Source organism: Tateyamaria sp. Alg231-49, assembly GCF_900143535.1.
Classification (GTDB): domain Bacteria; phylum Pseudomonadota; class Alphaproteobacteria; order Rhodobacterales; family Rhodobacteraceae; genus Tateyamaria.
On sequence record NZ_FRFA01000005.1, the window covers coordinates 57,165 to 111,930 of the forward strand.

The 54,766-nt window shown below is 57.7% G+C and carries 64 protein-coding genes (2 of these 64 only partly in view); 43 read left to right on the forward strand and 21 right to left on the reverse strand.

The features are described from left to right. A protein-coding gene (locus DHN60_RS09205) for a DUF6524 family protein (protein ID WP_108837273.1) crosses the window boundary here: on the forward strand, window positions 1–86 show its 3' end. The gene continues 313 nt to the left of window position 1, outside the view; only the last 86 of its 399 coding nucleotides appear in the window; the start codon falls outside the window, past its left edge; the stop codon is at window positions 84–86. Window positions 87–187: 101 nt separating this feature from the next. Then, a complete protein-coding gene (locus DHN60_RS09210) occupies window positions 188–409 on the forward strand; it encodes a hypothetical protein (RefSeq protein ID WP_159089160.1) in 222 nt (73 codons plus the stop codon). Between the two features lie 33 nt (window positions 410–442). Here the strand turns inward: DHN60_RS09210 and DHN60_RS09215 are convergent, their stop codons facing one another. Genes DHN60_RS09215 through nthA form a run of 3 tightly spaced genes read right to left on the reverse strand, consistent with a single transcriptional unit; the run spans window position 443 to window position 2,039 of the window. Continuing rightward, window positions 443–754, reverse strand: a complete 312-nt coding sequence (locus DHN60_RS09215; RefSeq protein ID WP_108837010.1) for a nitrile hydratase accessory protein — start codon at window positions 752–754, stop codon at window positions 443–445. Beyond that, window positions 751–1,425 carry a nitrile hydratase subunit beta gene (gene nthB / locus DHN60_RS09220; protein ID WP_108837011.1) on the reverse strand — a complete coding sequence of 225 codons (675 nt, stop codon included), beginning with the start codon at window positions 1,423–1,425 and terminating at the stop codon, window positions 751–753. Before nthB ends, DHN60_RS09215 begins: the two co-directional genes overlap by 4 nt. After that, window positions 1,422–2,039, reverse strand: a complete 618-nt coding sequence (gene nthA, locus DHN60_RS09225) for a nitrile hydratase subunit alpha (RefSeq protein ID WP_108837012.1) — start codon at window positions 2,037–2,039, stop codon at window positions 1,422–1,424. Before nthA ends, nthB begins: the two co-directional genes overlap by 4 nt. 153 nt (window positions 2,040–2,192) lie before the next feature. On the opposite strand from nthA, the gene secG reads away from it, so the two are divergent. The 18 genes from secG (at window position 2,193) to DHN60_RS09315 (ending at window position 18,786) form a co-directional block, all read left to right on the forward strand. Then, the gene (gene secG, locus DHN60_RS09230; RefSeq protein WP_108837013.1) at window positions 2,193–2,555 is read left to right on the forward strand and encodes a preprotein translocase subunit SecG; all 363 of its coding nucleotides are present in this window, start codon (window positions 2,193–2,195) and stop codon (window positions 2,553–2,555) included. A 158-nt stretch (window positions 2,556–2,713) separates the two neighbouring features. Continuing rightward, window positions 2,714–4,357: a CTP synthase gene (locus tag DHN60_RS09235; RefSeq protein ID WP_108837014.1), complete on the forward strand. Its 1,644-nt coding sequence runs from the start codon at window positions 2,714–2,716 to the stop codon at window positions 4,355–4,357. A 96-nt stretch (window positions 4,358–4,453) separates the two neighbouring features. Further along, the gene (locus DHN60_RS09240) at window positions 4,454–4,951 is read left to right on the forward strand and encodes a twin-arginine translocation pathway signal (RefSeq protein WP_108837015.1); all 498 of its coding nucleotides are present in this window, start codon (window positions 4,454–4,456) and stop codon (window positions 4,949–4,951) included. A 27-nt stretch (window positions 4,952–4,978) separates the two neighbouring features. Further along, window positions 4,979–5,587, forward strand: a complete 609-nt coding sequence (locus tag DHN60_RS09245) for a ferric reductase-like transmembrane domain-containing protein (RefSeq protein WP_108837016.1) — start codon at window positions 4,979–4,981, stop codon at window positions 5,585–5,587. A gap of 263 nt (window positions 5,588–5,850) precedes the next feature. Next, the gene (gene rlmJ / locus DHN60_RS09250) at window positions 5,851–6,624 is read left to right on the forward strand and encodes a 23S rRNA (adenine(2030)-N(6))-methyltransferase RlmJ (protein ID WP_108837274.1); all 774 of its coding nucleotides are present in this window, start codon (window positions 5,851–5,853) and stop codon (window positions 6,622–6,624) included. A gap of 12 nt (window positions 6,625–6,636) precedes the next feature. Then, window positions 6,637–7,068, forward strand: a complete 432-nt coding sequence (locus DHN60_RS09255) for a TerB family tellurite resistance protein (protein WP_108837017.1) — start codon at window positions 6,637–6,639, stop codon at window positions 7,066–7,068. A 27-nt stretch (window positions 7,069–7,095) separates the two neighbouring features. Next, on the forward strand, window positions 7,096–7,530 hold the full coding sequence (locus DHN60_RS09260) for a TerB family tellurite resistance protein (RefSeq protein WP_108837018.1): 435 nt from the start codon (window positions 7,096–7,098) through the stop codon (window positions 7,528–7,530). Then, entirely contained in the window at window positions 7,527–8,264 is a 738-nt protein-coding gene (locus tag DHN60_RS09265) for a phosphate/phosphite/phosphonate ABC transporter substrate-binding protein (protein ID WP_108837019.1), read from the forward strand. Before DHN60_RS09260 ends, DHN60_RS09265 begins: the two co-directional genes overlap by 4 nt. Before the next feature lie 122 nt (window positions 8,265–8,386). After that, the gene (locus DHN60_RS09270; RefSeq protein WP_108837020.1) at window positions 8,387–9,160 is read left to right on the forward strand and encodes an ABC transporter ATP-binding protein; all 774 of its coding nucleotides are present in this window, start codon (window positions 8,387–8,389) and stop codon (window positions 9,158–9,160) included. A gap of 30 nt (window positions 9,161–9,190) precedes the next feature. Next, entirely contained in the window at window positions 9,191–9,922 is a 732-nt protein-coding gene (locus tag DHN60_RS09275; RefSeq protein WP_108837021.1) for a transporter substrate-binding domain-containing protein, read from the forward strand. A 47-nt stretch (window positions 9,923–9,969) separates the two neighbouring features. Next, window positions 9,970–10,854 (forward strand): ABC transporter permease, encoded by an 885-nt coding sequence (locus DHN60_RS09280; RefSeq protein WP_108837022.1) that lies wholly within the window; start codon window positions 9,970–9,972, stop codon window positions 10,852–10,854. Then, entirely contained in the window at window positions 10,854–11,660 is an 807-nt protein-coding gene (locus DHN60_RS09285; protein ID WP_108837023.1) for an ABC transporter permease, read from the forward strand. The genes DHN60_RS09280 and DHN60_RS09285 overlap by 1 nt, the downstream gene beginning before the upstream one ends. A gap of 55 nt (window positions 11,661–11,715) precedes the next feature. Beyond that, window positions 11,716–13,050, forward strand: coding sequence for a glutamine synthetase family protein (locus DHN60_RS09290; protein ID WP_108837024.1), 1,335 nt, complete (start codon window positions 11,716–11,718; stop codon window positions 13,048–13,050). Between the two features lie 39 nt (window positions 13,051–13,089). After that, entirely contained in the window at window positions 13,090–13,773 is a 684-nt protein-coding gene (locus DHN60_RS09295; RefSeq protein WP_108837025.1) for a type 1 glutamine amidotransferase, read from the forward strand. After that, window positions 13,770–15,131, forward strand: a complete 1,362-nt coding sequence (locus DHN60_RS09300) for a glutamine synthetase family protein (RefSeq protein WP_108837026.1) — start codon at window positions 13,770–13,772, stop codon at window positions 15,129–15,131. The genes DHN60_RS09295 and DHN60_RS09300 overlap by 4 nt, the downstream gene beginning before the upstream one ends. Before the next feature lie 61 nt (window positions 15,132–15,192). Then, window positions 15,193–16,494, forward strand: a complete 1,302-nt coding sequence (locus DHN60_RS09305) for an FAD-binding oxidoreductase (protein WP_108837027.1) — start codon at window positions 15,193–15,195, stop codon at window positions 16,492–16,494. Window positions 16,495–16,613: 119 nt separating this feature from the next. Beyond that, complete coding sequence (locus DHN60_RS09310; RefSeq protein WP_108837028.1) at window positions 16,614–17,792, forward strand: DegT/DnrJ/EryC1/StrS aminotransferase family protein; 1,179 nt, start codon at window positions 16,614–16,616, stop codon at window positions 17,790–17,792. A 91-nt stretch (window positions 17,793–17,883) separates the two neighbouring features. Further along, complete coding sequence (locus tag DHN60_RS09315) at window positions 17,884–18,786, forward strand: aminotransferase class IV (protein WP_108837029.1); 903 nt, start codon at window positions 17,884–17,886, stop codon at window positions 18,784–18,786. Between the two features lie 31 nt (window positions 18,787–18,817). On the opposite strand, the gene phaR is transcribed toward DHN60_RS09315, so the two are convergent. After that, a complete protein-coding gene (gene phaR, locus DHN60_RS09320; RefSeq protein ID WP_108837275.1) occupies window positions 18,818–19,372 on the reverse strand; it encodes a polyhydroxyalkanoate synthesis repressor PhaR in 555 nt (184 codons plus the stop codon). Window positions 19,373–19,638: 266 nt separating this feature from the next. Further along, window positions 19,639–19,896 (reverse strand): hypothetical protein, encoded by a 258-nt coding sequence (locus DHN60_RS09325; protein ID WP_108837030.1) that lies wholly within the window; start codon window positions 19,894–19,896, stop codon window positions 19,639–19,641. Between the two features lie 429 nt (window positions 19,897–20,325). Between DHN60_RS09325 and DHN60_RS09330 the strand changes: the two genes are divergently transcribed. Beyond that, window positions 20,326–21,633, forward strand: a complete 1,308-nt coding sequence (locus DHN60_RS09330; RefSeq protein WP_234423587.1) for a mechanosensitive ion channel family protein — start codon at window positions 20,326–20,328, stop codon at window positions 21,631–21,633. 172 nt (window positions 21,634–21,805) lie between these two features. On the opposite strand, the gene DHN60_RS09335 is transcribed toward DHN60_RS09330, so the two are convergent. Then, window positions 21,806–22,249 (reverse strand): phasin family protein, encoded by a 444-nt coding sequence (locus DHN60_RS09335; RefSeq protein ID WP_108837031.1) that lies wholly within the window; start codon window positions 22,247–22,249, stop codon window positions 21,806–21,808. A 154-nt stretch (window positions 22,250–22,403) separates the two neighbouring features. Next, complete coding sequence (locus tag DHN60_RS09340; RefSeq protein ID WP_108837032.1) at window positions 22,404–24,218, reverse strand: alpha/beta hydrolase; 1,815 nt, start codon at window positions 24,216–24,218, stop codon at window positions 22,404–22,406. Window positions 24,219–24,368: 150 nt separating this feature from the next. Here DHN60_RS09340 and phaZ point away from each other — a divergent pair, with 150 nt between their 5' ends. Together phaZ and DHN60_RS09350 are read left to right on the forward strand one after the other, a co-directional pair. After that, window positions 24,369–25,643, forward strand: coding sequence for a polyhydroxyalkanoate depolymerase (phaZ, locus tag DHN60_RS09345; protein ID WP_108837033.1), 1,275 nt, complete (start codon window positions 24,369–24,371; stop codon window positions 25,641–25,643). Between the two features lie 6 nt (window positions 25,644–25,649). Beyond that, window positions 25,650–26,231 (forward strand): DUF6151 family protein, encoded by a 582-nt coding sequence (locus DHN60_RS09350; RefSeq protein ID WP_108837034.1) that lies wholly within the window; start codon window positions 25,650–25,652, stop codon window positions 26,229–26,231. Between the two features lie 22 nt (window positions 26,232–26,253). Here the strand turns inward: DHN60_RS09350 and DHN60_RS09355 are convergent, their stop codons facing one another. The 5 genes from DHN60_RS09355 to DHN60_RS09375 form a co-directional block, all read right to left on the reverse strand. Then, window positions 26,254–26,964, reverse strand: coding sequence for an alpha/beta fold hydrolase (locus DHN60_RS09355; protein ID WP_108837035.1), 711 nt, complete (start codon window positions 26,962–26,964; stop codon window positions 26,254–26,256). Between the two features lie 106 nt (window positions 26,965–27,070). Next, entirely contained in the window at window positions 27,071–27,685 is a 615-nt protein-coding gene (locus DHN60_RS09360) for a hypothetical protein (RefSeq protein WP_108837277.1), read from the reverse strand. Between the two features lie 17 nt (window positions 27,686–27,702). Further along, window positions 27,703–28,131, reverse strand: coding sequence for a VOC family protein (locus tag DHN60_RS09365; RefSeq protein WP_108837036.1), 429 nt, complete (start codon window positions 28,129–28,131; stop codon window positions 27,703–27,705). After that, entirely contained in the window at window positions 28,131–29,102 is a 972-nt protein-coding gene (locus tag DHN60_RS09370; protein ID WP_108837037.1) for a carboxylesterase, read from the reverse strand. The genes DHN60_RS09365 and DHN60_RS09370 overlap by 1 nt, the downstream gene beginning before the upstream one ends. Beyond that, window positions 29,099–29,851 (reverse strand): alpha/beta fold hydrolase, encoded by a 753-nt coding sequence (locus tag DHN60_RS09375; RefSeq protein WP_108837038.1) that lies wholly within the window; start codon window positions 29,849–29,851, stop codon window positions 29,099–29,101. The genes DHN60_RS09370 and DHN60_RS09375 overlap by 4 nt, the downstream gene beginning before the upstream one ends. Window positions 29,852–30,340: 489 nt before the next feature. Here DHN60_RS09375 and DHN60_RS09380 point away from each other — a divergent pair, with 489 nt between their 5' ends. Then, on the forward strand, window positions 30,341–30,808 hold the full coding sequence (locus DHN60_RS09380) for a GNAT family N-acetyltransferase (protein WP_159089161.1): 468 nt from the start codon (window positions 30,341–30,343) through the stop codon (window positions 30,806–30,808). Here the strand turns inward: DHN60_RS09380 and DHN60_RS09385 are convergent. Continuing rightward, the gene (locus tag DHN60_RS09385; RefSeq protein WP_108837278.1) at window positions 30,793–31,005 is read right to left on the reverse strand and encodes a hypothetical protein; all 213 of its coding nucleotides are present in this window, start codon (window positions 31,003–31,005) and stop codon (window positions 30,793–30,795) included. The genes DHN60_RS09380 and DHN60_RS09385 overlap by 16 nt on opposite strands. Window positions 31,006–31,304: 299 nt before the next feature. Here DHN60_RS09385 and thrS point away from each other — a divergent pair, with 299 nt between their 5' ends. From thrS to DHN60_RS09410, 5 genes are all read left to right on the forward strand, one after another. Next, a complete protein-coding gene (thrS, locus tag DHN60_RS09390) occupies window positions 31,305–33,251 on the forward strand; it encodes a threonine--tRNA ligase (protein ID WP_108837040.1) in 1,947 nt (648 codons plus the stop codon). Between the two features lie 168 nt (window positions 33,252–33,419). Next, window positions 33,420–33,725, forward strand: coding sequence for a DUF2282 domain-containing protein (locus DHN60_RS09395; protein WP_108837041.1), 306 nt, complete (start codon window positions 33,420–33,422; stop codon window positions 33,723–33,725). Between the two features lie 79 nt (window positions 33,726–33,804). Beyond that, window positions 33,805–34,665, forward strand: coding sequence for a DUF692 family multinuclear iron-containing protein (locus tag DHN60_RS09400; protein ID WP_108837042.1), 861 nt, complete (start codon window positions 33,805–33,807; stop codon window positions 34,663–34,665). Between the two features lie 15 nt (window positions 34,666–34,680). Beyond that, entirely contained in the window at window positions 34,681–35,430 is a 750-nt protein-coding gene (locus DHN60_RS09405) for a DNA-binding domain-containing protein (RefSeq protein WP_306415988.1), read from the forward strand. 4 nt (window positions 35,431–35,434) lie between these two features. Further along, complete coding sequence (locus DHN60_RS09410) at window positions 35,435–35,986, forward strand: DoxX family membrane protein (RefSeq protein ID WP_108837044.1); 552 nt, start codon at window positions 35,435–35,437, stop codon at window positions 35,984–35,986. Here the strand turns inward: DHN60_RS09410 and DHN60_RS09415 are convergent. Next, entirely contained in the window at window positions 35,983–36,300 is a 318-nt protein-coding gene (locus DHN60_RS09415) for an arsenate reductase family protein (RefSeq protein ID WP_108837045.1), read from the reverse strand. The genes DHN60_RS09410 and DHN60_RS09415 overlap by 4 nt on opposite strands. 192 nt (window positions 36,301–36,492) lie before the next feature. Between DHN60_RS09415 and DHN60_RS09420 the strand changes: the two genes are divergently transcribed. The 3 genes from DHN60_RS09420 to DHN60_RS09435 all read left to right on the forward strand — a co-directional run bounded on the left by DHN60_RS09420 (window position 36,493) and on the right by DHN60_RS09435 (window position 38,757). After that, on the forward strand, window positions 36,493–36,699 hold the full coding sequence (locus tag DHN60_RS09420) for a cold-shock protein (RefSeq protein WP_108837046.1): 207 nt from the start codon (window positions 36,493–36,495) through the stop codon (window positions 36,697–36,699). A gap of 994 nt (window positions 36,700–37,693) precedes the next feature. Then, window positions 37,694–38,194: a hypothetical protein gene (locus tag DHN60_RS09430; protein ID WP_108837048.1), complete on the forward strand. Its 501-nt coding sequence runs from the start codon at window positions 37,694–37,696 to the stop codon at window positions 38,192–38,194. Then, the gene (locus tag DHN60_RS09435) at window positions 38,191–38,757 is read left to right on the forward strand and encodes a hypothetical protein (RefSeq protein ID WP_108837049.1); all 567 of its coding nucleotides are present in this window, start codon (window positions 38,191–38,193) and stop codon (window positions 38,755–38,757) included. The genes DHN60_RS09430 and DHN60_RS09435 overlap by 4 nt, the downstream gene beginning before the upstream one ends. Here DHN60_RS09435 and thyX read toward each other — a convergent pair. Next, window positions 38,747–39,655, reverse strand: coding sequence for an FAD-dependent thymidylate synthase (gene thyX, locus DHN60_RS09440; RefSeq protein WP_108837050.1), 909 nt, complete (start codon window positions 39,653–39,655; stop codon window positions 38,747–38,749). The two genes, DHN60_RS09435 and thyX, sit on opposite strands and share 11 nt — an antisense overlap. Window positions 39,656–39,865: 210 nt before the next feature. Here thyX and DHN60_RS09445 point away from each other — a divergent pair, with 210 nt between their 5' ends. The 5 genes from DHN60_RS09445 to DHN60_RS09465 all read left to right on the forward strand — a co-directional run bounded on the left by DHN60_RS09445 (window position 39,866) and on the right by DHN60_RS09465 (window position 44,174). Next, on the forward strand, window positions 39,866–40,849 hold the full coding sequence (locus DHN60_RS09445; RefSeq protein ID WP_108837051.1) for a hypothetical protein: 984 nt from the start codon (window positions 39,866–39,868) through the stop codon (window positions 40,847–40,849). Between the two features lie 6 nt (window positions 40,850–40,855). Then, on the forward strand, window positions 40,856–42,238 hold the full coding sequence (locus DHN60_RS09450) for a M48 family metallopeptidase (RefSeq protein ID WP_108837052.1): 1,383 nt from the start codon (window positions 40,856–40,858) through the stop codon (window positions 42,236–42,238). 72 nt (window positions 42,239–42,310) lie between these two features. Next, window positions 42,311–42,739: a VOC family protein gene (locus DHN60_RS09455; RefSeq protein WP_108837053.1), complete on the forward strand. Its 429-nt coding sequence runs from the start codon at window positions 42,311–42,313 to the stop codon at window positions 42,737–42,739. Beyond that, window positions 42,733–43,437: a DUF1194 domain-containing protein gene (locus DHN60_RS09460; RefSeq protein ID WP_108837054.1), complete on the forward strand. Its 705-nt coding sequence runs from the start codon at window positions 42,733–42,735 to the stop codon at window positions 43,435–43,437. Before DHN60_RS09455 ends, DHN60_RS09460 begins: the two co-directional genes overlap by 7 nt. A gap of 8 nt (window positions 43,438–43,445) precedes the next feature. Next, a complete protein-coding gene (locus tag DHN60_RS09465) occupies window positions 43,446–44,174 on the forward strand; it encodes a DUF1194 domain-containing protein (protein WP_306415989.1) in 729 nt (242 codons plus the stop codon). Here DHN60_RS09465 and DHN60_RS09470 read toward each other — a convergent pair. From DHN60_RS09470 to DHN60_RS09480, 3 genes are all read right to left on the reverse strand, one after another. Further along, entirely contained in the window at window positions 44,168–44,692 is a 525-nt protein-coding gene (locus DHN60_RS09470) for a MarR family winged helix-turn-helix transcriptional regulator (protein ID WP_108837056.1), read from the reverse strand. The genes DHN60_RS09465 and DHN60_RS09470 overlap by 7 nt on opposite strands. A gap of 63 nt (window positions 44,693–44,755) precedes the next feature. Then, window positions 44,756–45,040, reverse strand: coding sequence for a succinate dehydrogenase assembly factor 2 (locus tag DHN60_RS09475; RefSeq protein ID WP_108837057.1), 285 nt, complete (start codon window positions 45,038–45,040; stop codon window positions 44,756–44,758). Further along, entirely contained in the window at window positions 45,033–45,431 is a 399-nt protein-coding gene (locus tag DHN60_RS09480) for a helix-turn-helix transcriptional regulator (RefSeq protein ID WP_108837058.1), read from the reverse strand. The genes DHN60_RS09475 and DHN60_RS09480 overlap by 8 nt, the downstream gene beginning before the upstream one ends. A gap of 107 nt (window positions 45,432–45,538) precedes the next feature. Here DHN60_RS09480 and DHN60_RS09485 point away from each other — a divergent pair, with 107 nt between their 5' ends. Together DHN60_RS09485 and DHN60_RS09490 are read left to right on the forward strand one after the other, a co-directional pair. Continuing rightward, window positions 45,539–46,741, forward strand: a complete 1,203-nt coding sequence (locus tag DHN60_RS09485) for a pyridoxal phosphate-dependent aminotransferase (protein WP_108837059.1) — start codon at window positions 45,539–45,541, stop codon at window positions 46,739–46,741. 10 nt (window positions 46,742–46,751) lie between these two features. Continuing rightward, on the forward strand, window positions 46,752–47,156 hold the full coding sequence (locus DHN60_RS09490) for a hypothetical protein (protein WP_108837060.1): 405 nt from the start codon (window positions 46,752–46,754) through the stop codon (window positions 47,154–47,156). A gap of 39 nt (window positions 47,157–47,195) precedes the next feature. Here the strand turns inward: DHN60_RS09490 and DHN60_RS09495 are convergent, their stop codons facing one another. The 3 genes from DHN60_RS09495 to DHN60_RS09505 form a co-directional block, all read right to left on the reverse strand. Further along, a complete protein-coding gene (locus tag DHN60_RS09495; protein WP_234423588.1) occupies window positions 47,196–48,584 on the reverse strand; it encodes an MATE family efflux transporter in 1,389 nt (462 codons plus the stop codon). Window positions 48,585–48,664: 80 nt separating this feature from the next. After that, window positions 48,665–49,600 (reverse strand): nickel/cobalt transporter, encoded by a 936-nt coding sequence (locus DHN60_RS09500; RefSeq protein WP_108837061.1) that lies wholly within the window; start codon window positions 49,598–49,600, stop codon window positions 48,665–48,667. Beyond that, window positions 49,588–50,223: a DUF1007 family protein gene (locus tag DHN60_RS09505; protein ID WP_108837280.1), complete on the reverse strand. Its 636-nt coding sequence runs from the start codon at window positions 50,221–50,223 to the stop codon at window positions 49,588–49,590. Before DHN60_RS09505 ends, DHN60_RS09500 begins: the two co-directional genes overlap by 13 nt. Before the next feature lie 187 nt (window positions 50,224–50,410). On the opposite strand from DHN60_RS09505, the gene DHN60_RS09510 reads away from it, so the two are divergent. The 4 genes from DHN60_RS09510 to DHN60_RS09525 form a co-directional block, all read left to right on the forward strand. Next, window positions 50,411–51,700, forward strand: coding sequence for a dienelactone hydrolase (locus DHN60_RS09510; RefSeq protein WP_108837062.1), 1,290 nt, complete (start codon window positions 50,411–50,413; stop codon window positions 51,698–51,700). Continuing rightward, complete coding sequence (locus tag DHN60_RS09515) at window positions 51,700–52,560, forward strand: alpha/beta fold hydrolase (protein WP_108837281.1); 861 nt, start codon at window positions 51,700–51,702, stop codon at window positions 52,558–52,560. Before DHN60_RS09510 ends, DHN60_RS09515 begins: the two co-directional genes overlap by 1 nt. A gap of 63 nt (window positions 52,561–52,623) precedes the next feature. Next, window positions 52,624–53,283: a hypothetical protein gene (locus DHN60_RS09520; protein WP_159089162.1), complete on the forward strand. Its 660-nt coding sequence runs from the start codon at window positions 52,624–52,626 to the stop codon at window positions 53,281–53,283. A 181-nt stretch (window positions 53,284–53,464) separates the two neighbouring features. Beyond that, window positions 53,465–54,766: the 5' portion of a DNA topoisomerase IV subunit B gene (locus tag DHN60_RS09525; RefSeq protein ID WP_108837064.1), read on the forward strand. The gene runs 654 nt beyond the window's last position; only the first 1,302 of its 1,956 coding nucleotides appear in the window; it begins with the start codon at window positions 53,465–53,467; the stop codon falls past the right edge of the window.

Sequence of the window (54,766 nt, forward strand, 5' to 3'; positions counted from 1 at the left end):
CAGTTGTTCTGGGAATCGGGCTCAGTTGGAGCCATGTGCGCCGCGCTCTTTCCGGTCAGGCCGATATGGACGATGTGGACGAATAAACAGGCCCGAATGCAACTGTTGACAGACGTTGCGGATCGTAGTGCCTTGGCTAAACGTGGTACGAGCACGCTTACCTGATTTGTGATGCGTGCAGACTTATTTGAAACCAGAAGAGGATATTGAAGTGGCGAAGAAACCTGAGATTGTTGTTAAAGAACAGATGAGGCAACTCCAAGTAGAAGAGAAGCAAATTAATGAAATGGATAAGGAAGTTGCGGAATCCAAGGAGATGCAAGGCCATCTCAAGGAAATGAAAAAAATGATTAAAGAAAAGAAAAAGCTTCTCTCAAAAATGGAAAAAGACGTCAAAAAGATGAAGTAGGCTAGCGTGGCCGGGCTGTGGCGTCCGGTTGGCTCAGGACTTGAGCGTAACCGGCGCGCCGTGTTCCGTGCGCAGATACGCTGCCTCCCATGCCGCTCGCATCGCTTTCACGTCTTCTGGGGCAGCAATCTCCTGATCTGCCAAGAGACCTTCCAGCGTCTCCAGCCAGGCCGCAAAATAATCATCTCCACCGTTCAGGTCTCGGGCCAACCCGTGCGTCTTGAGTGTCGCGCCAAACCGCGCCGCCCAGTCAGCCCACGCAAAAACACCCGCTTCGTTAAGGTGAACAGTCAGAGCGAACAACTGCGCGTGCCACGGGGCCTCGAATGCGGGTTCTGGCCTCATGCCGGTTCCAGATAGCTGTCCCACACATCAAGGATTACCTCGTCGTCTGGATGTTCGGGGTGGGCCCAGATGTCTGCCGCGCGTAATGCTACGGCGTATAGCGGCTCGGGCGCTTCGCCCAAATGGTGCGCGTTGCTGTCGGGCAGCACGTGGCTGCCATGCATTCGTACGATGCTGGCCTGCGATCCTGCTGCGTAGGCAGGCAGGCGCGTATGCCCACCCGGCACGGTCACGTTCTCAGGGTGCGCACGCAGACGCACGCGGTCACCAACAGCAAAACGCGGTGCGACATTGCTTGGCCGGTCTGCCGGTCCTCCGCGGGCAAGAACCCCTGCCACTGCTTCTGCCTTAAGCATTTTTTTCGCCAGCGGGCTGTCTGCCTGCGCTTGGCCTGCGGCCAGCTCATCTGCGGTCAACGCACCGGTCTCGACCAACAAATCCGCCAGAGCCGCAATCCATTTCTCGTAATATGCAAAGCGGGCATAGTCCTTTGGCGCAAGGCCTTCACGCGCATGACGCGACACATCGATATTCCACAATCCCAGCGACCCACAGGCCAAAGTCAGGGCCAGAGCGCGCGGGTGCCAGTCGGCGTGGAATTTCACGTTTTCAGGTTCCGGGGTCACCGGACCATCGCCAAAACGTCCCCCCATGTCATGGACGCGGGTCATGACGCACCTGCAAGGCCGCAGCCAATCATCGAATCCCGGCTGACCAGATCGGCCAAAGCACTGGCATCCAGTCCGTCAGTGTCTTTGGGCCTTTGCGGCAAGACAAGATAACGCACTTCAGCAGTCGAATCCCACACCCTTACAGCGCAGCCCTCAGGCAAGGTTACGCCAAACTCGGCCAGAACTTTGCGCGGTTCGCGCACGGCGCGGGCACGGTAAGCGTCGGATTTGTACCACCCCGGCGGAATGCCGAGAAGCGGCCACGGGTAACAAGAACACAGCGTGCAAACGACCATGTTGTGCACGTCGTCGGTGTTTTCGACCACCACCATATGCTCGCCCTGACGACCATAAAACCCAAGCTCGGCCAGCAAAGGGTCCGCATTTTCCAGCAACCCCGCCTTGAATTCAGGATCGCTCCATGCGCGGGCGACAACCTCGGCCCCGTTGCGCGGGCCGATACGGTTTTCGTAAGTGTCGATGATTTCATCCAGTGCAGCAGGGTCAACTAGGCCCTTTTGCGTCAGGATGGTTTCCAGCGCCTTGACCCGCAGCGCAGGGTCCGATGGCAACAAGGAATGAGGGTGGTCGTGGTCTGAATGATCATGAGGCATGGGCTAACACTGCGCTCTGTTGTTGCGGAAATCCACCCCCAGATGTGCCGCCCGGTCGTCACGTCGTCACATTGGCGCGAAAGGCGACTTGCGGGGCACTGCATTTCTGCATAGATACCCCCAATCGCGCAGCAAAGGCCTTGATCCCCCTCTATGGAAAACGTCGTTCTTATCGTCCACCTGTTCCTCGCGCTCGGCCTGATTGCCGTGGTGCTGATGCAGCGCTCCGAAGGGGGCGGTCTGGGCATGGGTGGCGGCGGAGGAGCGGCGACCGGACGGCCCGCAGGCACGGCACTGGGCAAAGTGACGTGGATTTTGGCGATTGCCTTCATCATCACATCGATCACGCTGACGATCATCGCGGCGCAAAAAGCGGCCGGGACCTCTGTCATCGACCAGCTGGGCATCACGCCACCTGCGCAAAACGCACCAGCTGACGATCTGGTACCGCCCGGTGGCGACCTGTTGCCACCCACATCAGGCGATGATGCACCGCTGGTACCCAGCGCCGACTAACGAAATCTTGAGGGCAAACAACGCGCTACAACATCATGTAGCGCATGGCTTGCCCCCTAGACCCGAATCCTTATATACTGAGGTCCCGTGGGGAACGCTTTTTTAAGCCTCCCGCAAATGGCCTTTTGCCAAAGAAGAACCACGGGAGACCCCACCATATGGCGCGCTATATTTTCATCACCGGCGGTGTTGTTTCATCCCTTGGAAAAGGTCTCGCATCAGCGGCTCTTGGAGCATTGCTGCAGGCGCGCGGTTTCTCAGTTCGCCTACGCAAATTGGACCCCTATCTGAACGTCGATCCCGGCACGATGTCGCCCTTTGAGCATGGCGAAGTGTTTGTCACCGATGATGGTGCCGAAACCGACCTCGACCTTGGACACTACGAACGTTTCACCGGCGTTGCGGCCCGCAAAACCGATTCCGTATCGTCCGGGCGCATCTACTCCAACGTGCTGGAAAAAGAACGGCGCGGCGACTACCTCGGCAAAACCATCCAGGTGATCCCGCATGTGACCAACGAAATCAAAGATTTCATCAGGGTCGGGGACGACGAAGTCGATTTCATGCTCTGCGAGATCGGCGGCACAGTCGGTGACATCGAAGGGCTCCCCTTCTTTGAAGCGATCCGCCAGTTCTCTCAGGACAAACCACGCGGCCAATGCATCTTCATGCACCTCACGCTCCTGCCTTTCATCAAAGCCTCTGGTGAGCTGAAAACCAAACCCACCCAGCACTCGGTCAAAGAACTGCGCTCCATCGGGATCGCGCCTGACATCCTTGTCTGCCGCTCCGAAGGCCCGATCCCGGTCAAAGAACGCGAGAAACTGGCCCTGTTCTGCAACGTGCGCCCCGAGTCGGTGATTGCGGCCCAAGACCTCGACACCATCTACGACGCCCCCCTCGCCTATCACCGCGAAGGTATGGATCAGGCGGTGTTGGACGCGTTCCAGATCTCGCCTGCCCCAAAACCCGACCTGACCAAATGGGAAGATGTCAGCGACCGCATCCACAACGCCGAAGGTGTTGTGAACGTGGCTATCGTCGGGAAATACACCCAGCTTGAAGATGCCTACAAATCCATTGCCGAGGCGCTGACCCACGGTGGCATGGCCAACCGTGTCCGGGTCAAGGTGGATTGGGTAGACGCCGAACTGTTCGACCGCGAAGACCCCGCGCCCCATCTCGAAGGGTTCCACGCCATCCTCGTGCCCGGTGGGTTTGGCGAACGCGGCACCGAAGGTAAAATCAAGGCCGCCGAATTCGCCCGCACCCGCAATGTACCCTATCTGGGCATTTGTCTGGGCATGCAGATGGCGGTGATCGAGGCCGCGCGCAACGTGGCAGGCCTCAAAACCGCCGGTTCCGAAGAATTTGACCACGAGGCCGGGAAAAAGCGTTTCGAACCTGTTGTTTACCACCTCAAGGAATGGGTGCAGGGCAATCACAAGGTCGAACGCAAAGTTGGCGACGACAAGGGCGGCACCATGCGACTTGGGGCCTATGATGCGGTTCTTACCGAAGGCAGCCGGGTGGCAAACGCCTATCGCACAACCAACATCGACGAACGCCATCGCCACCGCTACGAGGTGGACATCAAATACCGCGACCAGTTAGAAAAGGCCGGGCTAAAGTTTTCGGGCATGTCCCCGGATGGGCGCTTGCCCGAGATTGTCGAATGGCCGGATCACCCGTGGTTCATCGGCGTGCAGTTCCACCCCGAACTGAAATCAAAACCCTTCGCACCGCACCCCTTGTTCGAGGATTTTGTGCGCGCAGCCAAGGACGTGTCGCGACTGGTCTGACCCCAACCGCCGCCCCCTTCACGAAGCCGTTATCGCGGTTTATCGTGTGCGTCATGGCCTTACCTTTTGTCTGAACCTTTCAGAGGAGACACGTCCATGACCACCCCCTCGATTGCCCGCCGCACCATGCTTGCCACCGGGGCCGCTGCACTGCTGACACCCACCGCGGGGCTGCTGCCTGCGACCGCTGCGGGCGTCAAACCGACCCCAACAATGCGCGGCGGCGCCAACAACTACCGTCCCGGCGCCCCAATCGTGGATCGCATTGGCCGCGGAGGATTCCTGATGACAGGCAGTGTGCGCCGCGCCGGTGATGGCGCGCCCCTGCCGGGCATGCGCATCCAGATGTGGGCGCACACCACCGAAGGACATGAACGCGACCAGCGCAGCCACGGTGCTACGCTAACGGATGCCAACGGGACGTTTCAGATGGACATGCCTCAAATCGTGCCCGCCTTTGGGCAGGTGCACGGGCATCTGGGCTATGACAATGAATACGGGACAGCCGGCTTCCAAACCGTGTTCCTGCGCCCCTTGTTGCGAAAATCGTCCGACACCACGCTGCATGTCGAATTCGTGCTGCAACCCGTCTGATCGGCGTCCAATCCTGAAAGTCCGCCCATGCGCACTGCCCTGATCTGGATCGCGCTGGCTCTTGCCCTTGGCGCGCCTCTTGTTGCGGCCGGGTTCAGCCCGCAACTGCAATGGCGCAGCGGCATTTACATCGCCTCGGGCTTTGCTGGCATTCTGGCCATGTGCCTTTTGCTGATCCAGCCACTGCTGGTCGCAGGTGATTTGCCACATCTTGGCCCATCACACAGCCGAAAGGTGCACCGCGCGGTTGGTGCATTGTTGTTGCTGGCCGTACTCGGACATGTCGTCGGTCTGTGGCTGACCAGCCCGCCTGATGTCGTCGATGCCCTGCTGCTGTCCTCACCCACACCGTTTTCTCTATGGGGCGTGATCGCCATGTGGGCGGTATTCGGCGCTGCGCTGATGGCCAGTTTGCGGCGACGCCTGCGTATCCGGCCACTGACGTGGCGCCGTCTGCACGTGGGATTGGCTGTGATCATTGCCACAACCACGGTCGCCCACGCAGCCCTGATTGACGGCACAATGGAACTGACCACCAAAGTCGCCCTTAGTGTGCTTGTTCTGGCAGCGACTACGCGGGTGGCTTACCTCACGTGGCGCATGGGGAGGAAACGCGGACCAAGCGGCTCTCGGTAAGGTCGCAGCCGCAAAAGTAAACAACAACGCAACGCTCGCCGATGCGCGCATCTGAGCGCGGTTTACCCTGATCTAACACTTAGGACCGTGCGCTGCGCGAACCGAACCCACAGTGTACATTCGGTGCACACTGTGGGCTCGGGCAGCACGGCCTGTGCCTGCCCAAGCACATCCCCACAGGCGTTACCCATGATTCGCTCAGATTGGCACAGGACATGCCGTTAACCGTTGCGCGTGTGCTGGTCCGCGCCCATAACCACCCCATGCTCAGCTACCAACACATCTATCACGCCGGAAACCTCGCGGATGTCCACAAGCATAGCCTGTTGGCATGGATGCTCGACTACCTCACCCGCAAGGACAAACCGCTCAGCTACATTGAAACCCATGCAGGCCGCGCAATCTATGACCTAAGCGCTGAAGAAGCGCTCAAGACTGGCGAAGCGGCCCAAGGTATTGCGCGGGCCAAGGCCTGGTTTTCGCCCGACCATCCCTACATGCGTTCACTTGCGCAAACCACTGAAACACATGGAGAAACCTCCTATCCCGGCTCACCTCTTATTGCAGTTCAAACGCTGCGAGAAATGGACACCATCACGCTCGCCGAACTGCACCCGACAGAGCATTTAAAGCTTGAACTGGCCCTGCCGACAGCGACCTGCCGCAAGGTCGACGGCTTCGCCATGGCCCACTCGATGCTGCCGCCTACACCGCGTCGAGGCCTGATGCTGATCGATCCGAGCTTTGAAATCAAAGACGACTATCAGACCATTCCCACCCATATCAAAAAATACGACCGGGCATGGAATGTTGGTATCATCGTGTTATGGTATCCGATCCTGACATCAGGTGCGCATCATAATATGCTGAAAGCATTAGAAATTAACCACCCCGACGGCTTGCGTAGCGAAGTGCATTTTCCGCCCGCACGCCCCGGGCACGGCATGATCGGCTCTGGCCTCTTTGTCATTCGCCCGCCCTTTGGACTTGCGAGCGAAGCCACAACACTGAAAACTCACTTTGACACATTAAAGTGAGGAGCCCGGCCCATGTTCGAACGCCTGTTTCCCAAGCGGCCCAAGGAAACGCCAACTCTGCCAGAACCCACCCCGCAACTCGCGCTCGGGGCGCTCTTGGTGCGCATCGCGATGGCCGACAGGGATTACCGGGCAGCCGAGGTCGGAGCCATCGACAAAATCCTGTCGCAGACCTTCGGTTTAAAACCTTTGGAGGCTGCCAAATTGCGCGCCACCTGCGAAGCGCTGGAACGGCATGCGCCCGGAACACCTGAATACGCTGAGATTTTGCGGGAAACAGTGCCTTACGATGATCGCCTTATGCTGGCGCGCTGCATGTGGCAGGTCCTGCTGGCCGACGAGGAACACGCCGATATCGAAGAGGCCATGTTGCACCAGATTGAGGCAGCCATCGGCATCACCCCCCAAGACAGTGCGGCGATTAAGTCGCGCGCGCTTGGCTAATCAGATGACCGTGCGTATATGCAAGGTATGTTCCAAGATCTCCTCAACAGACTGATTCAACCGCAGCCCATCCCGATCAAGGATGCGGATGCCCGTCTGGCCCTCACCGCTCTTTTGGTGCGCGTGGCACGGTCCGATAACCACTACAGCACGGACGAAAAGGCGCTGATCGACCAGATCACGCAGGATCGTTATGCGCTGTCTCCTGACGATGTCTCAGCCTTGCGCACCGAGGCCGAAGCGATGGAGGCCGCCGCCCCCGACACCGTCCGCTTTACCCGCGCCATCAAAGATGCCGTTGCATATGAGGACAGGCTAGGCGTGATCGAGGCGCTGTGGAAGGTCGTGCTGGCTGACGGAAAACGCGCCAAGGAAGAAGACGCTCTGTTGCGGCTGGTCACCAACCTTTTGGGCATATCAGATCCGGACAGCGCCCGCGCACGTCAACGCGTGTCAAAGTGATCGCATTTCTCGGCATGTATGACATGCCGCACGCCGCATCGGCTTATGACAGGTTGTGGTCCGCGATCCGCGCAGAGCTGGGCTCAGGCCCCGATCATTTAGACCGATCAACCGATCCATGGACAGCCTGGCAATCCCCGGACCTTGTTTTGGCCCAGACATGCGGACTGCCCTATCGCGCGCGCCTGTTCGATCAGGTTCATCTGGTGGGGACGCCTGACTATGGGCTGCGCGATTGCCCGCAAGGGTACTACTACAGCTATATCGTCAGGCGTAAGGGTGAGCCCCGCAACCTACGCGAACTGGCATGCCACGGAACAATCGCCTTCAACGAACCCTTGTCACAATCGGGCTGGGCCGCACCGATTGCGCATCTGGCCAAGCTAGGCCTGCGCCCCGCTGAAACGATGCAAACCGGCGCCCATCTGGCCTCAGCCCGCGCTGTTTTGGCGGGGCACGCGGATTACGCGGCGATCGATGCAATCACCTACCTCATGTGGGATGACGCCGATCCACAGGTTTTTGCTGGGCTGGAAGCGTTCACGCGCACCGAGCCCACGCCCGGGCTGCCTTTTATCACCAGCCGGACGGCCGACCCCAAGCCCATCGCCGCCGCCGTGACACGCGCCATCAGTGGGCTGTCCGCTGAGGACCGCGAAATCTTGATGCTCAAAGGGTTTGTTAAAATCCCCGAAGAAACCTATCGCGCCATACCAATCCCCTCTCTGCCCTGATCAAAACGCCATCACCTGACGTCAAATTGGGCAGTTCAGAGCAAATTCGCGCACTTTGAGGGTGGACATGCTCCGCGATTTGCGCCCCTTTACCCGGTGACTGTCAAAATAGAGCCTGCCCATTGACCAACCCGCCTGTCATCGAAATCCGCAACCTCCACAAGGCCTATGGGTCGCTGGAAGTTTTAAAGGGTGTCGACATCACAGCCAACCGCGGGGACGTTGTATCGCTCATTGGCTCTTCTGGCTCGGGCAAGTCCACGCTGCTACGATGCTGCAACCTGCTTGAAGACTGCCAACAGGGCGATGTGCTGTTCAAAGGCGAACCGGTGTCTTGGACCGGGCAGGCCCACGGCCGTCGGCCCGCAGACCCCAAACAGGTTCTGCGCATCCGTACCAACCTGTCGATGGTGTTCCAGCAGTTCAATCTGTGGGCCCATATGAGCATCCTGCAAAACGTGATGGAAGCACCAGTCACCGTTCTGCGCCGCGACCCGGCCGAGGTTGAAAAGTCCGCGCGTGCCTATCTGGACAAGGTGGGGATTGGGGACAAATGCGATGTCTACCCGGCCCAGCTTTCGGGTGGCCAGCAACAACGGGCTGCCATTGCGCGCGCCCTGTGCATGGAACCCGAGGCACTGCTGTTTGACGAACCCACATCCGCGCTTGACCCTGAACTGGAACAGGAAGTTATCCGCGTGATCAAAGACCTTGCGGGCGAAGGACGCACCATGCTGATCGTCACCCATGACATGAAACTGGCCGCCGATGTGTCTGACCACGTCGTGTTCCTGCATCAGGGCCTTATCGAAGAACAGGGGGCGCCAAAGGATCTGTTTGGCGCCCCCAAATCCGAACGTTTGCGCGGGTTTCTCTCTGCGACCCACGCCGCGTAACTAAAACCAAAAAAACGGGAGTAATCACTCATGAAATCCATTCTTCTCAGCACTGTTGCTATCGCTATGACAGCAACATTCGCCATGGCAGACGGCCACTCCGTTGTACGCATGGGCACCGAGGGCGCATACCCTCCCTACAACTTCATCAACGATGCCGGTGAAGTGGACGGGTTCGAGCGTGAACTGGGCGACGAGCTCTGCGCACGTGCCGAACTGACCTGCGAATGGGTCAAGAACGACTGGGACAGCATCATTCCTAACCTCGTGTCCTCCAACTACGACACGATCATGGCCGGCATGAGCATCACAGATGAGCGTGACGAAGTCATCGACTTTACCCAAGACTACTTCCCGCCTACCGCATCTGCCTATGTGGCGGCCGCCGAAGGCGTTGATCTGGAAGGTGGCGTTGTGGCGGCGCAAACGGCGACCATTCAGGCTGGCTACATCGCCGAAAGCGGTGCAACTCTGGTCGAATTCGCGACACCCGAAGAAACCGTCGCCGCCGTGCGCAACGGTGAAGCGGACGCTGTCTTTGCTGATCGTGACTACCTCGCTCCGCTGGTCGAAGCGGCTGGTGGCGAGTTGATGTTTGTCGGCCCAGATGTCCCTCTTGGCGGCGGTGTCGGCATGGGTCTGCGTGAATCCGACACAGAGCTGAAGGAAAAGTTCGACGCAATCATCACCGAAATGAAAGCGGACGGGTCGCTGAATGAACTGCTGGTCAAGTGGTTCGGTGAAGAAACCGCGCAGTATTGATGTAAAGAGATGGGCGGGGCCTGACCCCGCCCATTCGTTTGAACCAGATGTTTTCTTATTGCACTGACCCGGAGACGCTCGCCACTCTACAGTGGCTGACCTGCTACCTGACGACGGGTGTGCATTTCTCGTTCTACTACAGTTTCCTGAAAGTACTCGGCATTCTTGCCGTCACAGCACCCGTGGCACTTGCCTTTGGTTTTGGCGGGGCGATGGCCGCGCGGTCGTCTATTGCGCCGCTGTCTTGGTTCGGCAAAGGCTACATCGCGATCGTGCGCGGCGTGCCCGACATCGCGTTTTTCCTGTTCTTTGTGATTGCATTGGATCAGGGATTCGAATGGATGCGCCATCAGGTCTTGTGTCCGGACTGGACCGATCCCATCCGACAAGGCAACGATTTCCTTGTTTGCCCGCAGGCCAAATTGCCCCTTGGCAGCGCTCCGCAGGTCGTCCACCAGACCTATGCGTTCGGGTTGGCAGTCATCACTTTCGCGCTGGTGTTTGGCGCGTTTGCAGCCAACGTTATCTTTGGCGCCATGCGCGCCGTACCCCGGGCCCAGCTGGAAACCGCAGAGGCCTATGGCATGAGCCCGCGCCAGACCTTCTGGCGGGTGCTGGTACCGCAGATGTGGGTCTATGCCCTGCCCGGCCTGTCCAACCTTTGGCAGGTGCTGATTAAGGCGACACCGCTACTGTTCCTGCTGGGAATAGAAGACGTTGTGTACTGGGCGCGCGAGCTGGGTGGGACAAAGACACCGCAATTCACCGACTACCCTCATGGCGACTGGCGCATGTGGTATTTTCTGGCCCTGCTGATTTTCTATCTATTCATGACGTGGGGCTCCGAAAAGATCCTTGGCCGGATCATGGCGCGCCTGACACGCGGTCAGGCCACGTCGGGCGGTGAAGCGCAGCGAAAGGCGGCCGCGTGATGTCGTGCCTTGAAACCATCCAGTCTTACGCGTTGCGCTCGGTTGGCCTTGGGGAACGCCTGTTGCCGCGCAGCGACTTTACCTTGTGCGAGCAATTCACCCTGATCGGGTCGGGCATGATCTGGAATGTCTATTTCGGGGTCATGGCACTTGGGGTCGGGTTCTTCCTCGCCATTGCCATTGCTCTGGCAAAAGGACAGTCCAACCCGTGGCTGCGCCTGCCTGCCGAGTGGTTTATCTTTCTGTTCCGGGGCTCGCCGCTCTTTATCCAGTTCTTCTTTGCCTACTTCCTGTTCCTGAGCCTCAAGGGCGTCTACCCCGTGTTTTCGCCTTTCACGGCTGCTTGGCTCGGTGCGTTGATCGTGCTGTTTCTCAACACAGCCGCTTATTCTGCTCAGATTTTCTACGGCGCGCTGCAATCCATCCCCAAAGGTGAGGTTGAAGCAGCCGACGCCTACGGATTGTCAGGCTGGTCGCGGTTTCGACGGGTGGTCTTTCCGACCATGCTGCGTCTGGCGTGGCCTGCCTATACAAACGAAGCTATCTTTCTGTTTCATGCCACCACGCTTGTGTACTTCTCCGGCTTTCCTGCATGGCAACAACGCGGTGATGCGCTCTATTATGCAAGTTACTTTGCGGACAAGACGTTCAACCCGTTTGTACCATACCCCATTCTGGCGATGTATTTCATCTTGCTGACACTGGTCGTCATTGGCGGGTTCGGGCTGGTCAACGGACGTCTCAATCGCCATCTTCCTGCCAACAGCCGCCAGAAGCTGCGAGTGCGTCCGAACTTAATCCGTTAAGATGTGTGAACCCTGCCCCTTAGACGGCAATTTTTAGAACCAGAGAAGATACCCAATGCACGACTGGCTGATCGAAAATCCCCACATCCGCACGATCCGGGTCGCCGCGTCTGACCTCAACGGCGTGGCGCGCGGCAAGCGGATGCCGGTGCGCTTTGCGGACAAAGTGGCCAGTGAGGGCACGCGCTTTCCCATGTCTGTGCTGAACCTCGACATTTGGGGGGAAGACATCGAGGGCAGCCCGCTGGTGCTGGAATCCGGCGACCGTGATGGCGTTTTGCGACCGACCGAGCGCGGGTTCATGCCAATGCCGTGGCTTGATACACCGTCTGGCTTGCTGCCGATCTGGATGTATCACGAGGATGGCCGTCCTTTTATGGGCGATCCGCGGCACGCGTTGGCCGCTGTCCAAAAGCGTTTCAAAGACAAAGGCCTGACACCCGTCGTTGCGGTGGAGCTTGAATTCTTTCTCATCGATGATGCGGGCCAGCGTTTGCGCGTGCCACCCTCGCCGCGCTCTGGCAAACGTCGCGTGGCCGGTGAGATCCTGTCCTTGCGTGCGCTGGATCAGTTCGACGCCTTTTTCTCCGAGCTTTACGATGCCTGTGAGGCCATGGATATCCCTGCGGACACCTCGATTTCCGAAGCAGGTCTGGGCCAGTTTGAAATCAATCTGATGCATGGCGCGGATGCATTGAAGGCGGCCGATGATGCCTGGCTGTTCAAGATGTTGGTGAAGGGCCTGGCCCGGCGGCACGGGTTTGCAGCGTCTTTCATGGCCAAACCCTACGAAGACTATGCGGGCAACGGATTGCACATGCATTTTTCGGTGCTGGATGAAGAAGGCAAGAATGTCTTTGATGATGGCTCCGCCACGGGCAGTGAGATGTTGCGACATACTGTGCAAGGCTGTCTTGCGGGCATGCCCGGATCAACGCTTGTCTTTGCACCTCATGCCAATTCCTACGCTCGGTTCGTGCCCGGCGCACACGCGCCCACAGGTATTGCGTGGGCCTATGAAAACCGCACCGCAGCCATACGCATTCCATCAGGTCCGACGGCCGCGCGACGTATTGAGCACCGTTTGGCGGGCGGCGACGTAAACCCGTACCTGTCTATCGCTGCCGTCTTGGGTGCGGCCATGAACGGGATCGAGGATGCAATCGATCCGCCTGCGCCCATCACCGGCAATGCCTATGAGCAAGACTTGCCAAGTGTTCCGATGACGTGGGACGCGGCCATCGATGCCTTTGAAACGGACAAACAGATTGAGCGCATTTTTGACCCCGAACTGATCCGCAACATGGTCATGACCAAGCGGCAAGAGATACGCGACATGAGCGAACTGAGTGTGGAAGAGCAGACAGAAATCTACCTCGACACCGTTTAGGTGCTGCATTATCAACGCGGTGTAAGCCCAAGGTGATCCATGAAAATCGGCATTCTGCAAACTGGCCATGTGCCCGACGACCTGATTGGCGAAAACGGCAACTACCCCGAGATTTTTGAGCGTTTTCTGAGCGGACAAGGTCTGACCTTCGAACACTATGCAGTGGTCGACAATGTCTTTCCGGACAGCGTTGACGCGGCCGACGGGTGGCTGATCACCGGGTCGAAATACGGCGCCTATGAAGACCTGCCATGGATCGCACCTTTGGAGGCGTTGATCCGCGACATCTATGCTGCCGGTCTGCCTTTAATCGGCGTTTGCTTTGGCCACCAGATCATCGCGCAGGCCCTTGGCGGCAAGGTCGAAAAGTTTGCAGGCGGCTGGTCAATTGGTGCGCAACGCTATGCGGTGAACGGGACTGACGTGACGCTGAACGCGTGGCATCAGGATCAGGTTACAGAACGCCCCGAGGCCGCACAGGTGGTGTCCTCGACGGCGTTTTGCGAAAACGCAGCCCTTCTTTATGGTGATCGCGTGTTCACAATCCAACCGCACCCCGAGATCGACCGCACCTATCTCAAAGGATTGCTGGATGTGCGTGCCCCGGGCGTCGTCCCCGAGCCGATACGAAAGGCCGCCATTGATGCAATCGATACCCCTACTCACAGCGCACAACTTGCAGACATGTTCGCGTTGTTTTTCAAGGAAAAGAGGATCGCATGAGCGAGCCAAAACTGACCGACCTGCCAGAAGCCGCCCGCCTCTATCTTGAGGGCAAGCGGCTGGATGAGGTGGAATGCGTCATCTCTGACCTGCCGGGCATTGCCCGCGGCAAAGCGGTACCAGCCAGCAAGTTCGCCAAGCAGGACTATTTTCACCTGCCCGATAGCATCTTTTACCAGACCATCACTGGCGGATGGGGCGAGGCTGCGGACGAGGACGGGTTCATCGAAAAGGACATGATCCTAAAGCCGGATATGAGCACAGCAACGGCCGCGCCATGGACAGGTGACTGGACACTACAGGTGATCCACGACGCATATGATCGCAAAGACGCGCCAGTGCCGTTCTCTCCGCGCAATGTACTGAAACGGGTTGTGCAGCTTTATCACGATCAGGGCTGGAAACCGATTGTGGCGCCGGAGATGGAATTCTTTCTGATCGCCCGCAATCTGGACCCGGCACAAGAGATCAAACCGATGACGGGCCGTTCGGGTCGCCCAGCTGCTGCACGGCAAGCCTATTCAATGACCGCGGTGGACGAATTTGGCCCCGTGATCGACGACATTTACGATTTTGCTGAGGCCCAAGGGTTCGAAATCGATGGCATCACGCAGGAAGGCGGCGCAGGCCAGCTTGAGATCAACTTGCTTCATGGCGATCCGGTGAAGCTGGCGGACGAAGTATTCTATTTCAAACGCCTGATCCGCGAAGCGGCCTTGCGCCACGACTGTTTCGCCACCTTCATGGCCAAACCGATCGAGGATGAACCCGGAAGCGCCATGCATATCCACCACTCGATCCTCGATATGGAGACGGGCAAGAACATCTTTGTTGGCCCTCAAGAGGGTGATACGGACGCGTTTTTCCACTTTATCGGGGGCATGCAGGCATACATGCCTGCGGCACTCGCGGTGATGGCGCCATACGTCAACAGCTATCGCCGATACGTCAAGGATCACGCCGCACCGATCAACCTCGCCTGGGGGCGCGACAACCGCACCACAGGTATCCGCGTGCCCCTGTCCACACCACAAGCGCGCCGCGTTGAAAACCGCATCGCAGGCATGGACTGCAACCCCTACTTAGGTATCGCGGCTTCGCTTGCTTGCGGATATCTTGGGTTGATGGAGGAAAAGCGCCCCGGTGCGCAGTTCAAGGGCGACGCCTATGAGGGGGATGGCGATATCCCTCGTGTTCTGGGATCGGCGCTGGATTTGTTTGATGACTGCGCGCCATTACACAGTGTCTTGGGCCCTGAATTTGCGCGTGTCTATTCCATCGTCAAACGCGCCGAATATGACGAGTTCCTACAGGTGATTTCACCATGGGAGCGAGAGCATTTGCTGATAAACGTCTAAAGCGGACACCCTGCCCTTTGGGTAGAATTTATCTGGCGAGATAAAGCAGAGGACCCCGGCGATGAATTTGCTCTATGCTAATGACAAGGTCGGCACTTACCCGGACAGCTGGTATGCGGCGACGTCTGACATCCCGTCGGAACGCCCCCCTTTGCAAGGTGCCGCGCGTGCCGATGTTTGTGTTGTCGGGGCTGGATACACTGGCCTTTCCGCTGCACTGCATCTCGCGCAGGCAGGTTTCAACGTTGTCGTGCTGGAGGCGCATCGTGCAGGCTTTGGCGCCTCGGGGCGCAACGGCGGGCAATTGGGCTGGGGCCAGCGGGTCGAGCAGCCATACCTTGAGAAAATGCTTGGGATGGAGCGCGCCCGCGACCTGTGGGCCTTGGGTCAGGAAGCCACGGCCCTTGTGAAGTCTCTGGTCAAAAACCACGACATCGACTGCTACTTGCGCCCCGGCATTGCATGGGCGGGTGAAAGCACCGGCGAAGTGGACGAATTGCATGCCCATGCAGCCCACATGTCACAGCATTACGGCTATGACATGGATGTCTTGGACAAAGACGGGTTGCACAGCTTTTGCCCCTCGCCTGCCTATATCGGCGGGATCATGAATTGGGATGCAGGCCATTTGCACCCCCTCCGCTATGCCCTTGGGCTTGCCAGCGCGGCAGAGGCACAGGGAGTGCAGTTATTCGAACGCAGCCCGGTCGAGCGGATTGAACAAGGTGCGCGCGTGAAGGTGCACACATCAGGCGGTGTCGTTGATGCGGACCACCTGATCCTCGCCTGCAACGGCTACCTCGGCACCCTCGATCACTCGGTTGCGCGTCGCGTCATGCCCATCAACAACTTTGTCGCTGCCACTGCGCCCCTAGGCGATGAGGCCGCTCGTGTATTGGCACAGGACATTGCCGTGGCCGATAGCCGCTTTGTGGTGAACTACTTTCGGCTCAGCCATGACAAGCGGCTGCTGTTCGGGGGTGGGGAAAGCTATGGTTACCGCTTTCCGACCGATATCCCCGGCCTTGTGCGCAAACAGATGGTGCAGATTTTCCCTCACCTAACGGATGTGCCGATTGACTACGCGTGGGGTGGCACCCTTGGGATTACTATGAAACGGCTGCCCTATCTCTCTCGTGTGGCGCCCAACATATTGTCAGCCTCGGGCTACTCGGGCCACGGCGTGGGTACGGCGACCCACGCGGGCAAACTGATGGCGGATGCGATTGGTGGTCAGGCAAATGGTTTTGACACAATGGCCGCGATTCCCAGTACTCCATTCCCTGGCGGGCCACGGCTGCGCAGCCCGCTGCTGGTGCTTGCGATGACGTGGTATGCCTTGCGCGACCGTCTCGGCCTCTAGCGTTTCTGCCTGATTTGTTGACCAAACCGGCACAGGCCCGCCACCTGTGTCACAAAACCATTTCTTTTTCCCGCTAACAGTTTTAATAAACTGAAAACCGAGCATAAGGAAATTGAAATATGTCCCTGCCAGATATGCACAGTGCCGAATCCATCCCCGAAGCCGCACGGGTCGAGATTGATCGCCTCCTGAACTCCGGTGATCTGTTCCGCTACACTGCGCCCAGCGATGCGCCCGTGTCCTTGCTGGAAAACGAGTTCGCAGAACTGATGGGGTCCAAATTCGCGCTCGCCGTCTCCTCCTGCTCGGCCGCGCTGTTCCTGTCCCTCAAAGCGCTAGATTTGCCGCGCGATGCCCGCGTTCTGATCCCCGGATTTACGTTTGCCGCAGTTCCTTCGGCAGTACTGCACGCCGAATGCCTGCCTGTCCTGTGCGAAGTGGCTGAGAACTATCGCATCGATATGGCGGATTTCGCGGCCAAGCTGCCATCGGTCAGAGCCGTCATCGTCAGCCACATGCGTGGCCACACATCGGACATGGATGCGATCATGGAGCTGTGTGACGCCGCTGGCATCCCCGTGATCGAAGACGCCGCACATTCGCTTGGCACCACATGGAACGGACGCAAGATCGGGACCATCGGCAGAATCGGCTGTTTTTCTTTCCAGTCCTACAAAATGATCAATGCTGGCGAAGGCGGGATCATGATCACGGACGATGCTGATCTGATTGCGCGCGCCGTCATTATGTCCGGGGCGTATGAGCATAACTGGAAGAAACACGGTGTGTTGCAAGACGCATTCGCTGCGCATCAAAACCAGCTGCCCCTCTACAATGTGCGGCTTTCGAACCTAAGTGCGGCAGTCATCCGCCCCCAACTGCCCCACCTCGCCCGTCGGGTTGAGGACGGGCGGCGCAACCACGATCATGTGGCCGCTCTACTGGGCCAAAGCGCACACATTCAGGTCCCTGCTCCGCTGAGCGGCGAAGTGCGTGCGCCGGACTCCATACAGTTCAACCTGATCGACCTGAGCGAGGCCGAAGTGGACGGATTTGTAGCGGCGGCTGCAGCCGGAGGTGTCAAAGTGCAGGTCTTCGGGGCAAGTGCGGACAACGCGCGTGCCTTTTGGAACTGGCAGTTCATTCCCGACCTGCCCGAATTACCACAAACACGCAAAATGCTGATGCGCGCATGCGACGTACGCTTGCCCGTGCATTTGCCGGTTCACACTTTGGACGCAGTCGCCAATGTCCTGCTGTCAGCAATAACTACGGCCCGCAAACTTCAGGCCGCCTAAGGAACCGATGCTCGATTGTTACGGAAAGACGCGCCAGCGGCGGCGGCAAAGCCCCCTTTGCGCCGGGTGGCCAAATCGCTAACCTGCTCCCATGACAGATCTTTCAAACGGCGTCGCATGGATGGGTGGCAAGATCATTCCAATCGCAGACGCTGCCATCCCCGTGACCGATTGGGGGCTGACCCACAGCGACATTGCTTATGACGTCGTACCCGTCTGGCATGGTGCTTTCTTTCGGTTGGACGACTATGTGAACCGCTTCATCGCTTCGCTGACAGCGGGGCGCTATGACATCGGGATTGACCGAGACGGCATCTTCGCTGCCCTTCAAGAAATGGTCTATGCGAGCGGAATGCAGGATTCATATGTTGCCATGGTCGCCGCTCGCGGGCGCAACCCAGTGCCCGGCAGCCGTGATCCTCGCGACTGTGCAAACCACTTTTACGCATGGTGCGTGCCGTATGTGCACATCGTCAAACCTGATGCCGCGACAAAGGGCACTTCGATTTGGATCGCAAAATCTGTGCGCCGGATTCCAGAAGACAGTGTGAACCCCCGGGTCAAAAACTACCATTGGGGCGATTTCACGTCCGGCCTTTTTGAGGCCAAGGACAAAGGGTTCGAAACAACCCTGTTGCTTGATCACGATGGCAACGTGACCGAAGGGCCCGGGTTCAACGTATTCGCGGTATTCGGGGATCGAGTCGTCACCTCAGACCACGGTGTTTTGCATGGGATTACGCGGTCAACGGTGCTCGAAATGTGTGTCGAGGCTGGGCTAAAGCCCGAGGCGCGCCCCCTCCCTCTTGAAGAGTTCTGGCAGGCGGACGAAGTTTTCATGTCCTCTTCCGGGGGCGGGGTGATCCCGGTGGCACAGGTTGACGACCGTCACTTTTCCAATGGAGCAGCAGGCCCTGTCGCCTCCGGGCTTCGGAAGCGCTATTTCGACTGGATCATGCGAGACGCATATCGGACGCCAATCAAAGCTCCGTAAGGCGCACCTTCTGGTGCGCCCTTCCGCGCAGTCAGGACATTTTGGACAGTTTTGCCTGCAACTCGGCGAGTTGTTTTTTGATGGTGGCCAGATCTTCAGCCTCTTCTTGGGGGGCTTCATCCTTGTCAGCCCCACCGGTCCAACCGGGCGTCAGCCCACCGGTCATCGCCTTCATGAAGGCCTCTTGTTGGGCCTGCATCAACTCAAATCCCGGCATCTTCGCCATAGGGTTTAGGGCTGTGACATTCTCCATCACCTTGCTCTGTCCATCCCGCAGCATCTCGAAAGAGGCTTGCAGGAACTGGGGGACCACGGACGCGTCTCCGCCCATGTAGCTGCGCACAAGATCGTTGAGCACATCTACCGGCAACACGTTCTCGCCCCGGCTTTCATGCTCGGCAATAATCTGAAGCAGGTATTGGCGGGTCAGGTCGTCCCCTGTCTTGAGGTCGACAATCTGCACCTCACGCCCGTCACGAATAAATCCTGAGATATCCTCAAGCGTCACGTAATCGCTTGTTTCAGTGTTATAGAGGCGGCGACTGGCGTAGCGCTTTATCAAAAGTGGTGCTGGCTTGTCCGTCACGATGCTGTTCTCCCCAAGCGTGCGTGCTGCAGTGCAGCTTAGGCGCAAGCGTTGAAAAAAGAAAGGTCGCGAATTATTGCGCCAAGCATCACCAAAAAACCCACCTCCGTACGCAACCGGACAGAGTTAGACCACGCAACCGGCACAGATGGAATGATCCGAGACAATGATAAGCCTAAGATCTGAATGCGAGTTTGGCGGTCAAAATCGCCAAACAGGTGTCAGTGCGTGTTTTGTACGTAAATTCTAGCGCTCGGCCGTGCAGATCAACTCATCGCGGACAGGTTCGCAATCAACATGTCTCGCTTTTGATCCATTTCTTCTTGGATTTTGTGGGCCAAGTCTGCCTCTGGGCCACAGCACACGACCGCCGTTTCCTTTAACTCGCGGTGCGTGCGGTGCGACGTGTCGAGCATCGCTTGTTTGACCAGGCTCAAGATCTCCTCCTTCTCACGGACAGGAAGGTCGGAAAGAGTTTTGTCCATCTCTTGCGTTACTCTCTTAATAAGCTTCTCAAGATTCATTCAGGAGTCTCCCTTTTCTTTGACGCACTGCATGTTCGCCCAACGTCACCGTTGGACATTTGACAACATCTCTATCCCACCGATTGAAAATCTCCAACTGGTTTGGGATCTTCGGTTTATCGTTTGGTGTCGGGCCCATGACCCAAAGGGCATGAGCGGTCAGTGCGCCAAGCGGCCATGCCCTGCGTGAAATGCTCAACTCGGGCTCACATGGCCAGCCCGCCAAACACCTCCGCTCACAGTGATCGCAGTTTCCACATTACAGCACAAAGAGACATAGCATTTGCCGAATACTGGGTGTGGTAGGCAGCAGGTTGATCGCGCTTTGACGCAGCCAATATTTGCGTAAGGCGCGCAAGTACTTCAAACATACTATCGGAACAACCAACGCTCGCGGACTGACCCAAACCGCCAAATCGAGATACGCCAATGCCCTTTCGCACCGCTTTGAATATATTTGCCATCTGCCAGTTCGCAATCTTGATCTTGCTAGGAACGATCACGTTCGCGCAGGAACAGACGGCTTCAGCCTTTTCCGCTCCGGAACCCTCTGCGATCACGACCACTGCCGCCGAACTTGAATTGCTCACCGTGCCGATGACGACTGATGAACTGTCAGACCTCGCAACTGCGTGGCAAGACCATATCAAAACTCTGCTTGAGCAATCTGCGGTGCTCAATCTGGAGCTGGAAGTCGCAAATGATGCGCGTAGCGAAGTGTTGCGCACAGAATTGGCAAATGCATTGGATCAACAGCGCGACGTACAAGAAAGCTATGAGATCGTCATCGAAGCATGGCGCGTAAAAGGCGCGCCACCAGAAGACATCCAAGCCCATGAAACCTATTTGAATGCGCTCCGCCTCGAAGCGGTCCGCACGACCGATGCAAAGACGCTGTTTCAGTTCGTGATCGACTGGTTGACCTCCTCGGAAGGAGGGTTGGGTCTGTTACTGAAGATCGCGGGCTTTTTACTCGCACTTTGGGGTATGTATTTTGCCGCTAGGATATTGCGGCGTGCGGCAGGTCGAGGCCTTTCACGCATCCCGAACCTGTCCCGGCTCCTTCAGCGTTTTATCGTCAATGCGGTTTATTGGGCGACGTTCGTGCTGGGCATATTGGTTATTCTGGCGGTTTTCGGTGTGAATGTGACCCCTTTGTTTGCTGTGTTTGGTGGCCTTTCATTCATTATCGGCTTTGCATTGCAGGATACGCTCGGCAATCTGGCCAGCGGTCTGATGATCATGATCCTCAAACCCTTTGACACCGGTGACTACATCGAGATCAGCGGAGCGTCAGGTTTTGTTGACGAAATGTCTATTGTGTCGACGCAAATCCGTACCTTCGACAATCAGGTTATTGTTGTTCCCAACTCCAAGATCTGGGGCGACGTGATAACCAATGTCAGTGTATCTCCTGAACGACGTATCGATCTGGTTTTCGGTATCGGGTATTCCGACAATACAGCGCTGGCCATCGAGGTTCTCAAAGAGCTTGTGGCCGCGCATCCCAAATGCCTTAAAGAACCGAAACCCGAGATATTTGTTGGTGAGTTGGGCGAAAGCTCCGTCAACATTTTCTGCCGGCCATGGTCAAAATCTGATGATTATTGGATCGTCTACTGGGATCTGACGGGGCAGGCAAAAGAACGCTTTGATGCCGAAGGAATATCGATCCCTTTCCCTCAGCGGGATGTTCATCTCATTCAGGAGGACAAGGGTGCTCTCGATGGTGCGTGATCGTCGGTAACGCACCCACATCCCTCCCCAACAGCCAAGCTGCCCGATGGCTTGCAGTTCCGTAATTGACCCGTGCGCCGCACAATAAAAAAAGGCGGACCCCGATGAAGGAGCCCGCCGCAGTCATCGCGCAGTTCAGGGAGGAGAATTGGCGCGATATATTGGTGTCGTCTTACTTGGCAGCAGCTTTCTTGGCAGCAGCTGTCATGTCGCCTGTGGCTTTTTTCACGGCGGCAGATGCGTCTTCGCTCATGTCTTTGCCAGCAGCCATCATCAGTTCAACTGTTTCCATCTGAACTTTTTTAGCAACTTCAGCAAAAGCAGCCATGTGCTCGGCTGTCACTTCAGCGTAGGACGATGCGAAGTCTGTCATCGCTTTGGCGTAGTCAGCAGGGTCCGCTTTGGCTTTGGACATGTCGCCCAGTTTCGCCAGAGTTTCTTTTGTCCACTTGGAAGAAATCTCTGTGGATTTCTCTGCTGCGTCGATCGCAACCGTGCTCAGCTTTTCGTTCAGCGATGTCGCTGTTTTGAATGCGTCTTCCATGGATGCTGTGTCGACGGGGAAAGAACCCATAACGTCTTTGAACATCGCGCTCATGTCTTGTGTCTTAGCCATTGTATCAGTCCTTTGTTCAGGTGTGGGGGGAGGACCCACCGCTTAATTCCTGAACCAGAACATAGATGCTGCGCCGCAGCATTTCAAGTATTTTCGCTGCACCGCAGCAAAAAAGATTAACCCAAAGGAAATGCTTGCAAAAAACCCCGCACCCCTAAGGTTTCGCCTTGACGGTAACGTACGTTCCAGGCGCATCACACAATACAGGATGCTCAGAATCACCCGGATCACGTGCGGCGACTTTGGCCCCTGCCCGCTTTTTTAACCACTCACCCCAGCGCGGCCACCAAGATCCCTCATGGAACTCGGCACCTTCCGCCCACGCCTGATAATCAAGGCTGAGATCAGTGTTGGTATAGTGCCCGTACTTGTTCTTGGTCGGCGGGTTGACGATCCCAGCGATGTGCCCGGACTGGGTCATGATGAACGTCTTGTCCTTGCTGCCCATCTGCTGCACTCCGCGATAACTGTCTTTCCACGGTGCAATGTGGTCCGTCTCGCACGCAATGGCGCAGAGCGGGACATCGACCTCGTCTAGGACAAGGTGATGTCCCAGCAGATCAAAGCCGCCTTCGGCCAGCTCATTTCGCTGACAAAGCCCCCGTAGGTATTGCATTGCCATCTTGGCCGGCAGGTTCGCCCCGTCCCCATTCCAATACAGCAGATCAAATGCAGGTGGGGTCTGGCCCATCATGTAGCTCTTAATCGCCGGGGTGTAGACCAGATCGTTAGAGCGCAGGAACGTAAACGTGCGCGCCATGATAATGGAGGGCAGAATACCTTTGTCTTCCGTTTCTGCCTCGATCCCGTCGATAAAGTCATCTGTGAGAAATGGGGCAAATTCGCCCTGATCCCCGAAATCCGTGAGAGCCGTAAAGAGAGTGGCGGACTTGACCGATTTGTCACCCCGTTGTTTCAACAAGCTAAGCGTGAGCGACAGCGTAGTCCCAGCAATACAATAGCCAATTGCATTCACCTGCTTCTGCCCGGTGATCGACTTGGCCTCGGTTATGGCGCGTATGTACCCGTCTTCGACATAGTCTTCCAAGCCCACGCCAGCATAGGCAGCATCGGGGTTGACCCAACTGACCACAAACAGTGTGTGGCCCTGATCGACCAACCATTTGACCATGCTGTTTTGCTCTTTGAGATCGAGAATGTAGAATTTGTTGATCCACGGTGGAAACAGCACAAGCGGGATCTTGTGCACCTTTTCAGTGGTCGGCGTGTATTGGATCAGCTCCATCATCTTGTTTCGGTAGACGATCTTGCCGGGTGTGGTGGCGATGTTGCCCCCCAGTTCGAATGCCTTGTCATCCGCCAACTTGACGATCAATTCGCCGTTGTTGGATTCCAGATCTGAAATCAGGTTTTCAAGCCCCTGCACCAAGGATTGACCTTCGGTTTCGACGGCCTTTTCGAGAGCATCCGGGTTGGTTGCCAAAAAGTTGGTGGGCGACATCATGTCGAGAATCTGGCGGCTGAAATAAGCGAGACGCTGCTTTTCCTTGCTGTCCATATCGGTGACATCGTCGATAGCCTGTTCGACGGCAGCCGCGTTGATCAGATACTGCTGTTTGACGAAGTTGAAATAGGGGTGCGTGTCCCACAGCGGGTTGGCAAAGCGGCGGTCTTTCGGGCCGGGATCGGCTGGGGCCTGCAACTTGCCACTGGCAAGCGCTTGCTGCGCTTCGACAAAGTGGGTGACGGATTTCGACCAGAACTGCAATTGGTGCTCAAGCACTTTGGCCGGGTCCCGCAATGCCTCGCTCCAATAAGCGCTGGCCGCTTTGGTGAACAATTCCTGATTCGGGCCATCAAGGGCTGCATTGTGCATGCTGCGGTGCGACATGACTTGCGACAACCGCTGCGTGAGTTCTTCAACTTTCTTAAGGTTAGTGTTCAATTTGTCGAGGTTTTCGCCCGAGACAGCACTATCTGTTGTGCTTTTTGTCGTCGTGGTTGTCATATTAACGTCTTCCTCGTAGTCTTTGCACGTGCAGCATTTGGGCCCGGCCCAAGTGATGCCACTATAGGGTCGCATGTTTCAGGGGGCAAAGCGACAGTCTGTCCGGCGCGGTTCGTTTGTATCCGCCCCTAACGGTTCAAGGAGTGCACAATGCGCTACATGATCAATTACGATTTGATGGAAACCATGCGGAACACCAATCAATGGTTGGGCGCAACAGCGCAAGCCATCGGCAGCTATCCCGCTTTTTCGATGATCCCGAACCCGGGCATGGCATGGATGCGTGCATGGGGTGAAGTGACGGAACGCACCTTCCAACGGATGGTGGTAAAACCTGACTGGGGCATCCCATCGATGACGGCCGAAGATGGCAAGGACCACCTTGTCAGCATCGATATATGCGTGCCCGGCGCTTTTGGCGACCTGATCCACTTCAATGTTAACGGCCGCAAACCCAAAGATCGCAAGGTCCTGTTGGTTGCACCGATGTCGGGACACTATGCAACCCTGTTGCGTTCAACCGTCATGTCGCTGCTGCCCGACTGTGAAGTCTATGTCACCGACTGGCACAATGCGCGCGACATCCCCGTCAGCGCCGGCAAGTTCGATATCGAGGATTATACCCTCTACCTCGTCGATTACATGCGCCACATGGGACCTGAAACCCACGTGATCGCCGTATGCCAGCCGGCACCGCTGACACTGGCCGCGACCGCATACCTTGCTGAAGAAGATCCAAAGGCACAGCCCCGCTCGCTCACGCTGATTGGCGGTCCGATTGACCCGGATGCCAATGCGACAGACGTTACCGACTTTGGCCGACGCGTCACCATGGGCCAGCTTGAAGAAACGATGATCCAGCGGGTTGGCTTCAAATACCCCGGCGTAGGGCGTCTGGTTTATCCAGGGCTCTTGCAACTGGCGTCATTCATCTCGATGAACGGCGAAAAACACCAAAAGGCCTTTGTCGATCAGATCAGTTCCGTTGCGCGCGGCGAGGCTGCTGATCATGACAAGCACAACAAATTCTATGACGAGTACCTGGCCGTTATGGACATGACGGCTGAGTTTTACCTGTCCACCGTGGATCGAATTTTCAAAAACGGTGAAATCGCCAAGAACCAGTTTACGGTTGCTGGCAAAGCCGTTGACATCGGCAAGATTACGACCGTCGCTGTGAAGACTGTCGAAGGGTCGAATGACGACATCTCGGCCCCCGGACAATGCATTGCCGCCCTTGATCTGTGCACCGGCCTGCCTGACCAGAAAAAAGCCAGCCACCTTGAAGAAGGCGCGGGTCACTATGGCATCTTTGCGGGCAAAAGCTGGCGCAACAACATCCGCCCGCTCGTGCTCGAATTCATCGACGCCAACACGCCAAAGCCCGCAGGCAAAAAGGCCGCCAACAAGAACAAGGCAGCATAGACCGGCATGGCGGGGGCTGATCTGCCATTCGCCTGCTCTTGCGGAACGCTAAGCGGCAAGCTCGTCGGTGTAAGCCACGCAAATGGCAATCGGCTTGAATGCTATTGCGGGGACTGCCGCGCCGCTGAGGCGTTCGCCTCGCCGACCCGAGCAATCCCAGACGGCCCGGTCCAGCTGTATCAGACAACGCCGGCCCGTATCCGGATTGACGAAGGCGCTGACCAATTGGCGGTGTTTTCGCTGTCTCCGAAAGGGGTGTTGCGCTGGCATGCAAAGTGTTGTGGCACGATGCTGTTCAACACACTGCGCAATCCGAAAATCGCCTTTGTGGCGGTGTTCACCGACGCTGTTGCGGACGCAAACGTTCTTGGCCCTGTGCAATCGCGCGCCAACATACAGAACGGCGATGGTACTTCTCGAAACGAAGGGTTCGGGCGGATGCTGCGCTCCATTGCCAGAGGCGCTGTCCCCGCACGGATCACCGGATCGTGGAAGAACACGCCCTTTTTTGATCCGGACACGATCGAGCCAGTGTCAGAGATTTACGTCCTGAACAAAGAAGAGCGCGCCGCGGTTACGCCCAGCTAACGCGGGTTCTGTCGCCTCCGAACTAGCGCAAAATCAGAGGCTGTTGCATCCAATCACGCAGCGCTTGCGTGGTCTCGGCCGGCGCTTCGAGTGTTGGAACATGACCCGCCTCGTCCAGCACACGCAATTCGGCACCATGGATCAACTCGGCCATGAATGTGTGGCGTTTGACCGGGCACAACATGTCATGCGCACCGCACAACACCATGGTCGGCACCTTGCATTTACGCAAAGTCCCTTGCTGATCACGGCGTCTTTGCAGGGCGCGCGATTGGCGCACAAATGTCTCGGATCCGAGGGCAGCGGCCATATCCAGCATCAAATCTGTAATTTCCGCCCTGTATGGACCTGGCCCAAGATACGTTGGCAACACCTCGTCCCGCATCAGCTCTTGCAAGCGTCCGGTGCGCGCTTTGATGATCTGGGGTTCGCGGGCCGTGGAAGCCTGCGGCGTTTCTGCCAGCGGGCTGGTGTCCATCAATGCAATCCGCGTGATCCGGTCAGGGGCGCGGCGCAACAATTCCATCGCTACGATGCCACCCATCGACAGGCCCGCAAGAGCGAACCGCGCCGGAAGTTCATCAAGCAGCCCACTTGCGATCTCTTCAATCCGCTCACCACGGGTGACCGGCGAAACCATAATCGAATATTCAGGGGACAATTCCGCGATTTGCGGGCCAAACAGGCGCGCATCGCACATCATTCCCGGTAGCAAAACCAACGGTTCAGCCATGCCGCAGCCTCATCACGCGCCCCATTTTCCCGTTTATCTAGTATTTTCCCTGCGGCCACCATGGCTTGCCCGGGCAAGCACGGCAAGCCCAAGATGTGGGCATATTTCAGGGATATGCAATTCCTCTGAATGGTGGAAAGTCGCGGTACCGCTCCTGGCGCTTTGCAAGCGGCTCGCTAGGCGCGGCCCCCGCTTTCAGCAACAGGCCCTTGGGCGCAATATAGCTGCCGATCATCGCGCGCGGATGGGGGCGCCAATCAAGGTTGAACGCACATAGCTTGGGGAAAAACCACATTGCCGAATAAGGCAGATGATCATGCACCCACCACGCCAGATCGCGCCAGTCGCGCCCCTGTTCGTACCGGTCTGTGAACCATGGAATCGCCAACGAGGTCCCTGCAATCGCATCCTCGCCCTGCCCCCAATCCCAGATGTGGCATTCGATCGGATTGTCGTTGCGCGCGCAGTTCAGCTTGTTGTCATTGCCGTATTGATTAAGCTCGGGCGAGCGGTATCCGGAGCGGATCGCTATGCGCCCAAAGGTCTCTTCCAACGGATCAAGAAGCTGCGTGCACAGCAGCCTCCCATGCTCAATCACCAGATCAGGGTCGCGCGGCAGGTTGCTGATCTCATGGAAGTTTCCAATTTCAGAATAGAGGAAATCCCGCATATAAAAGTGCTTGGACAATCGCACCCGCCCGAAGGTTTCAAGGCTCCACATGCTGGCCGGGCGTCGCATTACTCCGCACCGTTCCATTGGAATGCGCCGTCTGGGCCAAGGGGCGAAAACGGGTTCCATGCCACTTCCCAAATGTGCCCTTCGGGATCAGCAAAGTAACCGTGATGGCCACCCCAAAATACGTCCGAAGCTGGTTTCAAAACCTGTGCACCCGCAGCTTTGGCGCAATCGAGCAAAGGGGCGACGTCACCCTTCTTGCGCACATTGTATGCCAACGTCATCGCACCGCGTCCCAAGGCGTCAACCGGAACTCCGATTTCTTCGGCCAATGCGGCTAGCGGATAAAGCCCAAGCGTCTGCCCAATCAGATCAAAGGCGATCACGCCGTCCGGGCTATCAACACGTTTCCAGCCCAAAGCTTCGTAGAACTGTGCCAAGACATTGATGTCCCGCGCGCCCATTGTGATCAAGGACACACGCTGTTCCATCATTGCCCCTCGAGGGTCTGCACCCAGCCGATCATATCTGTCACTGCCTTCTCCGTTTGTCCGGGAGATCTGACATCGCCCGCAATAATATGGGATTGCGGGTCGTCCATGCTCCCCATGACAGGGTTGACGATCATCGTTTCTGCTCCCCAACGCCGGGCCACGTCGGCAGTCATTTCCGGGCGTACAACTTGGTCTTCGTTTGAAAACCAGAACAGGGCCGGGATCGTTTGATCTGCATGGTCTACAGCCTTTGCCACCTTGATCAGGGCAGCCACCGGCATCACCGAAACACTGGGATACTCTGTTGTCCAATAGGTAGCGTGATCTTCGTTGCTTGGCTCAAAACTGCGCGTCTTGCCGGCCAATGGGGGCAGCCAATAGCGCGCCGCAGGCCAGCTGAGAAACCGCGCTAAAGGGTTCGCTATGCCAAAGTTCGGTGAGACAAAGATCAAACCGGCCACCCGATCCATCATATCGCGATCCTGCGCCAGCGCCGCAACAAGCGACCCGCCCGTGGACGTCGATATGATCAGAACACGCCGTCCGGCAATCCGCGCGGCTTGCAAGCCTTCATCCAGATCACTGGCCCATGCCTGCACCGATCCTGTAGCCAGTGCTGCGCCGTCGCGCCCGTGCCCAGCCAGACGCGTGAAAATCAGGTTGGCCCCCAGCGCCTCTGCCATCCGGTCTGGCACTGGGCGCAATTCCTTTGATGTCGCTGAAAACCCGTGCACATACAGGATCACCCAGTCGGTTTGTGCGCCTTTATCTCCCGCCCAAATCACCTGTTTCTGGACACCGGGTGTGATGTCATCAAAACGCGCCTCCACTTGCGCGAAATGGGCATCAAGGTCTGGCCCGACGGTCATCTGATCCGGCCTCAGGTTTGCATCCTCGTAGGGGCCAATCACCCACAATGCACAGATCGCGAGCAGACAGACCGCCCCAACCCGAACAGCGCCCTTCATGTTTCGAGCCCCATAATGTCAACAATGGCCTCCTCAATCAGCCCCAAACAGGGCCCGTCAGAAAACCGGTGGTCGGCCCCTTTGACAAGCGCCAGTCGCATGTCCGGGCTGTCGGCATGCTCCAGCAAGCGCACCGCAGTTTCAGTGCTCACCGCGCTGTCGGCGGTCCCTTGCAGGCAGCGCACTGGAAACGGCAGTGGGAGGGGGGAGCGCAGCACCAGATTGTCCCGCCCATCCTCAATCAACCGACGAGTGATAATATAGGGTTCCATATAGTCCGACGGCATCTCGACCTGCCCATCCCGTTCAATCGCGGCCCATTGAGCATCAGTAAAGGACGCAGCATACCCGTCTTCTGTAAAATCAGGCGCCGCCGCGATGGTCACCAGCCCAGCGACGCGCTCCGGGTGCGCGCGCGCATAAAGCAGCGCTTGCCATCCCCCCATGGAGCTACCGACGACGACAAGCGGACCGGTCGTCAACGCGCTCAAGGCTGCGGCCGTATCCTGCGCCCAATCTCCGATGCAACCTTCCTCAAAGGTGCCCGAACTTTCGCCGTGTCCAGAGTAATCAAAGCGCAAAAACGCTTGGCCCCGCGCGGCGCACCATGCCTCGAGATGAACAGCTTTGGTGCCTTCCATGTCCGATTTGAGGCCGCCCAGAAACACCACGGTTGGGCCTGCGCCTTGCGTGCGATGATAGGCCAGTTTGCGGCCCTGTTCGGTGTCCAAAAATTCAGGCCCTGCCATCACTGCCTCTCCTCTTGTTTATGTCTAGGGAACATGCGCAGGGCATGGCGCGCTGTCCATCCTGACGCTGGGGGAATTTTTGGCGGCCATATTCGCGAGACTTTGGAAAAACCATGGTTTCCCAGATCTACGCCCTGCCCAAATTCCGCACGCCGCCCGCACTTAGACAATCCGCTCAGGCATGATAATGGCTGAACGGCCGTGTCTTTCAAGGCTGGTGCGGTGCACCATTCACCAATTCATCTTCACGCTCAATTTGCAGTGCACACCTGTCATCATCGGTTAGGATCTGATCGCGTGATGGGCCTTGACCCTTGCGGCCTCACGCGGCAGGGTCGCGCCATGACACACATGGCCACATCGTTTTATTGGACCCGCTCGCATACCTTGCGTGCCGTGGCCCGTGTCTGACATCTGACCTGAACCCACCGCCGCAACCGCGGTGGTGATATGTGCAAACACTCTGCCGCGTGCAGAGGAGCGCACAACATGACCACAAACATTCGACCTGTGCAGGAAAAAGACCTGCCACAACTGCATCATATGATCTGCGCTCTGGCGGCGCATCATGGCGATGTGCCTGACATCAACCCGTCCCACCTTGCCCGAGACGTTTTGGGCATGGCCCCCTGGTTTCATGTTTTGGTGGCGGCGGGAGAGCGCGACTGCCTGCTCGGCTACACGGCTCTTTTGCCCCGTGGACAGTTGCAAACGGGCGTCCGGGGCATGGACATGCACCACTTGTTTGTCAGGGACGCGCATCGCGGATCGGGTCTTGGCTGCGCATTGATCAACGCGGCCATCACTCACTGCAAAAATCTCAGATGTCAGGGCATCACTGTGGGCACACATCCCGAGAACGCCGACGCTGCTGCATTTTACGAACGGCGCGGGTTCATTCGCCGCGACGGGTCAAATCCAAGGTTTCTAATGACGCTCGATCAGCCACCCACATAGGTCCCCTTAGCGGGGCGATAGAATGTCTTTTGATTGTGCAGCTTGCCCAACAATTCGTGGATCTCACGGACATCATCCTCTGATCCACCAGCCTTAAGGTCCGCTTGTGTCTGAGCGAGTTCGGCGCGTCGAAGCGCGTTTTCGATCAAGTCGAGCTCAGAGACAGTCAATTCGAAGGTCGTATTGTACTTGGGCACTGCGCGTTCCTCTTGCGATCCGAAATTTCCGATGGTGAACTTGATCGCAAAATAGGAGTTTCGCAGCGAAGGTCCAGAGCAAAGTGTCGTAAATCGCCCCGCAAAAGTCGTTTTTTCAGCACGCGATGGTATACTGTGCAAACCTTACCCGCTGTCGCAATCAAAACGCAGCCAGCGGTAATTCTCCTTTTGATCACTCCCGCGGACTTGACGCCCGCGCTCCGCGCTGCCACATCCCGCGCCACACATAACCCGCAACCGGGCGTTCCGTGGGCGCCAAACTGACGAGGAGTGCCGATATGGCCCCAATCTCTCTTACTTTCCCCGATGGCAATGCGCGCGACTACGAGGCCGGGATCACCCCCGCCGCCGTCGCAGAAGGCATCTCGAAATCCCTGTCCAAAAAAGCGATCAGCGCGACTGTGAATGGTCAGCACTGGGATTTGGCCTGGCCGATCGATGCAGATGCCCAAATCGCAATCCACACCATGGCCGACGAAGAACAGGCCAACGAGTTGGTCCGCCATGATCTGGCGCACATCATGGCCCGTGCCGTGCAGGAAATCTGGCCCGACACTCAAGTCACCATCGGCCCCGTCATCAAGGATGGCTGGTATTACGACTTTGACCGCACTGAACCCTTCACCCCCGAAGACCTTGGCGTCATCGAAAAGAAGATGCGCGAGATCATCAACAAACGGGACCCCGTGCGCACTGAGGTGTGGGAACGGGACGTCGCGATCCAATATTACAAAGACCGGGGAGAGCCATACAAAGTTGAATTGATCGACGCCATTCCGGGCGACGAACCTTTGCGGATGTACTGGCACGGCGACTGGCAAGACCTGTGTCGTGGCCCACACCTGCAACATACCGGTCAAGTACCAGGCGACGCATTCAAGCTGATGTCCATCGCAGGCGCCTATTGGCGCGGCGATTCTGACCGGGCGATGCTGCAACGCATCTATGGCGTTGCCTTCACCGGCAAAGAAAAGCTGCGCGCGCACCTCAACATGCTTGAGGAAGCGGCGAAACGCGACCACCGCAAACTGGGCCGCGAGATGGACCTGTTTCACATGCAGGAAGAAGCACCGGGCCAGATCTTTTGGCATCCGAACGGTTGGACCATCTATACCGAATTGCAGGACTATATGCGCCGCAAACAGCGCCAGGGCGGCTATGTTGAGGTGAACACTCCGCAAGTTGTAGACCGCCGCTTGTGGGAGGCGTCTGGCCACTGGGAAAAGTATCAAGAGCATATGTTCATCGTCGAAGTGGACGAGGACCATGCCCGGGAAAAGGCGGTCAACGCGCTCAAGCCCATGAACTGCCCCTGCCACGTGCAAGTCTACAATCAGGGCCTCAAGTCTTACCGCGACTTGCCGTTGCGCATGGCCGAATTCGGGTCCTGCAACCGCTATGAACCATCCGGTGCGCTGCACGGGATCATGCGCGTGCGCGGGTTTACCCAAGACGACGGGCACATCTTTTGCCGCGAAGACCAGATCGAAGAAGAAACCGCGATCTACATCGACTACCTAACCCAGATCTACAAAGACCTTGGCTTTGAGAGCTTCCGGGTGAAGTTTTCGGACCGGCCCGAAGCGCGTGCCGGGTCGGATGAGATTTGGGACAAGGCCGAAGAAGCGCTGCTGAGCGCCACCCGTGCCGCCGGGATCGAGCCCGAGTTGAACCCCGGAGAAGGCGCATTCTATGGCCCCAAGCTTGAATTCGTTCTGACAGACGCAATTGGGCGTGACTGGCAATGCGGAACCCATCAGGTCGACTTTGTGCTGCCCGAGCGGCTGGATGCGACCTATATTGGTGCCGATGGTGCCAAACACCGCCCCGTTATGCTGCACCGCGCCTGTCTTGGGTCGTTCGAGCGTTTCATCGGCATCCTGATCGAGGAACACGCGGGCAAGTTGCCGTTCTGGCTGGCGCCTCGTCAGGTTGTTGTCGCATCGATCATTTCGGATGCAGATGATTACGTGACCGAAGTTGTCGCTGCTCTGCGCGCCGCGGGCATCCGCGCCGAGGCCGATATTCGCAACGAAAAGATCAACTACAAGGTCCGCGAACATTCGGTTGGCAAAGTGCCCGTTATTCTGGCCGTCGGAGCGCGCGAGGTCGAAGAGCGCACCGTCACCGTGCGGCGCCTTGGCCAAAAGCAGACCAGCGTTCAACCGTTGGATGATCTGATTGGGGAATTGTCACATGACGCGACCCCACCGGACCAGCGCTAAGCGAAAACTGCAACATTTGGGCCTGTTTTATGTCAAAATGGGCCCAAATCCTGACATCGTTTCACGGGTCTGTGACTCACGCTGCTGTGAGTGGTAATCTGGCGGCGAAGTGCCCTACTCAATGGGTATCAACGGTTACAACTGACCAGTCCTAAAGGGAGCTTGAACATGTCTACAACAATGAAATCTGTTGCCATCGCCGGTGCCGTCGCCGCAGCACTGGCTGCGCAAACCACAACGCAGGCGCAGGCCGCTGGCAAAGAAAAATGCTATGGCGTTTCGCTGGCTGGCGAAAACGACTGCGCCGCCGGCCCCGGCACAACATGCGCGGGCACGTCCGTGACCGACTATCAAGGTAACGCATGGACGCTTGTCGATGCAGGCACGTGCGCCGAAATCGAACTGCCCGCCATGGCAGACGGCACAGCGCGCACCGGTTCGCTCGAAGAACTGGACCGCGACCTGCCCGCATAAGCATCGCGTAATTCGCAAACAACTGCGCCCCGCCGACTACGCGTGGGGCGCGGAATCCCCACTCTGGAAAGGCCACATCATGCTGGATGCGACACAAGACGCACGTCGCCTGCCCGCCGCCCCCGGAGTAGGATACAAAGCCCAACATTTCACTGACCTGCGCGCCGATCCCGGCCCGGTCAAATGGCTGGAAATTCACGCAGAAAACTACATGGGCGATGGCGGACGGCCACATGCACAGTTGCGTGCCTTGCGCCCCGACTTTGCCATGTCCGTTCACGGCGTTGGCCTCTCCATCGGTGGTGAGGACCCTTTGAACACGGACCACCTTACCCGCTTAAAAACCCTTGTCGATTGGCTGGAGCCCGCCAGCTTTTCTGAACACCTTGCCTGGTCGACGCATGGGGCCGAGTTTTTGGATGACCTGCTGCCCCTACCCTACACCGACGCCACGCTGACCCGGGTCGCCGAACACATCGATCAGGTCCAAGACGTTCTTGGTCGTCAGATGCTTTTGGAAAACCCATCCAGTTACCTCGCGTTCGAAGAGAGCACGATGAGCGAGACAGAGTTTTTATCCGAACTGGTGCGCAAAACAGGCTGCGGCATGCTGCTGGACGTGAACAACGTGTTCATCTCTGCAACCAACCTTGGCTATACGCCTCAGGGATATCTTGACACCTATCCTCTTTCTGCGGTTAGGGAAATTCACGTTGGCGGTCATGCAGAAGACGCTGACGAACATGGTTCACCCTTGCTGATTGACAGTCACGGCTGCGAAACGGCCGATCCGGTTTGGGCCCTACTCGAATACGCCCTCGCATTGACGGGCCCTGCCCCAGTGCTTGTGGAATGGGACAATGATGTGCCCGATTGGGCAACTCTGCGCGCCGAAGCAGACCGCGCAGCCCAAGCACTCACCGCGCATGTCTCCGGCTAGCCAAAGATGACAGGTATGCAATCCCTGTTTCGAACCGCTTTGCTTGATCCAGAGTCAGCCGCGCCTGCCGGTTTGCAGGATGCGCAAGGCAATCCGGCGACGAAACGCTTTGACGTCTACCGCAACAACGTGACGGTGGCACTGACCGAGGCGCTGCGCACCGCCTTTCCGGTGCTGGTAAAGCTGCTGGGCGATCAGAACTTTGACCAACTGGCGCGGGTGTTTGTCCGCGCGCATCCGCCCAACTCGCCGCTCATGATGCACTATGGCGAGGCACTGCCCAGCTTCCTCGACGACTTCGCGCCGCTGGCGCATATCGGCTACCTTTCGGATGTTGCGCGTCTGGAACTGGCGTTGCGCAAGTCTTACCACGCGGCTGATCCGCCGAGCTTTGACGCGGCGCGATTGGGTGCCGTTTCGCCTGAGGCTTTGATGGCCTCGACCTTTTTGCTGGCTGCGCCAGTTCAGCTTGTGCCATCCCGCTGGCCGTTGGTTGATATCTGGCGGTTCAACACGGTTGAAGGGGCGGACAAACCGCGTGCGACGCCGCAATCCGCGCTGATCACACGCGCGGCTTTTGACCCCGAACCCCACGCGCTTGACCCAGCCCAGGCGGCGTGGCTGACCCAAGTCAAGTCGGGGGCCACATTGGCCCAAGCGCAAGACACAGCCTGCGCAAGCGACCCAGATTTCGACCTGACCACAGTGTTGAGCCTGTTGATCCAACACAATGCAATTGCCGACTTCACGACCCCAAAGGAATGATCAAATGACTGCCCTTACGCGCTTTTATATCGCCCTGTTCGCCCCGCTAGAGCGGGCTGAATGGATCCTTCCCACCCTCGCGCGGTTCCTGTTTGCAGCCGTTCTGGCGGTGTATTTCTGGGTGTCTGGCCTGACCAAGGTTGGCGACGGCCTGTTTGGCATCTTTCAACCCTCGCTTGGGGCCTATGCGCAAATCTTTCCCAAGGTGATGGAGAACGTGGGCTATGACGTCACGCAACTGAGCTTCTATCACTGGGCAGTGGTGACCGCAGGCACCGTGGCTGAATTCGTCCTGCCCCTGTTGATCATCATCGGGCTACTGACGCGACTGGCGTCAGTGGGGATGATCGGGTTTATCGTGGTGCAGTCGCTCACCGACCTTAACGGGCACGACAAATTGGGCGACGGGCTGGTGCTTGGGGCATGGTTTGATGCGCCCTCAGGCAGCCTGATCATGGACCAACGCGCATTGTGGGTATTCTTGCTGCTGGTGCTGGTGATCAAGGGGGCCGGCCCACTGTCCTTTGACAGGGCCCTCACCCCGCGCGAGGTTTAACCAACGCCAAGGGCGTCCTGAACGTCCTTGGTCCACCCCAGATGCAGCGCATCGCCGTCAGCAATCAGCGGGCGTTTCATCAAGGCCGGATGGGTTTTGAGAAGGTCCGCCGGATCAACCGCTCGCTCTGCCTCGGACAAACCACGCCACGTGGTGGACCGGGTGTTAAGAAGGGCATCCCCAAAAGCCGCCCGTGCCGCCGCCATCACAGGCTCTGGTACGCCCTCGCTGCGCACGTCGACAAAGCGCGCCTCAGGCAGGGCCTTGATCGCCTTGCGGCAGGTGTCGCAGGTTTTCAAACCGTATATTTCCATAACCATCCATCACTTTTTCGTTGAATTAAGCAGCACTGCCCCTGCTTTGCACCCCCCCCACCTTGATTTTCAAGATCAAAGGGCGAACTGATGAAGTGTGCACCGGTTGTTCTAAGTACGAACAGGCAAACGGGTGTACAAACGGACCCCGCATGCGCGGGACTGACTGCAAGGCAAAAGGAGGCACGGACCATGCCAACTGGCACCGTGAAGTGGTTCAACACCACAAAAGGCTACGGATTTATCGCCCCTGACGATGGCGGGAAAGATATTTTTGTGCACATTTCAGCTGTAGAACGCTCTGGGCTTACGGGTCTGGCTGACAATCAAAAAGTCAGTTTTGAGATGCTCGAAGGGCGCGACGGACGGGAAATGGCGGGCGATCTCAAGCTGCTTTGAGACGTCGCGTTAAAGCCACTGTCACTGATCAAAGGCAGGCGACCTCGCCTCTGGCGGGGTTGTTTCTGTGCGTGCAGACCTGCTCCGTTTGTTCAGCGCCGCGTGGGGTGAGCGCCGGTGCGCGCAGCAACAAACGATCCCCCGGATCGTTTGAGGCGATCACGGGCGGAGTCAGCGTTACCGCAGGTGGCGCGTCGCCCGGCAATGTATCGCGCAGCGATGCATAAGAGGGCCGGGTGATGCAGAGCGTAGAGCCGTGCCAGCGCCGGGCCGCGGGATGGCGCAGCGACCGTCTTGCTTCAGCGATTTATGGTTGTGATGGTAGCGTGATGGGTCAGCGGAGTGCTGGCGGAGACGTAGCGCCGCCCCGGGGGGCGGGTCGGCGCTGGCACGGCGGCCTTTGGCCTTGATTCCGTGCATTTAGCAACACCTCATCTAAAGCAATTAATAATCAGCTAAAACAATTAACAACTTGTCAAATTGTACTACTAGAAATATCAAAGAATCAATCACAGCTATTTGCGCGGTACAGGATATGACGCTTTCGAATAAAGAACGCTGGATAATCATTGGAAAGCTCTTTGCTTCTGCCCCAAAAAACAATAAATCAGCCCCAGATGAGTTGTTTATCGATATCGACTTCTCGGATGTTATTAAGGACATCTTCGAGACAAACTTTACCATTGAAAGCAAGTATGCTGGTGAAACCAAAATACTTGGGGTTCTAGACTATAGAACTACTAACAACGGCTAAACTGCTTTGCTTTATTTCGCCGATACTGCGATCCCTCCATCATCATTTCTAAATATGGCGACAAAGGAAATTAGAACAGAGGATAAAGCACAAGAGGAGGCCGGCGCCTACTCAGGACATTTAGTAGTTGAAAATAGTGAACAGCCCAGCAATGCGATATTCGGTTTGGAAAGTGTACCAGGAGTAAGCATCTCATCTTTTAAAGCGCTTATAACGGCAAAACTGAAATAAAATCCAATAGTGCGCACGTATATTGGTGCAAAGAACCCGAAACGAAAGGAAAAGAAAACTAGAGCCGTTCCTAGGATTTATGGGCATGAAGCGCAAAGCATTCGTAAAGCGTTGGAAGAAGGGCAATTTGAAGAGATTGAGTATCGCCTCGAGTATAACGAACCCTCTAACAGAATGGAGGCTCCAGATGTGAAAAAAGCGGTAGAGAGCGCTAAATGGAAAATTAACAAGAAGGTCGACTTTAGTTCAGTTGAAGCATTGATCAACAAAGCCCTCTCACACACATTCGGAGGAGAGGATGAAGGAGAACCCCGTTATTTCATCACAGTGAAAACGCCGGAGGACCAAACAAAGACGACAGAATTTATGCAAGTGGAGAGCCCGCTCGAAAAGGCATTTGTTAAGCGAGAGAAGGTATCGGGCTTTTCTTCCGCCTTGCCACAATGGTATGGACAACATCATGATGAAATGGTGCCAAAAATCATTAGCAAGCTGCATCACAGAAGATGAAAGCACCTAGAGCGTTTGCAAACTTAACTCTGTTGACGTCTGGTTTGACTTTTTTGACCTTAGTTGGAAAGGATATTCGGTACTTTCAATGGTGGTACCCGCTGGCTTTGGCCGTTGCTCTAACAGCAAAGCGAGCACTGGAAACGACCAACAACACATCCGCCACTTTAGTGTCGTCGAGTTTCGTGTCCGACGTCTCGTCTGCGGGTTTCGTGTTGATCGGCTTTTTTCTAGCGGCTTTGTCTGCAGTCGTTGCCTTTCCCGGAAGGGCCCTTGACGATACGATTCAAGGGGCCGGAGTGTTTCACAGAGCAGAAATAGTTACGCGCAGAAAAATGCTTGCCGCTCTCTTTGGGTATTGCATTTTGCTATCTGCGTTTTTGATTTCACCGAATGGAGTTTTTGACCTTTTTCAAATCTTACTTAATAGCATATCATACCTAACATCATATGTTTGGGTACTGGATTGGGCGCAGTATTTTGGGTTTATGTTCATTTCTTGCTCACTTGTCGTTTCCAGCCTCTTAGGTTTGCATTATCTTGTGAACTACTTCAGCGATTAATAACCCCCATAAACTCCCGCCACTCACCTTTACTCATGCCGGAATTCTCCTGCGTCACCTCTTCACCCTTCAACATCCGCTGAACACACGCAATAGCTGTAGCGGACAAAGTTGCTCCACCCATGCGGTAGTCTTCAAAAGCTGCGTAAGACGCAGGCACCCAATCCTTCACCATTTCGCAGATCGCGTCGGCATAGACCCGGATTTCGTACTGCGCATGGGCATCCGCGCGCAGGCGCAGGAAGTGGAAGAGGTTGTGTAAATCCACCTTCCAGTACCATTGGGTGTAGATGTTGGCGGGCAGGTTCATGCGGGCAAGCTCTCGGGCCAGACCCGCCTGGCCCTCGTCCGAGATCATGGATTCGTAGTTGTCATAGGCGCGGTTGCTGTCCGCCTTGAGGATTTCGAGCACGCGGGCGGCCTCGGCCCCTTCCAGAACGGCGCCGCGCCCCTGATTGTTCACCACGGATTGCGCGGCGAGTGCGTCGGGTTCGGGGATGTAGAATTCTCGGTCAAGGATCGAGTAGCGCGCCGAGTATTCGTTGACGTTGGCGGTGCGGTGGCGGATCCACTGGCGCGCAACAAAGACGGGCAGTTTGACGTGCAGCTTGATCTCGCACATCTCGAACGGGGTCGAGTGCCAGTGACGCATGAGATAGCGGATCAGGCCCGCGTCGTTCTGAACAGACTTCGTGCCTTTGCCGTAAGATACGCGGGCGGCCTGACAGATGGCGGCATCGTCCCCCATATAGTCGATGACGCGGACAAAGCCGTGATCAAGCACGGGGTGGGCGTGATAGAGATGCGCCTCCATTCCGGGCACGGTGGCGCGCAAGGTCGGTTGCGGGTTGGAGCGCAGGGCGTCGATTTCGGCAAGCTGTTCGGGGGTCAGCGGCATTGTGCGGCTCCTTTATCCACAGAATCTATCAGACGTTCACTTTATCTGGTGTATGGGGATCAGTGAACCACTATATGAGGGTGCGCTTTGTGCAACGGTTCTGGGTGAGGTCTGCGGCCTACCTTTAAGAATTCGTTGACTTTTGACCGATTGAGGCAGAGTCTGGCACTCAAAGAGGCATAAAAATAAACCGCAAAAGGTTTGACAGGTATGAAACGGACAGCAGCACTATGCGCGCTCGCCCTTGGGCTGGTCGCATGCGGGGATGGCAATCCATTCACTGAAGACGAAGTGGGTACCACCACGCCGCCCACCACCACGACGCCGTCTGAGGTGCCCGCATCGATCCTGAACGATCTGGACCGCATCAGTTTCAACGCGGATACCAATACGCTGACGGTCTCGGGCCTGACGCAGGATGGTGTGCCGCTGGTCAATGATTACACGGCGCTGGCGACCACACTCGCCCCCGGATATGTCACCTTTACCGGTCAGAACGACCCGCTGGGGCGTCACGCAACTGCCTTTGTGGCCAGCCGCGATGGTGTGCAGGCCGGTGTTGTTATGACAGGCGGTCAGTTCAACAAGTTCTTTGGTGGCTCGTTCTTTGAACGTACGTCGGGAGGCTATACGCCCCCAACTACCCCGGCCAGCCGGTTTGACGTGACCTATGTGGGCAACTATGCCGCCGGATTGAACTTTCCCGGTCCTGAAACGGATTTGCTGCCGATCACCGGCCCGCTTGACCCGAACGTGAGCCGTCCCCAACAGACCGCTTACATCACCGGGTTGATGTTTGTGAACGTCGATCTCAACGACATGCAGGTTGAGGGTGAAATATATAACCGGACCGCTGTTTTTAACCCTTCTCTGACATTGACGTCGGATCTGCCAGATTTGCCGGACTTGGTGTTGGTAGAAGGCGCGTTGGCTGGTGACGGGACGTTCAGCGGAAACATCGAAATTGATGCCTCCGATACCAACAGCGGGGTCCCGAGCAATCCGGTTGGCGATGATGTCGGCGATTTTGCAGGAGTCATCGGTGGCCCCGGCGGAAACGCGATCGCTGGTGGCACGTTCATTGAGAACTTTACCGAAGACCTCGACAACGAGATCGAGTACGGCGTCTTTGTTCTGGACCTGTGTGACGCCAGCAGCGCCGATCCGGTCTGTGTCAACGCCCTTCAGCCTTAAACGGCAATGAAACGCGCGCTTCTGGCAGCCGCACTTGCGCTTTGGGCAAGTGTGGCTGTCTCTCAGGACGTCAAACCCTTGGCGGGGGCGACCTTTAACCTCAACCAGGCCCGCAGTGTCGCCCGCGCAGCACTTCATGCAGGCGATTTCGAGCTGGCGCGCCAGATCGCGATGGGCTTGCTTCAGGCGGATTCGGAAGACCCCTTTGCCTATGCCGTTCTGGCGGCGGCCCATTCCCGGCTGAACGATCCGAAGCTGGCACGGGCCGCGGCGCGCCTGTCCTATCGGTATTCGGACTCCGACGCAGAAAAGTTTGGCGCCGCCCGCACGGCCGCAAGTGTCGCAGCGGCCCAGGACCGGCCCACCCAATCACAAGCGTGGTTGCGCATTGCCGCGACCCATGCAGACACACCGCAGCAGGACAAGCTGGTGGCACGCGAATATGCCCGGGCCCGCGCCGCCAACCCGCTGCGTTTTGACATCAACTTCTCCATTGCGCCGTCCGACAACGTTAACAGCGGCACGGACAACGTGCTTGAGGTCATCAACGGCGTGCCGACCTTGGGGTTTTTCCGCGGCAGTTCTCGCGCCTTGTCCGGCACGGTCGCGGTCTTTGATGCGCGGCTGCGCTACCGTCTGAGGTCAAATCAGGCGTCGCGGACGGACGCCACGGCACGGTTTTACACGCGGCGCGTAGATCTGTCGGGCGAGGCCAAAGCCATCGCGCCCGATGTCTCCAACAGCGACTTTGGATCTACCTACACAGAACTGGGTTTACAACACCGGTTCAAACTGGGTGCGCCCGGCAACGCGATGGGTGTGGGGGCAGCTCTTGGCGCAAGCTGGGTTGGCGGGGAACGTTCTTATGACTTTGCCAAGGCGAACATACGACGCGATATCCGCCTGACAGGTCGCAGCCGTCTGTCGCTGACTGGGGTTGCAGAACGGCGGCTCTCAACGATCACGTCCCTGCTGGACGCAAGTGTCGTGACGCTTGGAGCAAATTTTGGCCACAAACTGACCGGTGGAGACCGTTTCAACATCGGGCTGACAGTGCAGAATGTCACGGGCGACAACATCAACGCCGATTATCAAACAGCCAGCTTGCAGGCCCGCTACACCTTTGGCAAACCCGTGGGCCCGGTTCAGATCACGACAGGTCTGACCGTGGGCTATACCGACTATAATGTGTACACGTTGGTCAGACCGGTTGAAGGCGGACGGCAGGACCAGTCCATCTACGGAGATATCTCGCTGTTTTTTGCCGATTATGATGTGGCCGGATTTGCACCGACATTGCAGTTGCGTACGGGGCAGCGTTCGTCAAACGTGAACCGGTTCGAGATCAGCGAAACGACAATCACGTTCGGCATTCAATCAAAGTTTTGAGAGGCGCTGGCCCTGCCGGTGCGACGTGTTAGGTTAGGTCTCACAACCTGACAAACACAGAAAGCGGCACACATGCCCACGAAATACCTGCACACGATGGTTCGGGTCAAAGACCTCGATGCCTCCATCGCCTTTTACAAACTGCTGGGATTGGAAGAGACCCGGCGCTACGACAGCGAAAACGGTCGCTTCACTCTATTGTTCATGGCCCCGCCGGATCAGCCAGAGTGCCCCGTGGAATTGACTTACAACTGGGATGGCGACGACGGCCTGCCCAGCGACAGTCGCCATTTTGGTCACCTCGCCTACCGCGTCGACAATATTTACGAGATGTGTCAGCACCTTATGGACAATGGTGTCACGATCAACCGACCACCCCGCGATGGGCATATGGCCTTTGTGCGCTCACCGGACAACGTCTCGATCGAGTTGCTGCAGGACGGCGATGATCTGCCCCCAGCAGAGCCTTGGGCCAGCATGGGCAACACAGGTCATTGGTAAGGGCCGCCGCCCTATTGGCCGTGCTTTTGGGCGCGGCCTCGCCTGCGGCGGCATGTCGGCTGGCTTTGTTGCTGGCGCTCGACGTGTCGTCGTCAGTCGATGCAGACGAAGATCGGCTGCAACGGGGCGGACTGGTGGCTGCGTTGACGTCACAGCAAGTGCGCGCGGCTTTTTTTGCTGTCGATGCACCCGTGGCGCTGGCTGTTTATGAATGGTCGGGCCGTTATAATCAGGAGGTTGTGCTGGAGTGGACCTTGATCGACTCACCCGCAGCCCTTTTGTCAGCGGCAGAAACGATTGCCGCGAGCGAGCGCAGTCACAATGAATTTCCCACCGCCATGGGCTACGCGCTGGGATATGGGGCCGAAATGCTGCGCCGCGCGCCCAACTGCCTTTATCAAACCATCGATATGGCCGGCGACGGTCAAAACAACGAAGGGTTTGGACCCCGGCTGGCCTATAAGGAATTCGCGTTTCAAGACGTCACCGTAAACGGATTGGTGGTGAACGCCGCTGAATTCACCTCGGAAACGCAGTTGATCGATTTTTACCGCAACGAGGTTTTGAAGGGGCCCGGCGCCTTCATGGAAGTCGCGCAAGGGTTTGAGGATTACGAGCGCGCCATGCGCCGCAAGCTGGAGCGGGAGTTGACCCCTCCGGTGATCGGCGCCCTGCCCGACCCACGGCAAGCAGGATGAGGGGCCTGGTGCTTGCCCTCGCGCTCGGCCTGTCGAGCACGGTGAGCGAAGCAGCGTGTCGGCAGGCGTTGGCCCTTGGCCTTGATGTGTCAGGCTCTGTCGATGCTCGGGAATACCGGTTACAAATGGATGGGCTGGCGGCTGCACTCGACAGCGCCAAGGTGCGTCAGGCGTTGATGATCATGCCGGACACACCCGTCTATCTGTTGGTTTACGAATGGAGCGGGCCGGAAGATCCCACTGTTGTACTGCCCTGGACAGCCGTAACAGGGCCGCAGGTGCTAAACGGGATCATCGGGCAGCTGCGCAGCCTTGAGCGGCGTAACGCGACCCCGGGGACTGCATTGGGTTTGGCCATGCGCGAAGGCGTTTCGCATTTAAATGAGCGTAAAGAATGCTGGAAACTGACACTGGATTTGTCAGGGGATGGCAAGTCGAACCTTGGTCCGCGCCCCGTCGACATCAAGCGAGAAATTGAACCCACCGGGATCACTATAAATGCGTTGGTCATCGGGGCAGATGCCCCTAGCATCGGCGACATCAGGCAGGCAGAAATCTCTGGTCTTTCAGCCTATTTCCACAAAGAGGTGATTGTGGGGTCTGAAAGTTTCGTCGAAACCGCGCTGGGATTTGAAGATTACGCGGCTGCCATGGCGCGCAAGCTAGAGCGCGAATTGGAAACGTTGATCCTTGGGGCCAGCCCAAATGCGGCGCTGCCCCGCGTTCCCGGTCAGTAGATATAGCGGATCTGATCCGTCCAATATCGTTCCATCCGTTTGAGAGATGCGGTGATCTCGACAATACCTTCCGGACCAAGCACGCCTTTGGCTTGCAGCCCATCGGCGTGGCGCAGAAACAGTTCCGAAACCACATCGCGGATTTTGCGCCCATTTTCAGTCAGTTTCACCCGAACAGAGCGTCGGTCAATTTCGCACCGCTGGTGGTGCATATACCCCATCTCCACCAGCTTCTTGAGGTTATAGCTGACGTTCGAGCCCTGATAGTAACCGCGGCTTTTCAATTCGCCCGCGGTGACCTCGTTGTCGCCGATGTTAAACAAAAGCAGGGCTTGTACCGCATTGATCTCAAACACGCCGACACGTTCGAATTCGTCCTTGATCACATCCAGCAAGAGCCTGTGAAGCCGTTCGACCAGCGATAAAGCTTCGAGATAGCCAATCATAAAGCTCGCGTCGTTGCGCGGTGATGTATCTGCCAGCTCTTTGCGCTGTCCGATAGGATCTTGAATACTCATCCGCGTTCTCCGAACTCATGTCTGCTCAGGGACAGAACATGCGCGCGATTCGGAAATATTCAGTTAAACGTCGAAATCGCTCGGTTTTTTGCCCTGAAACGTCTTCGATATGTCTTTGATCAGCGCCGCCAGCTCTTCGGGCGCCGGTTCTTGTCCAGTCACCCAGCGGATCAGATCCTGATCGTTTTCGTTCAAGAGCGCGTCATATGTATCCAACTGCGCGTCATTCATGCCCTCCAGATGCGCGCCCGCGTAGGCAGACAGGATCAGGTCCATCTCCTTGATCCCACGCCGCATCGACCGCATGTGCAACCGCTTGAGACGGTGGGTCCGTGGCTCTTCACTCATTTACTGGAACGTCCAGCGTGGCGCGCAGCCGTTTTTCCAACCGCCCAACTTGTTCGGCCCTCATGAGCATGTCAGCGCGCAAATCACGCAGTTCTGTCAGGATGTTGCGGGTTTCATCTGTCATTGGGCTTGTATCAACCGGGCCAGCAAGCCCTTCGCCTTCTCCGTTGATCAGCCACATCATCGATACGTTGAGTAATCCCGCCATCATCGATAGGCGGTTGGCGCGCGGCTCGCTCAGGTCGTCTTCCCACGCGCGCATGGTCGCAACGCGCACGCCCAGCCGCTTGGCCAATTCTTTCTGCGTCATGCCTGCCGCTTCGCGTGCCGCAGCGACGCGATCCCCAAAGGTTGCCGCATCCGCGCTGTACCAATCCAGTGCATCATCCATGACGATTTTCCTTGTCTGACTGCGGAAGGGGTTGCCTAGCGCTTGCCCGCATCGGGTCGCGCGCATATGACAGGCCGCGACACCCTTTTAGCGAGGCACGAGCCCAGATGACATTCCTTTCCGCGACGCTTGACCGCGTCAAACCGTCCCCCACCATCGCCGTGACCACAAAAGCAGCGGAATTAAAGGCGGCGGGGCGTGATGTGATCGGCCTTGGCGCAGGCGAGCCGGATTTTGACACGCCCCAGTCGATCAAGGATGCCGCAGTCGTCGCCATCGCGCTTGGCAAAACCAAATACACAGCCGTGGACGGCATTCCGGAGCTGAAATCAGCCATCGTCGACAAGTTCAAGCGTGACAACAATCTGGACTACACCACCGCTCAGGTAACCGTCGGCACCGGGGGCAAGCAGGTCCTTTACAACGCGCTTATGGCCACCCTGAACCCGGGCGACGAAGTGATTGTCCCGGCGCCCTACTGGGTAAGTTACCCCGACATGGCGTTACTGGCCGGGGGTACGCCGGTGACCGTGTCCTGCGGGATCGAGAGCGCGTTCAAAATGACCCCTGAACAGCTTGAGGCCGCGATCACCCCCAAGACCAAATGGCTGATCTTCAACTCTCCTTCGAACCCCACAGGGGCGGGCTATAGCCACGATGAACTCAAGGGGCTGACTGATGTGCTGATGCGCCACCCACATGTTTGGGTGATGACGGACGATATGTACGAACATCTGGCCTATGACGGTTTCCAATTCCGCACCCCTGCCGAAGTGGAACCAGGGCTTTATGATCGCACGTTGACGGTGAACGGCGTCTCCAAGGCCTACTCGATGACAGGCTGGCGTATTGGCTATGCCGCGGGACCCGAAGCGTTGATCAAGGCGATGCGCAAGGTACAGTCGCAATCTACGTCCAACCCCTGTTCGATCAGCCAATGGGCGGCGGTCGAGGCATTGAACGGGCCTCAGGATTTCCTGGCCCCGAACAACGAAATGTTCGTGCGCCGCCGCAATCTGGTGGTTGAGATGCTGAACGCAATCGAAGGCATGGAATGCCCGGTGCCCGAAGGCGCTTTCTACGTTTACCCATCGCTCAAGGGTCTGATTGGCAAGACAAGTGCCGGCGGGGCTTTGATCACGGATGATGAGGCTTTCGCCACAGCCCTTCTCGAGGAAACGGGTGTCGCGGTCGTTTTTGGTGCGGCATTCGGGGTATCGCCGAATTTCCGTGTCAGCTACGCTACCTCTGACGAGGCACTGAAAGAGGCCTGCACCCGCATCCAGACCTTCTGTGCGGGACTGACATAAGCGAGGGCACATGGGCACCGAACTCCCTGACTATTACTTTCGCGTGCGCGAGAATGGGGCGGCGGTATTTCGTGTGGACACCGAAAACCGCCAGCGCCGGATCGAAATGGACCAGATCGCGGTGATCAACATCCGCAATGGAGAGGTCAAACCGCACGGGGATCGCGCGTTGACGGATGCGGACCTTGCGCGGATCGAGGCGTGGATGGCCGAGCGCGCGGATGTGCTGGCGCATCGCGACATCGACGACATTCACCGTGCGGTGGATTATCTGAACCTCACCACCCAATGGGCGCAGTCACGCGCGAGCGAAGAACAACTGGAGGACGTGACGGACGCGCTTCTTTTGGCGATGCACGACCTGCGCTCGGTTCTGGTGCGCAAAAAGGCCGACAGGCTGACCTCTGGAAAATAACGCCTTTGGGGCGGCGGGCGTGGCGTCTTTCCGGCTCCGTCAGGAGACGGGAACAGCGTCGGTCCCGTCGCCAGCGGCCAGTCTCGGCACCATGACATACCAATACCGATACATCAGCGCCGCGCCCGCACAGGCCAGTCCAATCACAAGACCCAACCAGATACCAACGCCTTCCCAGCCCGTCACATAGCCCAAAATGTAAGATGTCGGCATCCCGATCCCCCAATAGGAGATCGCCGCCAGCACCATCGGCACCTTGGCATCCTGCACCCCGCGCAACAGGCCAAGGGCCACGACCTGTGCCCCGTCCATCAGTTGGAACAGGGCTGCAAGCGCCAGTAAGACCACCCCAATGGCCACCACTTCTGCACGCGCCTCTTGGTTTGCATCCATAAAGATGCCTATCAACGCCTCGGGCACGGTCAGGAACACGATGATGGTGGCAAGCGCCATCGCGAGGCTGAGCACGATAACAGTCCGCGCACCGCGCTTCATGTGGTTTAGGTCATGCCGCCCATAGGCATTGCCCGCCCGAATGGTGGCCACATTGCCCAGTCCGAGATGCACCATGAAGGTGATCGCGGCCAGTTGCAGCGCGATCCCATGCGCCGCCAGCGCCACATTGCCAAACCACCCCATCATGAAAGCCGTCGCGGCAAACAACCCGCTTTCAGACAAACTGGTCAGTCCGATCGGCCAACCCAGACGAAACACCCGGCCCAGCATGTCAAAGTCAGGTCTCCAAAGCCGCACTAGGATGCCATGCTCTGGCAGAGCCCAAAGCGCGTAAGCGATGATCCCAATGAGCGAGACGATCTGTGTCGCCACCGACGCAATCGCTGCGCCCTCGATCCCCAACTCCGGTGCGCCCCAATTGCCAAAGATAAAGGCGTAGTTGGCCAATCCGTTTGTCAGGGCTGACAATAGAGTGATCCAAAGCACGATCTGGGTGCGCTCAAGCGCGGCCAGATAGCTTTTGAACGTCATCACGATCAGGGCCGGAAACAGCCCCCAGCCCGCGATTTTGAGATAGGCCGCACCATCCGCGGCGACCTGTGCGCTTTGGCCTGTGGCCAGTAACAGCGTCTCGGACCAGATCATCGCCGGCAGTGCACAGACCGCAAAGCCGGTACTGAGCCATAGCCCCATGCGCGTAGCGCGGCGCAAGGAAATCTCGTCTCCTTCGGCATCGAAGGAGGCAACCATGGGCATCACCGCCCATGCAAAGCCTGATCCCATCAGGAACAGCACAAAAAACAGCGAACCAGCTGTCGTCATCGCGGCCAGAGCTTCGATACTGTAACGGCCCAACATGATGGTATCGGTCAAGCCAATGGCGATCTGACCAAGGTGCCCGCCGATCAACGGCAGACCAAGGACAGCCACCGCGCGGGCGTGTCCGGCATATGACATGTGCGAAAGGGCCATAGATTTTCCTTACGCCTGCTTTCAGGGCAAGGAAAGCCTTCAAATAGTCCATATTAATCCCGAGGCCGCGTGCGGCTCGATCAGAGGAGCGGCAGGGCCAGCGCGGTGGCCACAAGCGCGATCAGGCCTCCGGCGACGACTTCGATGAGGGCCATGGCACGCACTGTCCCCTCGCCGCTGAAGCCGGATAGCACAGATGTCCGCGCACTTACCGCAGCGATCGCGACCAGTATAGTCACGCTGGCTGTGCCCAGCCCCATGACCAGTGCCCCAGCGATGCCCGCCCATGGAATCCCAAGCGCAAAACATAAGATCAACAGGAAAACAGCACCAGTACAGGGACGGATGGCGATGGAAAACACGATGGCAGCGGCATCGCGCCACGATGTTACGGCTTCAACCTGTTCCACAGTCGGGGCGTGGGCATGTCCGCATGTTTCGCAATTTCCGTCGGCATCAATGCTATGGGCATGCGCGTGGCCGTGAGAATGGTCATGGGCGTGGTCATGTGAGTGAACCGCAAACGTAGAATACGCACGCCGCGCCCCGCGTATCAGCAGCCACGCGCCAACCAGTGCAATGGCAATAAAACTGGCGGGGGCAAGAATTTTATCGGCGGCATCTGTCATCTGCGTGCGGCTCCACCCCAGCACAAGGGCCCCTGCCCCAACCAACAGGATGGCCGCCAGTGCCTGTGCCAGTGAAGACGCAAGTGCGAGGCCAGAAAGCCGCCATGCCGTCACCCGGGCGGCAGCGCCATAACCACCGATCACCAGCTTGCCGTGCCCCGGACCGACAGCGTGAAAAAAACCATAGGCCGCGCAGAGCCCCATCAAGGTCGCCCAGGCGCCTGCCTCGCCCGCGCGCACCGCGCGCAGGCCCTGGGCCAGTGCATTTTGCGTTTCGCGTTGTTGACCGTTGGCCCAGCGGGAAAGATCCGCCATTCCGCCAAATCCAAACAGCCACAGCAAAACACCCGCCGCGGCCAGAACCACGCCGATCCTCAAGAATCGCATGACAGCATCACCGTATCCGCAAAGGATTCGCCCACTTCGGGATAGTAATCGGTCGCCTGATCTTCGGGCGTGGCATAAAGCAGTTCTTCGAGGCTGGTATAGGCGGCGTCGAGGTCTGCAGCTTCTATGCTCGCCGTACACGGGCCTTCGACGTCGACCTGCCCCACGAGCGCGTAGGCGGTATAAAACGTGGGATCAAACACCTTGATCTCAAGACCCGCCGCAGGCGCTTCGGCGGCGCGGAAGTGGGTTGTGATGATGCGCCCGCCCTCAACCCGTGTGCCGCGAGACTCGGGTGCTCCAAGCGCAACGGGTACGCCATTTTGGCGGGCGTAACTGTCCCCTTCATATCCCTCTATCCATTCCAGATCGAAGCCGTCCAGACGCGCAATTTCGTCATCGCGCAACCGGCCATCGCCATCCGAATCCATCCCCAGATCAGCAAAGATCAGGAGGGAATAAAAATCGTCATAGGCCCATTCCACCTCAAGCCCTTTGAAGGTGCCATCTGCATCAACAACGGCCCGCAATGTTGTGTCGATAAACACGTGCGGATGCGCCTGACCGGCGATCGGGATGAATACTAGGCAAAAGGCCAGCCAAGGGGCGCGTAAAATGAACATGAAACAGATGTAGCGGTGCACTTGAGCCGCCTCAACCCCATGGTGAACAAAACTGAGTGGCGGCACGGCAATGTCATGTGCGGTCGATATCTCTTGATCCAACGCCGCGCTCTGTCACAATGTTTCTCGTAATGAGGGAATGTTCCAGCGCACTGTGCCGTTGGACAAGCCGTAAAGGAAGAAGACCATGACTCTCCGCCCTGTCTCTGCCATCGCCACTCTGGCCACCGCCATGACGACTGCAGCGCTGGCCAATCCCATTGATCAGGTCCGCCCCGACGCGCCAGCGCTCGCGCCCTATGGCATGTTTGCCATCGGTGTGCAGACCCTGACAGCTACCATACCGGACAGTATCGACGTGCTGGGCATAGAGGGCGAAAACGTGCCGCGCTACGATCGCCCACTGACATTAGAGGTTTGGTATCCTGCAGAACTCGGCACGGTGCAGGGCGGCAGTTATACCGCCAAGCTGCGTGATGGGGTGACGGAGGTGACGCTGACGGGGCGTGCCGCGCGCGATGCGGTGCCTGCCAGTGGCGCGCAGTTTCCGCTGATCGTGATCAGCCACGGCTATCCGGGGAACCGCTACCTGATGAGCCATCTGGGCGAAAACCTCGCCTCCAAGGGCTATGTGGCGGTGTCCATTGATCACACCGACAGCACCTATTCCGATCAGGGGGCGTTCGGATCAACGTTACTAAACCGCCCGCTCGATCAGGCGTTTGTGGTGGATCACATGGCCAACTTGGACGGACCGTTGGGCGATATCGTGGACGCCGAGAACACTGGCGTCATCGGCTATTCCATGGGGGGCTACGGCGCTCTGATCTTCGGAGGGGCTGGCGTAACCCAAGCCTCGACCGAGTTGAGCTGGGGGACGCCCAACGGGTTGCTCGAACAGCATCTGGCCGGGTCTGACAGCCATGAGGCGCTGATGGATCCACGCATCAAGGCGGTGATCGCCATCGGCCCCTGGGGCAACAATGCCGGGTTCTGGGACACGGATGGTCTGGCCGGGTTGCGCGTGCCTCTGATGCTGATGGCGGGCAGCGATGATGACGTGTCAGTCTACGGAGCGATGCGCGGTATCTTTGAGGGCGCCGTCGGAACGGATCGGCATCTGCTGACCTTTGACTATGCCAACCACAACGCCGCCGCACCGATGCCCGCACCTGCCGAAAGCTGGGAGCCGTCTGAGGTGCTCGATTTTCCGCCCTTTGAGCACTACGCCGATGCGGTCTGGGATACGACACGCATGAACAATATCGCTCAGCACTTTGCGACCGCCTTTATGGATCTGCATGTGAAGGGAAAGACCGACATGGCCGACTATCTGGCGCTGACCCCGAATGCAGGAGATGGGGTTGTCGCACTTGACGACGATGGGGACCCGACTGAAGATCACTCCTATTGGACAGGCTTTGCACCGCGCACCGCCAAAGGGTTGCGGTTCGAGTCAAAGGAAAAAGGCGAATGATGCGCGTTACCGAAAAGGAATTGAACGGGCATACCTTTACCGTGCGCGAATGGGGGGTCGAGGGACTGCCCAAGATGCTGCTGTTGCACGGGTTTCCTGAATACGGCGGGGCATGGAACGATCTGGCGTTGCTTTTGTCGGACCGGTTTCACTGCATCGCACCGGACCAGCGCGGCTATGGCGCAAGCTATGCTCCGCAAGAAGTAGAAGCCTATGCCATGGAGGCGTTGGTTGGCGATATGGCCGCCCTGATCGGTTCGGAGCCGGTTATCGTCATGGGGCATGACTGGGGGTCGGCGGTGGCTTACGGGCTGGCGATGTTCCGCCCCGATCTGGTCAGCCATCTGATCGTAGCAAACGGCGTGCACCCAATCGTGTTTCAGCGCGCCATTGCTGCCGGGGGCGCGCAGTCAGAGGCCTCGCAATACATCAACAAGCTGCGCAATCCAAAATCGGACGCGGTGCTGGAGGCTGATGATTTTTCCCGCCTCATGGACATGTTTTCGTCGCACATGGATACATCATGGCTGACGGGCGATGTGCTGGAGGCGCAAAAGACCGCGTGGCGGCGATCGGGCCTGCGCGGCATGATCAACTGGTATCGCGCGTCACCTCTGGCTGTGGCCGACCCCGGCGTGCCGATCGATCTGCCCGACATGCCATTGGAGCGGTTCATGGTCTACTGCCCACACCTGCTGATCTGGGGCGAAGGCGACACCGCCCTGCTGCCCGAAGCCAACGCCGGGCTGGAGGAATTCGTGCCCGACCTCACTCGTGTGTCGATCCCGGATGGAGATCATTGGGTGCTGCATCAGCACCCAAAGCGCGTGGCCGGCCTTATCCGGGATTGGTTGGGTTAACCTTACTTTTCAGGTCAGCGTTTTCGCGTCATAGTGGCAATTATTCAAAACGGATACATTGCCATGACCCATAGTTACGACATCAAACTGGCCGCACAGATGGCCGAAGCCTCTTATGCCGGGCGCGCCAACCCTTCGCTCGCAACGGCCATTCGCCACGAATTGAATCAGGACGACGTACAAGCACAGTTCCTGAAGGGTGATATCCTGCTGATACCGGGATCGAACTCGGTGGCGGACTACCTCAAGTTCAACCTGCGGGTCCTGAACATCGGGGGAAAGCGATACCGGCTGAACGACGCGCATACTGAAACCGGAGCGTCGGGAACCGTCTGGCATCAGGGATTTCTGCGACACGCACAGATGATCTATGCATGGCTGGAGCGGGAAAAGCTGAGACCCAAGTACATCATCGGACATTCACTGGGCGCTGCAGCCACACAAATCCTTGTACGCACATATGGCGTGCCCGGCATCGGATTTGCCTCACCGCGCCCAAGGCGTAACCGCGGGGCAATCAAGCATTCTAAACTGTGCCTGTGTATCAATCGGGACGATGACAAGGTGTGCGATCTGCCGCCATCGTTCTTCCATATGGGTCATGTCCATAAGGCACGCGCACGGCGGTCCGTCTTTGGCCAGGATCACAGCATGAAACACTACCGCAAAGTGGTTGAGGAACAGCAGGTGGCGGGTGTTCTGGGCAAACGCTGGCCGGGATAGAGCCTCTTCATTTTCGTGACATTGGAAGTGCCCCTCGCCGGCTACGGTCCACACAACACCTACTCGGGGGACTGAGCGCGCCTGTTTGTGTGTACGGTGCCAATATCCAAGGCGCTAACCCCTTCCCCCCAAATAGACGGTCTGCCATACTCTGCTCAATTAACAAAAAAGAGCAGCTGCCATGACCGACTTGTTAAGCGGGGCCGCGAAAGCCTCGGACTATGATGCCTCCTCCATTCAGGTGCTGGAGGACATGGAACACGTGCGCCTGCGCCCGGGCATGTATATCGGGGGCAAGGACGACCGCGCCCTGCACCATATGGTCGCCGAGATCATCGACAACTCCATGGACGAAGCCGTCGCAGGTCACGCCACTTGGATCGAAGTCGAGTTGCACGAAAACGGGCATGTGTCCGTGCGCGACAACGGGCGGGGCATTCCGACCGATCCACACCCCAAGGACCCGTCCAAATCCGCATTGGAAATTATCTTTTGCACGCTGAATGCGGGGGGCAAGTTTTCGGGCGACAGCTATGAGACGTCTGGCGGTCTGCATGGCGTCGGCTCCTCCGTCGTAAATGCCCTGTCCGACCACCTGCGAGTCGAAGTGGCACGCAATCGCGAACTTTACGCGATGGAATTTTCCCGTGGCCTGCCACAGGGCAAGCTGGAAAAGGTGGGATCCGCCCCAAACCGGCGCGGCACGGCCGTCACGTTCCACCCGGATGCGGAAATCTTTGGCTCTCTCACCCTCAAACCTGCGCGGCTGTTCAAGATGGCGCGGTCCAAGGCCTACTTGTTCTCTGGTGTCGAAATACGCTGGAAAACGGCCATTCAGGATGGCGAGACGCCGACCGAGGCGACGTTCCATTTTCCGGGCGGTCTTGCCGACTATCTGAACGAAGTGATGGCCGGGGCGACCACTTACGCTGATGCCCCATTCGCAGGATCTGTGTCCTTTGAAAAATTCAAGGTGCCGGGCAAGGTGGAATGGGCGATCAACTGGACGCCTGCGCGTGACGGGTTCATTCAATCCTACTGTAACACCGTCCCCACGCCCGAAGGTGGCACGCACGAGGCCGGGTTCTGGGCCGCGATCCTCAAGGGCATCAAGGCCTATGGCGAGTTGGTGAACAACCGCAAGGCCTCCACCATCACCCGCGAGGATTTGATCACTGGGGCGGGTGCGCTTGTGTCCTGTTTCATCCGTGAACCTGAATTCGTGGGTCAGACTAAGGACCGGCTGGCCACCGTCGATGCCCAGCGGATGGTCGAGAATTCCGTGCGCGATCACTTTGACAACTGGCTGGCGGCGGATACGAAATCCGCAGGCGCGATCCTCGATTTTCTGGTGCTTCGGGCCGAAGAGCGCCTGCGCAGACGGCAAGAAAAAGAAACGGCGCGCAAGACGGCAACGCAAAAACTGCGCCTGCCCGGCAAGTTGACCGATTGTTCCAACAAGTCCCGCGAAGGCACCGAATTG

What these genes read in the sequence shown, in the direction of transcription:
- DHN60_RS09215 (WP_108837010.1), bottom strand. Translation starts at nt 754, where the DNA reads ATGAGGCCAGAACCCGCATTCGAGGCCCCGTGGCACGCGCAGTTGTTC.
- nthB (WP_108837011.1), bottom strand. Translation starts at nt 1,425, where the DNA reads ATGACCCGCGTCCATGACATGGGGGGACGTTTTGGCGATGGTCCGGTG.
- nthA (WP_108837012.1), bottom strand. Translation starts at nt 2,039, where the DNA reads ATGCCTCATGATCATTCAGACCACGACCACCCTCATTCCTTGTTGCCA.
- secG (WP_108837013.1), top strand. Translation starts at nt 2,193, where the DNA reads ATGGAAAACGTCGTTCTTATCGTCCACCTGTTCCTCGCGCTCGGCCTG.
- DHN60_RS09235 (WP_108837014.1), top strand. Translation starts at nt 2,714, where the DNA reads ATGGCGCGCTATATTTTCATCACCGGCGGTGTTGTTTCATCCCTTGGA.
- DHN60_RS09240 (WP_108837015.1), top strand. Translation starts at nt 4,454, where the DNA reads ATGACCACCCCCTCGATTGCCCGCCGCACCATGCTTGCCACCGGGGCC.
- DHN60_RS09245 (WP_108837016.1), top strand. Translation starts at nt 4,979, where the DNA reads ATGCGCACTGCCCTGATCTGGATCGCGCTGGCTCTTGCCCTTGGCGCG.
- rlmJ (WP_108837274.1), top strand. Translation starts at nt 5,851, where the DNA reads ATGCTCAGCTACCAACACATCTATCACGCCGGAAACCTCGCGGATGTC.
- DHN60_RS09255 (WP_108837017.1), top strand. Translation starts at nt 6,637, where the DNA reads ATGTTCGAACGCCTGTTTCCCAAGCGGCCCAAGGAAACGCCAACTCTG.
- DHN60_RS09260 (WP_108837018.1), top strand. Translation starts at nt 7,096, where the DNA reads ATGTTCCAAGATCTCCTCAACAGACTGATTCAACCGCAGCCCATCCCG.
- DHN60_RS09275 (WP_108837021.1), top strand. Translation starts at nt 9,191, where the DNA reads ATGAAATCCATTCTTCTCAGCACTGTTGCTATCGCTATGACAGCAACA.
- DHN60_RS09280 (WP_108837022.1), top strand. Translation starts at nt 9,970, where the DNA reads ATGTTTTCTTATTGCACTGACCCGGAGACGCTCGCCACTCTACAGTGG.
- DHN60_RS09285 (WP_108837023.1), top strand. Translation starts at nt 10,854, where the DNA reads ATGTCGTGCCTTGAAACCATCCAGTCTTACGCGTTGCGCTCGGTTGGC.
- DHN60_RS09290 (WP_108837024.1), top strand. Translation starts at nt 11,716, where the DNA reads ATGCACGACTGGCTGATCGAAAATCCCCACATCCGCACGATCCGGGTC.
- DHN60_RS09295 (WP_108837025.1), top strand. Translation starts at nt 13,090, where the DNA reads ATGAAAATCGGCATTCTGCAAACTGGCCATGTGCCCGACGACCTGATT.
- DHN60_RS09300 (WP_108837026.1), top strand. Translation starts at nt 13,770, where the DNA reads ATGAGCGAGCCAAAACTGACCGACCTGCCAGAAGCCGCCCGCCTCTAT.
- DHN60_RS09305 (WP_108837027.1), top strand. Translation starts at nt 15,193, where the DNA reads ATGAATTTGCTCTATGCTAATGACAAGGTCGGCACTTACCCGGACAGC.
- DHN60_RS09310 (WP_108837028.1), top strand. Translation starts at nt 16,614, where the DNA reads ATGTCCCTGCCAGATATGCACAGTGCCGAATCCATCCCCGAAGCCGCA.
- DHN60_RS09315 (WP_108837029.1), top strand. Translation starts at nt 17,884, where the DNA reads ATGACAGATCTTTCAAACGGCGTCGCATGGATGGGTGGCAAGATCATT.
- DHN60_RS09325 (WP_108837030.1), bottom strand. Translation starts at nt 19,896, where the DNA reads ATGAATCTTGAGAAGCTTATTAAGAGAGTAACGCAAGAGATGGACAAA.
- DHN60_RS09330 (WP_234423587.1), top strand. Translation starts at nt 20,326, where the DNA reads ATGCCCTTTCGCACCGCTTTGAATATATTTGCCATCTGCCAGTTCGCA.
- DHN60_RS09335 (WP_108837031.1), bottom strand. Translation starts at nt 22,249, where the DNA reads ATGGCTAAGACACAAGACATGAGCGCGATGTTCAAAGACGTTATGGGT.
- DHN60_RS09340 (WP_108837032.1), bottom strand. Translation starts at nt 24,218, where the DNA reads ATGACAACCACGACGACAAAAAGCACAACAGATAGTGCTGTCTCGGGC.
- phaZ (WP_108837033.1), top strand. Translation starts at nt 24,369, where the DNA reads ATGCGCTACATGATCAATTACGATTTGATGGAAACCATGCGGAACACC.
- DHN60_RS09350 (WP_108837034.1), top strand. Translation starts at nt 25,650, where the DNA reads ATGGCGGGGGCTGATCTGCCATTCGCCTGCTCTTGCGGAACGCTAAGC.
- DHN60_RS09355 (WP_108837035.1), bottom strand. Translation starts at nt 26,964, where the DNA reads ATGGCTGAACCGTTGGTTTTGCTACCGGGAATGATGTGCGATGCGCGC.
- DHN60_RS09360 (WP_108837277.1), bottom strand. Translation starts at nt 27,685, where the DNA reads ATGTGGAGCCTTGAAACCTTCGGGCGGGTGCGATTGTCCAAGCACTTT.
- DHN60_RS09365 (WP_108837036.1), bottom strand. Translation starts at nt 28,131, where the DNA reads ATGGAACAGCGTGTGTCCTTGATCACAATGGGCGCGCGGGACATCAAT.
- DHN60_RS09370 (WP_108837037.1), bottom strand. Translation starts at nt 29,102, where the DNA reads ATGAAGGGCGCTGTTCGGGTTGGGGCGGTCTGTCTGCTCGCGATCTGT.
- DHN60_RS09375 (WP_108837038.1), bottom strand. Translation starts at nt 29,851, where the DNA reads ATGGCAGGGCCTGAATTTTTGGACACCGAACAGGGCCGCAAACTGGCC.
- DHN60_RS09380 (WP_159089161.1), top strand. Translation starts at nt 30,341, where the DNA reads ATGACCACAAACATTCGACCTGTGCAGGAAAAAGACCTGCCACAACTG.
- thrS (WP_108837040.1), top strand. Translation starts at nt 31,305, where the DNA reads ATGGCCCCAATCTCTCTTACTTTCCCCGATGGCAATGCGCGCGACTAC.
- DHN60_RS09395 (WP_108837041.1), top strand. Translation starts at nt 33,420, where the DNA reads ATGTCTACAACAATGAAATCTGTTGCCATCGCCGGTGCCGTCGCCGCA.
- DHN60_RS09400 (WP_108837042.1), top strand. Translation starts at nt 33,805, where the DNA reads ATGCTGGATGCGACACAAGACGCACGTCGCCTGCCCGCCGCCCCCGGA.
- DHN60_RS09405 (WP_306415988.1), top strand. Translation starts at nt 34,681, where the DNA reads ATGCAATCCCTGTTTCGAACCGCTTTGCTTGATCCAGAGTCAGCCGCG.
- DHN60_RS09410 (WP_108837044.1), top strand. Translation starts at nt 35,435, where the DNA reads ATGACTGCCCTTACGCGCTTTTATATCGCCCTGTTCGCCCCGCTAGAG.
- DHN60_RS09415 (WP_108837045.1), bottom strand. Translation starts at nt 36,300, where the DNA reads ATGGAAATATACGGTTTGAAAACCTGCGACACCTGCCGCAAGGCGATC.
- DHN60_RS09420 (WP_108837046.1), top strand. Translation starts at nt 36,493, where the DNA reads ATGCCAACTGGCACCGTGAAGTGGTTCAACACCACAAAAGGCTACGGA.
- DHN60_RS09435 (WP_108837049.1), top strand. Translation starts at nt 38,191, where the DNA reads ATGAAAGCACCTAGAGCGTTTGCAAACTTAACTCTGTTGACGTCTGGT.
- thyX (WP_108837050.1), bottom strand. Translation starts at nt 39,655, where the DNA reads ATGCCGCTGACCCCCGAACAGCTTGCCGAAATCGACGCCCTGCGCTCC.
- DHN60_RS09445 (WP_108837051.1), top strand. Translation starts at nt 39,866, where the DNA reads ATGAAACGGACAGCAGCACTATGCGCGCTCGCCCTTGGGCTGGTCGCA.
- DHN60_RS09450 (WP_108837052.1), top strand. Translation starts at nt 40,856, where the DNA reads ATGAAACGCGCGCTTCTGGCAGCCGCACTTGCGCTTTGGGCAAGTGTG.
- DHN60_RS09455 (WP_108837053.1), top strand. Translation starts at nt 42,311, where the DNA reads ATGCCCACGAAATACCTGCACACGATGGTTCGGGTCAAAGACCTCGAT.
- DHN60_RS09470 (WP_108837056.1), bottom strand. Translation starts at nt 44,692, where the DNA reads ATGAGTATTCAAGATCCTATCGGACAGCGCAAAGAGCTGGCAGATACA.
- DHN60_RS09475 (WP_108837057.1), bottom strand. Translation starts at nt 45,040, where the DNA reads ATGAGTGAAGAGCCACGGACCCACCGTCTCAAGCGGTTGCACATGCGG.
- DHN60_RS09480 (WP_108837058.1), bottom strand. Translation starts at nt 45,431, where the DNA reads ATGGATGATGCACTGGATTGGTACAGCGCGGATGCGGCAACCTTTGGG.
- DHN60_RS09485 (WP_108837059.1), top strand. Translation starts at nt 45,539, where the DNA reads ATGACATTCCTTTCCGCGACGCTTGACCGCGTCAAACCGTCCCCCACC.
- DHN60_RS09490 (WP_108837060.1), top strand. Translation starts at nt 46,752, where the DNA reads ATGGGCACCGAACTCCCTGACTATTACTTTCGCGTGCGCGAGAATGGG.
- DHN60_RS09495 (WP_234423588.1), bottom strand. Translation starts at nt 48,584, where the DNA reads ATGGCCCTTTCGCACATGTCATATGCCGGACACGCCCGCGCGGTGGCT.
- DHN60_RS09500 (WP_108837061.1), bottom strand. Translation starts at nt 49,600, where the DNA reads ATGCGATTCTTGAGGATCGGCGTGGTTCTGGCCGCGGCGGGTGTTTTG.
- DHN60_RS09505 (WP_108837280.1), bottom strand. Translation starts at nt 50,223, where the DNA reads ATGTTCATTTTACGCGCCCCTTGGCTGGCCTTTTGCCTAGTATTCATC.
- DHN60_RS09510 (WP_108837062.1), top strand. Translation starts at nt 50,411, where the DNA reads ATGACTCTCCGCCCTGTCTCTGCCATCGCCACTCTGGCCACCGCCATG.
- DHN60_RS09515 (WP_108837281.1), top strand. Translation starts at nt 51,700, where the DNA reads ATGCGCGTTACCGAAAAGGAATTGAACGGGCATACCTTTACCGTGCGC.
- DHN60_RS09520 (WP_159089162.1), top strand. Translation starts at nt 52,624, where the DNA reads ATGACCCATAGTTACGACATCAAACTGGCCGCACAGATGGCCGAAGCC.